General features: G+C 58.4%; 39 protein-coding genes and 2 pseudogenes (1 of these 41 running past the window's edge). 26 read left to right on the forward strand and 15 right to left on the reverse strand.

The genetic code is table 11. The features are described from left to right. Both L888_RS0102200 and rbsK read right to left on the reverse strand, forming a co-directional pair. A protein-coding gene (locus tag L888_RS0102200; protein ID WP_027951695.1) for a SusC/RagA family TonB-linked outer membrane protein crosses the window boundary here: on the reverse strand, positions 1 to 832 show its 5' portion. Its footprint begins 2,069 nt before the window's first position; 832 of the gene's 2,901 nt are visible here — the first part of the coding sequence; it begins with the start codon at positions 830 to 832; its stop codon lies beyond the left edge, outside the window. 18 nt (positions 833 to 850) lie between these two features. Beyond that, complete coding sequence (gene rbsK / locus L888_RS0102205) at positions 851 to 1,753, reverse strand: ribokinase (RefSeq protein ID WP_027951696.1); 903 nt, start codon at positions 1,751 to 1,753, stop codon at positions 851 to 853. A 197-nt stretch (positions 1,754 to 1,950) separates the two neighbouring features. Here rbsK and L888_RS0102210 point away from each other — a divergent pair, with 197 nt between their 5' ends. From L888_RS0102210 to L888_RS0102265, 12 genes are all read left to right on the forward strand, one after another. Further along, positions 1,951 to 2,958, forward strand: coding sequence for a LacI family DNA-binding transcriptional regulator (locus tag L888_RS0102210; RefSeq protein WP_027951697.1), 1,008 nt, complete (start codon positions 1,951 to 1,953; stop codon positions 2,956 to 2,958). Between the two features lie 177 nt (positions 2,959 to 3,135). After that, complete coding sequence (locus tag L888_RS0102215) at positions 3,136 to 3,846, forward strand: lipoate--protein ligase family protein (RefSeq protein ID WP_027951698.1); 711 nt, start codon at positions 3,136 to 3,138, stop codon at positions 3,844 to 3,846. Between the two features lie 39 nt (positions 3,847 to 3,885). After that, positions 3,886 to 4,971: a glycine cleavage system aminomethyltransferase GcvT gene (gene gcvT, locus L888_RS0102220; protein WP_027951699.1), complete on the forward strand. Its 1,086-nt coding sequence runs from the start codon at positions 3,886 to 3,888 to the stop codon at positions 4,969 to 4,971. A gap of 265 nt (positions 4,972 to 5,236) precedes the next feature. Then, positions 5,237 to 5,596: a glycine cleavage system protein GcvH gene (gcvH, locus tag L888_RS0102225; protein WP_005846880.1), complete on the forward strand. Its 360-nt coding sequence runs from the start codon at positions 5,237 to 5,239 to the stop codon at positions 5,594 to 5,596. A 19-nt stretch (positions 5,597 to 5,615) separates the two neighbouring features. Then, positions 5,616 to 6,956: an aminomethyl-transferring glycine dehydrogenase subunit GcvPA gene (gene gcvPA, locus L888_RS0102230; protein ID WP_027951700.1), complete on the forward strand. Its 1,341-nt coding sequence runs from the start codon at positions 5,616 to 5,618 to the stop codon at positions 6,954 to 6,956. Positions 6,957 to 6,971: 15 nt separating this feature from the next. Next, the gene (gene gcvPB, locus L888_RS0102235; protein ID WP_027951701.1) at positions 6,972 to 8,372 is read left to right on the forward strand and encodes an aminomethyl-transferring glycine dehydrogenase subunit GcvPB; all 1,401 of its coding nucleotides are present in this window, start codon (positions 6,972 to 6,974) and stop codon (positions 8,370 to 8,372) included. Beyond that, the gene (gene lpdA, locus L888_RS0102240) at positions 8,369 to 9,688 is read left to right on the forward strand and encodes a dihydrolipoyl dehydrogenase (RefSeq protein ID WP_027951702.1); all 1,320 of its coding nucleotides are present in this window, start codon (positions 8,369 to 8,371) and stop codon (positions 9,686 to 9,688) included. The genes gcvPB and lpdA overlap by 4 nt, the downstream gene beginning before the upstream one ends. Positions 9,689 to 10,202: 514 nt before the next feature. After that, on the forward strand, positions 10,203 to 11,129 hold the full coding sequence (locus L888_RS0102245) for a glucosaminidase domain-containing protein (protein ID WP_027951703.1): 927 nt from the start codon (positions 10,203 to 10,205) through the stop codon (positions 11,127 to 11,129). A gap of 91 nt (positions 11,130 to 11,220) precedes the next feature. Further along, on the forward strand, positions 11,221 to 12,462 hold the full coding sequence (locus tag L888_RS0102250; protein ID WP_027951704.1) for a M64 family metallopeptidase: 1,242 nt from the start codon (positions 11,221 to 11,223) through the stop codon (positions 12,460 to 12,462). Positions 12,463 to 12,466: 4 nt separating this feature from the next. Continuing rightward, positions 12,467 to 13,069 carry a tetratricopeptide repeat protein gene (locus tag L888_RS0102255; protein ID WP_027951705.1) on the forward strand — a complete coding sequence of 201 codons (603 nt, stop codon included), beginning with the start codon at positions 12,467 to 12,469 and terminating at the stop codon, positions 13,067 to 13,069. A gap of 27 nt (positions 13,070 to 13,096) precedes the next feature. Beyond that, a complete protein-coding gene (locus L888_RS0102260) occupies positions 13,097 to 13,885 on the forward strand; it encodes an EFR1 family ferrodoxin (RefSeq protein ID WP_027951706.1) in 789 nt (262 codons plus the stop codon). Between the two features lie 25 nt (positions 13,886 to 13,910). Continuing rightward, positions 13,911 to 15,668, forward strand: a complete 1,758-nt coding sequence (locus L888_RS0102265) for a M6 family metalloprotease domain-containing protein (RefSeq protein ID WP_027951707.1) — start codon at positions 13,911 to 13,913, stop codon at positions 15,666 to 15,668. On the opposite strand, the gene L888_RS0102270 is transcribed toward L888_RS0102265, so the two are convergent. From L888_RS0102270 to L888_RS0102280, 3 genes are all read right to left on the reverse strand, one after another. Next, positions 15,665 to 15,997, reverse strand: coding sequence for a cupin domain-containing protein (locus L888_RS0102270; RefSeq protein WP_027951708.1), 333 nt, complete (start codon positions 15,995 to 15,997; stop codon positions 15,665 to 15,667). The genes L888_RS0102265 and L888_RS0102270 overlap by 4 nt on opposite strands. A gap of 169 nt (positions 15,998 to 16,166) precedes the next feature. Further along, entirely contained in the window at positions 16,167 to 17,687 is a 1,521-nt protein-coding gene (locus tag L888_RS0102275) for a BACON domain-containing protein (protein WP_027951709.1), read from the reverse strand. Between the two features lie 22 nt (positions 17,688 to 17,709). Next, positions 17,710 to 21,039 carry a TonB-dependent receptor gene (locus L888_RS0102280; RefSeq protein ID WP_027951710.1) on the reverse strand — a complete coding sequence of 1,110 codons (3,330 nt, stop codon included), beginning with the start codon at positions 21,037 to 21,039 and terminating at the stop codon, positions 17,710 to 17,712. A gap of 1,083 nt (positions 21,040 to 22,122) precedes the next feature. Here L888_RS0102280 and rplU point away from each other — a divergent pair. Together rplU and rpmA are read left to right on the forward strand one after the other, a co-directional pair. Next, positions 22,123 to 22,440: a 50S ribosomal protein L21 gene (rplU, locus tag L888_RS0102290; RefSeq protein WP_005846909.1), complete on the forward strand. Its 318-nt coding sequence runs from the start codon at positions 22,123 to 22,125 to the stop codon at positions 22,438 to 22,440. A gap of 17 nt (positions 22,441 to 22,457) precedes the next feature. Then, positions 22,458 to 22,748 (forward strand): 50S ribosomal protein L27, encoded by a 291-nt coding sequence (gene rpmA, locus L888_RS0102295; protein ID WP_005846911.1) that lies wholly within the window; start codon positions 22,458 to 22,460, stop codon positions 22,746 to 22,748. Positions 22,749 to 22,879: 131 nt separating this feature from the next. On the opposite strand, the gene L888_RS0102300 is transcribed toward rpmA, so the two are convergent. Both L888_RS0102300 and L888_RS0102305 read right to left on the reverse strand, forming a co-directional pair. After that, positions 22,880 to 23,524: an HAD family hydrolase gene (locus L888_RS0102300; protein ID WP_027951711.1), complete on the reverse strand. Its 645-nt coding sequence runs from the start codon at positions 23,522 to 23,524 to the stop codon at positions 22,880 to 22,882. Further along, complete coding sequence (locus L888_RS0102305; protein ID WP_005846915.1) at positions 23,499 to 24,281, reverse strand: carbohydrate-binding module family 20 domain-containing protein; 783 nt, start codon at positions 24,279 to 24,281, stop codon at positions 23,499 to 23,501. Before L888_RS0102305 ends, L888_RS0102300 begins: the two co-directional genes overlap by 26 nt. A 145-nt stretch (positions 24,282 to 24,426) precedes the next feature. On the opposite strand from L888_RS0102305, the gene mltG reads away from it, so the two are divergent. The 4 genes from mltG (at position 24,427) to L888_RS0102330 (ending at position 29,543) form a co-directional block, all read left to right on the forward strand. After that, positions 24,427 to 25,473, forward strand: a complete 1,047-nt coding sequence (gene mltG, locus L888_RS0102315) for an endolytic transglycosylase MltG (protein ID WP_027951712.1) — start codon at positions 24,427 to 24,429, stop codon at positions 25,471 to 25,473. Between the two features lie 225 nt (positions 25,474 to 25,698). Continuing rightward, positions 25,699 to 27,417, forward strand: a complete 1,719-nt coding sequence (locus tag L888_RS0102320; RefSeq protein ID WP_027951713.1) for a glutamine--tRNA ligase/YqeY domain fusion protein — start codon at positions 25,699 to 25,701, stop codon at positions 27,415 to 27,417. A 3-nt stretch (positions 27,418 to 27,420) separates the two neighbouring features. Beyond that, on the forward strand, positions 27,421 to 28,911 hold the full coding sequence (locus tag L888_RS0102325; protein WP_027951714.1) for a tetratricopeptide repeat protein: 1,491 nt from the start codon (positions 27,421 to 27,423) through the stop codon (positions 28,909 to 28,911). After that, on the forward strand, positions 28,908 to 29,543 hold the full coding sequence (locus tag L888_RS0102330) for a DedA family protein (RefSeq protein ID WP_027951715.1): 636 nt from the start codon (positions 28,908 to 28,910) through the stop codon (positions 29,541 to 29,543). The genes L888_RS0102325 and L888_RS0102330 overlap by 4 nt, the downstream gene beginning before the upstream one ends. A gap of 220 nt (positions 29,544 to 29,763) precedes the next feature. Here L888_RS0102330 and L888_RS0102335 read toward each other — a convergent pair whose 3' ends face one another. The 4 genes from L888_RS0102335 to L888_RS0102350 all read right to left on the reverse strand — a co-directional run bounded on the left by L888_RS0102335 (position 29,764) and on the right by L888_RS0102350 (position 35,485). Beyond that, complete coding sequence (locus L888_RS0102335) at positions 29,764 to 31,905, reverse strand: peptidylprolyl isomerase (protein ID WP_027951716.1); 2,142 nt, start codon at positions 31,903 to 31,905, stop codon at positions 29,764 to 29,766. A 309-nt stretch (positions 31,906 to 32,214) separates the two neighbouring features. Next, a complete protein-coding gene (locus L888_RS0102340) occupies positions 32,215 to 33,447 on the reverse strand; it encodes a hemolysin family protein (RefSeq protein WP_044248431.1) in 1,233 nt (410 codons plus the stop codon). 56 nt (positions 33,448 to 33,503) lie between these two features. Beyond that, positions 33,504 to 34,139, reverse strand: coding sequence for an LptA/OstA family protein (locus L888_RS0102345; RefSeq protein WP_027951718.1), 636 nt, complete (start codon positions 34,137 to 34,139; stop codon positions 33,504 to 33,506). Positions 34,140 to 34,171: 32 nt separating this feature from the next. Next, a complete protein-coding gene (locus L888_RS0102350; protein ID WP_027951719.1) occupies positions 34,172 to 35,485 on the reverse strand; it encodes a hypothetical protein in 1,314 nt (437 codons plus the stop codon). A 132-nt stretch (positions 35,486 to 35,617) separates the two neighbouring features. Here L888_RS0102350 and L888_RS0102355 point away from each other — a divergent pair, with 132 nt between their 5' ends. The 4 genes from L888_RS0102355 to L888_RS0102375 all read left to right on the forward strand — a co-directional run bounded on the left by L888_RS0102355 (position 35,618) and on the right by L888_RS0102375 (position 42,599). Then, positions 35,618 to 36,832: an Lnb N-terminal periplasmic domain-containing protein gene (locus L888_RS0102355; RefSeq protein ID WP_027951720.1), complete on the forward strand. Its 1,215-nt coding sequence runs from the start codon at positions 35,618 to 35,620 to the stop codon at positions 36,830 to 36,832. A gap of 3 nt (positions 36,833 to 36,835) precedes the next feature. Continuing rightward, the gene (locus tag L888_RS0102360; protein ID WP_027951721.1) at positions 36,836 to 38,230 is read left to right on the forward strand and encodes an alkaline phosphatase family protein; all 1,395 of its coding nucleotides are present in this window, start codon (positions 36,836 to 36,838) and stop codon (positions 38,228 to 38,230) included. A gap of 168 nt (positions 38,231 to 38,398) precedes the next feature. Beyond that, complete coding sequence (gene secA / locus L888_RS0102365) at positions 38,399 to 41,734, forward strand: preprotein translocase subunit SecA (RefSeq protein ID WP_027951722.1); 3,336 nt, start codon at positions 38,399 to 38,401, stop codon at positions 41,732 to 41,734. A gap of 112 nt (positions 41,735 to 41,846) precedes the next feature. Further along, complete coding sequence (locus L888_RS0102375; RefSeq protein ID WP_015310433.1) at positions 41,847 to 42,599, forward strand: ABC transporter ATP-binding protein; 753 nt, start codon at positions 41,847 to 41,849, stop codon at positions 42,597 to 42,599. A gap of 277 nt (positions 42,600 to 42,876) precedes the next feature. On the opposite strand, the pseudogene L888_RS0102380 reads toward L888_RS0102375, so the two are convergent. Then, positions 42,877 to 43,938: pseudogene (locus tag L888_RS0102380) on the reverse strand (alpha/beta hydrolase-fold protein); the annotation flags it as partial. 401 nt (positions 43,939 to 44,339) lie between these two features. On the opposite strand from L888_RS0102380, the gene L888_RS0102385 reads away from it, so the two are divergent. From L888_RS0102385 to L888_RS0102395, 3 genes are all read left to right on the forward strand, one after another. Then, positions 44,340 to 45,767 (forward strand): MFS transporter, encoded by a 1,428-nt coding sequence (locus tag L888_RS0102385; RefSeq protein ID WP_027951724.1) that lies wholly within the window; start codon positions 44,340 to 44,342, stop codon positions 45,765 to 45,767. A 271-nt stretch (positions 45,768 to 46,038) separates the two neighbouring features. After that, complete coding sequence (locus L888_RS0102390; RefSeq protein WP_027951725.1) at positions 46,039 to 46,530, forward strand: low molecular weight protein-tyrosine-phosphatase; 492 nt, start codon at positions 46,039 to 46,041, stop codon at positions 46,528 to 46,530. Positions 46,531 to 46,534: 4 nt separating this feature from the next. Beyond that, complete coding sequence (locus L888_RS0102395; RefSeq protein ID WP_027951726.1) at positions 46,535 to 47,167, forward strand: HAD family hydrolase; 633 nt, start codon at positions 46,535 to 46,537, stop codon at positions 47,165 to 47,167. Between the two features lie 312 nt (positions 47,168 to 47,479). Here the strand turns inward: L888_RS0102395 and L888_RS0102400 are convergent, their stop codons facing one another. From L888_RS0102400 to L888_RS13305, 3 genes and pseudogenes are all read right to left on the reverse strand, one after another. Continuing rightward, entirely contained in the window at positions 47,480 to 49,366 is a 1,887-nt protein-coding gene (locus tag L888_RS0102400; RefSeq protein ID WP_027951727.1) for an ATP-binding protein, read from the reverse strand. Then, entirely contained in the window at positions 49,347 to 50,078 is a 732-nt protein-coding gene (locus tag L888_RS0102405) for a hypothetical protein (protein ID WP_027951728.1), read from the reverse strand. The genes L888_RS0102400 and L888_RS0102405 overlap by 20 nt, the downstream gene beginning before the upstream one ends. Positions 50,079 to 50,185: 107 nt before the next feature. After that, positions 50,186 to 50,953 (reverse strand): annotated as a pseudogene (locus tag L888_RS13305) (relaxase/mobilization nuclease domain-containing protein); the annotation flags it as partial. A 182-nt stretch (positions 50,954 to 51,135) separates the two neighbouring features. Here L888_RS13305 and L888_RS14380 point away from each other — a divergent pair. Continuing rightward, the coding region (locus L888_RS14380; RefSeq protein ID WP_156924972.1) for a helix-turn-helix domain-containing protein at positions 51,136 to 51,262 on the forward strand (127 nt) is incomplete at its 3' end.

The raw sequence follows: 51,262 nt of genomic DNA on the forward strand, positions 1-51,262 counted from the left end.
TGAACCAGTCTGTATTGTCTTTGCCAATATATTCTGTAAGTTCTGGGCGATAATTTTTGATTACTTCCCTATAATCCGTTGCTGATAAAGGTTTAGCCCTGCGATTTACTACTCCCAAGGAGAATTGCGCTTCGTAGCTCACTTGGGTGGTGCCGGCATGAGCTCGTTTGGTTGTCACAATGATTACGCCGTTTGTACCGCGTGTGCCGTATATGGCAGCAGCAGAGCCATCCTTCAGAATATCAATCGATTCAACTTCTTCATAATTGATATTGCGTATGTCTGCGCCTGCAACACCGTCAATGATAACCAGCGGCCCTTGTCCAGCCGATAGAGTATTGGTACCACGCAACAGTATTTCATATTTAGCATTGGGATCTCCACCATTGGCATTCACTACAGAAAGTCCAGCAACCTTTCCTTGTAGCAGTCCCATAGCATTGGTAAAAATTCCTTTATTCAAGGATTTGGCCTTTAAACTGGCAACAGATCCCGTAACCTCTTTTTTGGTAGTAAATCCATAGCCAATCACTACAATCTCATTCAGATTCTGATTGTCTTCCTGCAATGTAATAGTATAGTTATTCCTACCAGAAACTTCCTGAGTGTGGAAACCTATATAAGATATGACAAGTGTCTCTGTTGGATCAGCCATAAGAGAGAACTTGCCGTTTAGATCAGTAGTAGTACCCCTTTGAGTACCTTTGACAATAATGGATACGCCTATGGTAGGATCACCATTGGCATCAGTTACAGTTCCCGTTATTTCCTGGCAGAAAGCATGGACAGAAATCATGGAGAACAGCATAAAAGTAAGAATGTGTCTGTACATAATAGTATTGTTTATGAATTATTTTATCTCGTACCTATAGGGTATTGATGATTGCGCGCCCATGCGTGTCACTGATATAGCTGAAGCATGGCAGGCAAAACGTGTACCCTCTTCCAATGACATGTTTTCCGAGAGAGCTACAGCCAAAGCTCCGCAGAACGTATCTCCTGCCGCAGTGGTATCTACTGCTTCCACCTTGTCTGATGGAACTACCGTAATTTCATGGTTTGCTATCATGGCGCCACGTGAACCAAGAGTGACGATAACTTTCTTACAGCCTACTTCTTGAATCTTTTTTGCTGCCCTCTCGGCTTCTTCCAAGCTTTGCACCTCAATACCGGAAATAATCGAAGCCTCGGTCTCATTGGGAACAATGAGGTCGATATTGGATAGAAAGCCCGCGGGGAATCCCTGGCTCGGCGCAGGCGCAGGATTAAGTATTACTTTTTTTCCATGGGCATGCGCAATCTCTGCAGCCTTTACTACGGATTCCATTGGTATTTCCAACTGAAGGACTAAAATGTCAGAAGCTTTAATAACTTCTGTGAGACTTTCAATATCTTTAGAAGTAAGTGCATCGTTAGTACTCTCTGCTACAACAATGCAGTTTTCCCCTTTGCTGTCCACATTAATCAAAGCTACCCCAGAATTTCCCTCTGGATCCTCAAGAATATGAGACACATCAATACCCTCTTCCTTAAATAATTCGCGGGCTTTCTTGCCAAAAGTGTCCCTACCAACTTTGCACACAAACGTTACGTTACCACCCAGCCGGGAGGCTGCAACAGCTTGGTTGGCCCCCTTTCCTCCAGGATTCATCATGAATTTTCCTCCAAGCAATGTTTCGCCCGGTTTAGGCAATCGATCAGATTTAATCACCATATCGGTGTTACTGCTTCCTATCACAAGTATTCTTCTCATTATTATAGATTTTAGATATTTAGTTATTATAAATCTGATATTGAACAGATAGCACAAACGTTTGTGCAAATATATGAAAATATCAATTAGTTGCTCGTTTTTTAACCTACATTAACTCTGTGTTTCAGAAGAAGTCATGCGTTGTCTATGAATTATAAATTAGAATTAGTAAATTTGTACTCTATACTTTTAACAAGATGAAAGAAACTCTTGAATCTCTTTCCAAACGGCTTGATTTGTCTAAAACTACTATCTCCAGGGCACTGTCAGGTAAGGGTGAACAATACCGCATCAACCCGGATACGGTTACCAAAATTATTGAAGAAGCACAAAAATGTGGCTACAGGCCCAATTTTGCTGCACAAATGTTGCGCAAAAAGGCATCTTATACCATCGCTTTAGTCATACCTAACATTGTAAATCCTTTTTTTGCAAACATTGCAGGTGTAATCATCGAAGAGGCAAAAGAAAAAGGGTATTTCATCAATGTTATGAATACCTTTGAAAACGAAGACATAGAGATGGAGTCCATCGAGAATGCCTACTCGCACAATATGGACGGAATCATCCTTGTTCCAACTGGCAGCAACGGCAAACGGCTGAAAGCAGCATACCAACCATCAGTCCCACTGATTCTTATTGATCGATATTTTGCCGACACCACTTTACCTTATGTTTCCACGAACAACTATGAAGGCGGCTATCGAGTAACCCGGTTACTGCTTGAAGCTGGACACAGAAACATCTTGTGCCTGGCAGGAGAAAGCAATTCCATCACCACGAAAGAGCGTGTACGTGGCTATCAAGATGCCATGAAAGAATTTGGGAATGAGGGAAACATCAATGTCAAAGGAAAAGATTTCTCGCTGATGAATGGATATATTGAAACACAAATATGTCTGGCGTCAGATTACCAACCAACGGCCATTTTTTCCACCAGCAACACCATTCTTCTGGGAGCCATGAAAGCACTGAAAGAAAATAAAAGACATATACCAGAACAAGTCTCAATGGTTTCTTTCGATGACAACATCTTCTTAGACTACCTTGAGCCTGCCATAACGCGTGTAATCCAACCTATACAAGAAATAGGAATCATCGCATTTGACATGATACAGGATGAAATAGAAAAGAAAGTAAAAGCCAACAGGCAGATTCTACTGAGTCCTGAACTTATCATACGCAACTCTGTGAGAATACTTTAGCTTGGCTTCGATATGAAAGTTGTCAGATTTTGCCCGAATTTCACTGACTGCCCACATTCCTCTCGACAATCAATTATTTGAGACGTTTCCGTGTTTTTTCTCATAAAAATCGTATGAATCTAAAATAAAATTCGTATGTTTGCACGCAGATAAAAACCCTACGAAACTGCTACGACCATGATATATATTGACCTGAAAACAACCGCGACCCACCGACTCAGCTTCTATCTCGCCATGGAGGAATACGTGGCCCGCAGCGTCTATGCGGGCGAGGACTGCTTTTTCATGTGGCAAGTGGAGCCCACTGTCATCTTCGGACGCAACCAAGTGGCTGAGAACGAGGTGGATCTGGCCTACTGCCGCACCGAGGGCATCGACGTGTTCAGGCGCAAGAGCGGCGGCGGATGCGTGTATGCCGACATGAGCAACGTGATGCTCTCCTACATCACGCGCGAGAACGACCTCACCGAGGCCTTCGACCATTACCTTGCCCTGCTCACCGCGGCCCTGCAGCGCATCGGCATTCCTGCCGTGCGCAACGACCATAATGACGTGATGCTGGGCGGCCATAAAATATCAGGCAACGCCATTTGGCACCTTCCCGGCCGCACCATTGCCCACGGCACGTTGCTTTACGACACGCGCATGGAGCACATGACACGCGCCATCACGCCCGGCAAACAGAAGCTCGACAAGAACGGTGTGCAGAGCGTGGCCCAGCGCATCACCCTGCTCAAGGACTACACCACACTCTCGCTCGAAGACATCAAGCGGAGCCTACGCAACACCATCTGCGACAAAACCCACTGCCTCACCGAGGCCGACGAGGACGGCATCCGCCTCATTGAGCGCGAATACCTCGACCCACAGTTCATCTACAGCAAGTAGACGCACCGGCACGAAGCAACAATCCAAACCTGTCCCTATATGAACAAACGAACCTGTCTCTACGAGCGCCACCAGGCCATGGGTGCGCTCATCCAGCCCTTTGGCGGATTCGACATGCCCATACAGTATTCATCCATCATCGACGAGCACCAGGCCGTGCGCCGGCATTGCGGCGTGTTCGACGTGTCGCACATGGGCGAGGTGGTGGTGCGCGGCCGCGACGCCGAGCGATACGTGAACCACATCTTCACCAACGACGTGTCGGGCGCCCCCCTCTACCAGATTTTCTACGGCATGATGCTCTATCCCGGCGGCGGCACCGTGGATGATTTGCTGGTCTACAAGATGGGCAACGAGGAGTTTTTTATCGTTATCAATGCAGCCAATATCGACAAAGACGTGGAGTGGATGCGCCGCCATGCCGAGGGGTTTGACGTGGTGCTCGACCACGCTTCCGACCGCTACGGCCAGCTGGCCGTGCAGGGACCGGAGGCCGAAGAGGTGATGGAGCAGGTGCTTGCACTGCCCTGCCGCGAGCTCTCGTTCTACACGGCGAAGACCCTTGAGGCCGCGGGCGAGACCGTTATCGTGAGCCGAACAGGCTACACGGGCGAGGACGGGTTCGAGATCTATGGCTCCCACGCTTTCATTGTGGCCCAGTGGGATCGGCTCATGGACAGCCACCGATGCACGCCCTGCGGCCTGGGCTGCCGCGACACGCTGCGCTTTGAGGTGGGGTTGCCGCTCTACGGCGACGAGCTCTCGCCCGACATCTCGCCCGTCATGGCGGGTCTCGGCATGTTCTGCAAGCTCGACAAGCCTGAGTTTATCGGTCGCGAGGCCCTCGTGCGGCAGAAAGCCGAGGGCGTGACCCGCCGTCTGCGCGGCATCGAGATCGACGACCGTGCCGTACCGCGCCACGGCTACAAGGTGATGGCCGACGGCCAGGAGGTGGGCGAGGTGACCACCGGCTACCGCCTTATCTCCGTGGACAAGAGCTGTGCCGTGGCCTTAGTGGACAGCCGTCTGCAGCTCGGCGACCGCGTGGAGGTGCAAATCCGCAAGAAGCTCTTCCCCGGCACCATCGTCAAAAAGAAGTTCTACGAGAAGCATTACAAGAAGTAACAGCCCACCTCCACCTACCCCATAACAGCCCATCACCCTTATAACAGCCCACCCCCACCTACCCCATAACATCCCATCACCCTTATAACAGCCCACCCCCACCTACCCCATAACAGCCCATCACCCTTATAACAGCCTATCCCCACCTATCACCTCCTGTCAGGTATAGGTGTAGGGGCCGGCCTACGGGCCGCCCCGCACGCTTGAAACAAGCGTTCGCCATCCCCCGACAACAACCCTATTTTAAACCTAAAAATACATCATCATGACTTATTACAGCGAATCACACGAATACGTGCGCGTGGAAGGAGAGTTTGGATACATCGGAATCACCGACTATGCACAGAAAGCTTTGGGCAACATTGTCTACGTAGACATGCCCGAAGTGGACGACGAGGTGACGGCCGGAGAGGACTTCGGCGCCGTGGAGAGCGTGAAAGCTGCCAGCGACCTCACCTCGCCCGTGAGCGGAACAGTGGTCGAAGTGAACGACGCGCTGGCCGACCGACCCGCCCTCATCAACGAGGACGCCGCCGCCAACTGGCTCATCAAGGTGAAGCTCGCCGACCTTTCGGAGCTCGACGCCCTGATGAACGAGGAGGATTATCTGGCCACCGTGCAGTGACCCCAACCGCCAAACGCCTATGTTCAAGTATTTTCCACACACCGATGCCGACATCCAGCGCATGTTGGCAGTGGTGGGCGTGGGCTCGATGGACGAGCTCTACGCCGACGTGCCACGGGAGGTGAGGCTGCAAGGCGCCTACGACCTGCCCGCCGCCATGAGCGAGACGGAGGTGCGCCGCTTCTTCGACGGCCTGTGTGCAGCCAACAGCGTGAAGACCTGCTTTGCTGGAGACGGCGTCTACGACCACTACATCCCGGCCGTAATACCCCAGATTGTGAGCCGCTCGGAGTATCTCACGAGCTACACGCCCTACCAAGCCGAGATCTCGCAAGGCACATTACACTACATCTTTGAGTACCAGACGATGATGGCACGGCTCACCGGAATGGACGTGTCCAACGCCTCGATGTACGACGGCGCCACGGCCACGGCCGAGGCAGCGATGATGGCTTGCGGCATCGCCCGCAAGTCAAGGCGCGTGCTCGTGGCCGAGACGATAGACCCGAAAGTGATGCAAGTGGTGCAGACCTATGCCCGCTTCCATGGCATCCGGCTCGACATCATTCCCCAGCACAACGGCGCCGCCGACCTTTCCACCCTGCCCTCGCTGCTGGCCCAGGAGCCCACGGCGGGCGTTATCGTGCAGCAACCCAACCGTTACGGCATCATCGAGGACTTCGACGATGCGGCCGACGCCTGCCATGCGGCCAAGGCCCTGTTCATCGTCAACAGCGTGGCGGCCGACCTGGCCCTGCTCAAGACCCCCGGAGAATGGGGAGCCGACATCGCCGTGGGCGAGGCCCAGAGCCTCGGACTGCCCATGGCCTGGGGCGGTCCTTACCTGGGTTATCTCTGCACCACGGAGAAACACATGCGCAAGATGCCGGGGCGCATCGTGGGGCAGACCGTCGATCAGGACGGCCGGCGCGCCTACGTGCTCACCCTGCAGGCCCGCGAACAGCACATCCGACGGCAAAAAGCCATGTCCAACATCTGCTCCAACGAGAGCCTCATGGCCCTCTGGGCCACCATCTACATGGCCCTCATGGGCAAGCAGGGACTGCGCGAGGCGGCCCAGGCAGGCTGCGACGGCGCCCACTACCTGCACCGTGCGCTGCTGTCCACGGGCCGCTTCAGCGAGGCTTTCCCCGGCCGCGAGTTTTTCAACGAGTTCTGTCTGCGCTACGACGGCGACCTCGAGGCCCTGCAACAGCGGTGGCTCGACGCCGGTTTCTTCGGCGGCGTGCGCGTGGCCGACGACGTGGTGATGCTGGCCGTCACCGAGCAACGCACCCGCCAAGAGGCCGACACGCTCGTGGGCCTCGTGCCCGAGGCCGCACCGGCACCACATATATAAATAAGGAGGAGCACTATGAACAACAAGCTATATTCACATCTCATCTTCGAGCTCGGCCGTCCGGGACGCGTGGGCTACAGTCTGCCCGCGTCGGAATTTCCCCGCCACGAGCTGCCCGCCAAGGCATGCCGCGGGCGGGCAGCCGGTCTGCCCGAGTGCGACGAGCCTACCGTCGTGAGGCATTACACCAACCACAGCGGCAACAACTTCGGCGTGGACAACGGCTTCTACCCGCTGGGGTCGTGCACGATGAAGTACAATCCCAAGATCAACGACGAGACGGCCGCCCGCCGCGAGTTCCAAAACCTGCACCCGCTGCAGCCCGACGCCACCGTGCAGGGTGCGCTACAAGCCGAGAAACTGCTGTGCCGGCTGCTGGCGGCAGTGACAGGAATGGACGCCTTCACGCTGAAGCCCTGCGCCGGCGCCCACGGCGAGCTCACGGGGCTGATGGTGATTCGCGCCTACCACGAGAGCCGGGGCGACACGGGCCGCACCAAGGTGCTCGTGCCCGATTCGGCCCATGGCACCAACCCTGCCTCGGCAGCCGTGTGCGGACTGGAGGTGGTCGAGGTGAAAAGTCTGCCCGACGGCACCGTCGACACGGCCGACCTCGAGACCAAACTCGACGACACCGTGGCGGCTATGATGATGACCAACCCCAACACGCTGGGCCTTTTCGAGCACCGCATCGTGCACATTGTGGAACGCGTGCACGCCTGTGGCGGACTGATGTACTACGACGGGGCCAACCTGAACCCGCTGCTCGGCGTGTGCCGGCCGGGCGACATGGGCTTCGACGTGCTGCACGTGAACCTGCACAAGACCTTTTCCACGCCCCATGGAGGCGGCGGACCGGGCAGCGGGCCCGTGGGCGTGCGCCGCGATCTGGAGCCCTTCTTCCCCACGGTGAACCCCTACCACGGCAACTTCCTCGTGGAGCTGCGCGCCCTGGCCTACCTGCTCACGCTGGGCCGGGAGCACATCGGGCAGGTGGGGCCGCTGGCCACGCTCAACGCCAGCTACATCAAGGAGAGCCTGCGCGACGTCTACGAGCTGCCCATCGGCGGGCTGTGCAAGCACGAGTTCGTGTTCGACGGCCTGCGCGACAAGTCGACCGGCGTCACCACAATGGACGTGGCGAAGCGCCTGCTCGACTTCGGCTTCCATGCCCCGACCATCTATTTCCCCATGTTGTTCCACGAGGCGATGATGATTGAGCCCACCGAGAACGAGAGTCTGGAGACCATCGACCGCTTCATCGCCGTCATGCGGCAGATAGCTCGCGAGGCCATCGAGTCGCCCGAGGTGGTGAAGACGGCCCCGCACACGGCCCCCATCTCGCGCGTGGACGACGTGCTGGCGGCCCGCGAGCCCGTGCTCACCTATCCCGAAACCCAACCCACAGAACCATGAACACCGACATTCTCATCATCGGCAGCGGCCCGGGCGGCTACGAAACGGCGGCCTACGCCGCACGCCTGGGCCGCGAGGTGACCGTCGTGGAGGAGCGGCTGGCCGGCGGCACTTGCCTCAACTGCGGCTGCATTCCCACCAAATCGCTCGTGCACGACGCCCGGCTGGCCGTCGCTGCCACCGACAAGGCGGCCCGCTTCGCCGCCGCCATGGCCCGCAAGAACGGCGTGGTGGAGACCCTGCGGCAGGGTGTGGAGGGACTGTTGCAGCAGCCCGGCATCCGGCTCGTCAGGGGCCATGCCCGGTTCGTGGCCGACCGCACCGTCTGCGTGGGCCCCGAGCACATCGAGGCCCGCCACGTCATCATCGCCACGGGCTCCGAGGCCCGCATGCCCCCCGTGCCCGGACTGGGCGCGGGAGAGCGGAGCCCACGCGTGGTCACCTCCGAGCAATTGCTCTCCCGTCAGGAGCTTCCCGCCTCGCTTTGCATCATCGGAGCCGGCGTCATCGGCCTGGAAATGGCCTCGGTGTTTGCTGCCTTCGGCTGCGAGGTCACGGTGGTGGAGTATCTCAAGGAGTGCCTGCCCACCATGGACGGAGAGCTGGCTCGCCGTCTGCGCAAGGCGCTCGACAAGCAGGGCATACGCTTCTGCATGGGGGCTGCGGTGCAGCGTGTCGAGGGCGACAACGTGGTATGGCTCGATGCCAAGAAGCAGACGGAGGTGCGGCTGCGGGCCGACGCCATCCTCGTGGCCACGGGCCGGCGGCCCCGCACCGAGGGGCTCGGGCTGGAGTGCACGGCCATCGGCGTCACTCCGGTCGGCATCACCACCGACGACAACCTGCAGACCACCGTGCCGGGCATCTATGCCGTGGGCGACGTGAACGGCCGGCAGATGCTGGCCCACGCCGCAACGTTCCAAGGAATGCGCGCTGTAAACCACATCATGGGCCGTCAAGACGCGATACGGCTCGACGTGATGCCGGCCGCTGTGTTCACCCAACCCGAGGCCGCCGCCGTGGGACTCACCGAGGAAGCGTGCAAGGAGGCGGGGCTGGACTACGCCTGCCACAAGGCCATCTACCGGGCCAACGGACGGGCACAGGCCACCGAACAAACCGACGGGCTGGCCAAAATCATCTGCGATGCCGACGACCGCATCATCGGATGCCACGTGCTCGGGGCCGACGCGGCTGCCTTGGTGCAGGAGGTTGCGGCCCTGATGAGCCTCGGCATCACCCGCCAACGGCTGGCCGACATCGTACACATCCACCCCACGCTCAACGAAATCCTGCTCGATGCCGCCCGGCATTGAGGGTTTCCAATACCCTTTCGCACCACCCGCTCACCCGTTTTGTACACTGCATCCATGTGTTTTGCCGATTGGATTTGCATGTCCCATTGATTGGATTTGCGTGTCTTGTCCGCTCGATGGCGCGTGCATGCAGATGCCTATCCGTGGGCATCTGTGTGCTTCTGTGGCCTAAAATAATGGGCGTGGCACCGTCCCCGGCCAACCATCGTGCCGCAAAGGCCAAACCATTGCGGCGTAATCGCAACGCGGCGACGGCGTAAACGCAGGGCGATTACGCCATAATCGCCTTGCCATAATCCCTGCTTTCACATGCCACAACCCTGCTTTCGGCCTTGCCGGAACCCTCACAACAGGTTCCGGCAAGGCCGAAAACGTTAAAAAGGGGGCTTTCTCCCTGATTGTTTCACTATTTTCGTATCTTTGCAAAACCCGTCAAAAACGGGAGGAACGCCCACAACAAAAGGGCCCACGACCCGTTACGGGCGAGAAAGATTCCCGTCAACACCGAGAAGGCATGCACCATCTGAAACAACTCTTATGCACCATTGGCTTCGTCTGCGCCCTGCTGCCCGCCCGCGCCCAGATGAAGTGGAACCAGCAATACCAGCTTTATTTCGACCAGTACAAGGACTTGGCCATCGAGGAAATGCTGCGCTACCGCATCCCGGCAAGCATCACTCTGGCCCAAGGCGTGTTTGAAAGCCGGGCCGGACTGAGCGACCTGGCCACGCGGGGAAACAACCATTTCGGCATCAAGTGCCATGGCTGGACGGGCCGCACCATCGCGCAGGACGACGATGCCGTGGGCGAATGCTTCCGCGCCTACGACAATGCACGCCAGAGCTACGAGGACCACAGCCGCTTCCTCTCGGGCAATGCGCGCTACGCCCGCCTGTTCAGCCTCAGCCCCGGCGACTACCGCGGCTGGGCGCAGGGCCTGAAAGACTGCGGCTACGCCACCAACCCGCGCTACGCCCAGAAGCTCATCGAGATTATAGAACTGTACGGTCTGCACCAGTACGACCAGGCACGGTCCTACGACAAGTTCCTGGCACGGCGGTCGGGCATAGACCAACCGGCCCAGAGCGGCGGCCGCCTGCACCCCATCAAGATATACAACAAGAACTATTACATGGTGGCACGCGAGGGCGACACGTTCAAGTCCATCGGCAAGGAGACCGATCTCTCGGGCCGAAGGATTGCCAGATACAACGAGCGCGGCTACAAGGACGTGCTGCACGAGGGCGACATCATCTATCTGAAAAAGAAACAGAAGCGGGCCGACAAGGCGTTCAAGCGCAGGCCGCACACCGTCCAGCCGGGCGAGAGCATGTACTCCATTGCCCAGCTGTACGGCATCAGACTGAAGAGCCTGTACAAGAAAAACCACCTCACGCCCGACTATCAGATACGCGTGGGCGACCGGCTGCGCGTGTATTGAGCCACCCGCCGCAACGCCGGCAGCCCGGAGGCCGCAACCCCCGAACTCCACTTTGACAGACCATCAACCCATCACACCACACCAACCACCCATGAGAAAGCTCATCCTCTGCATGGCCATGCTGCTCCTGACAGCCGTCGGGGCCACGGCGCAAGACTTCGACCGCTACTTCCAGGACAAGACCTTGCGCATCGACTACATCTTCTCCGGCGACCGCAACACCCAGCATCTGGCCCTCGACGAGCTGATGGTGGAGCCCCGCTGGTACGGCAAACGCAGACGGCTCGCCGAGGTGCCCGTGGAGGGCAACGGGCAGATCACCGTGCGCGACCACCGCACGGGCCGGGTGATCTACCGCAACTCGTTCTCCACTCTCTTCCAGGAATGGCAGCAAGAACCCGAAGCCCTGCACACCACCAAGGCGTTCGAGAACGTGTTTCTGGTGCCCATGCCCAAAGATACGGCCGACGTAACCGTCGACTTACGCGACAACCGGCGGCAGGTGTGCGCCCGGTTCACCCACCAGGTGGTGCCCACCGACATCCTGATACGCCCCATCGGGCAGCACGGCGTCACGCCCTACGAGTTGCTGCAACAGGCTGCCGACACCGCCAACTGCATCCACCTGGCCTATCTGGCCGAAGGTTATCGGGCCGAGGAGATGGGCGCTTTCATCGCCGATGCGCGGGCCGCCATGGAGGCATTGTTCGAGCACGAGCCCTTCAAGAGCTCGCGCAGCAGGTTCAACATTGTGGCCGTGAAGTCGCCGTCGGCCGAGAGCGGCGCCAGCAACCCCGGCAAGGGCATCTGGAAAAACACGGCCCTCCACTCCCACTGGTACACCAATTACAGCGAGCGATACCTCACCACGTCGCACCTCAAGGACATGCACGACCTGCTGGCCGGCACGCCTTACGAGCACATTCTGGTGCTGGTCAACTCCGACGGCTACGGCGGCGGCGGCATTCTCAACTCCTACATCCTCTCGACCACCCGCAACGCGTGGGCCAAACCCGTGGTGGTGCACGAGTTTGGACACAGCTTTGCCGGGCTGGCCGACGAGTATGCCTACGACGCCGAGCCCGTGGACCTCTACCCGCTCGACGTGGAACCCTGGGAAAAGAATATCACCACGCGCGTGGACTTCCGCGACAAGTGGGAAAATCTGCTCGGCAAAGACAAGGCGGCGGGCTTCTACGAGGGGGCCGGCTACAAGCTCAAGGGCGTCTACCGGGCCTATGAAGACTGCCGCATGCGCACCAACGAGACGCCCGAGTTCTGCCCCGCCTGCCGCCAAGCCCTGCAGGCGCTCATCGACTTCTACACCCGATAAGCCCATGCACAGCCAGTGCCGCCGGCTGCGTGCCGCCCTCGTGGCAGCGGTTCTGCTGCTGTCTGCCGCCGCCCCAGCCCGGGCACAGACGGCAGACAGCGAGCAGCTGGGCCGTGCCATCGACTATTTTCAGAGCGGCAAGTACCACGAGGCACGCCTCATTCTCCAGCGGCTCGACGGTCGCTACAGGCTCAATCCGCGCTTCCGCGCCTACCTGGGCGTGTGCCATTACTACGCCTGGGCGTATGCAGAAGCCGCCGCTTGCCTCGACTCCGTCATACCCCGCCTCTCGGCTTTTGCCCCCCAAGAGCGGTCGTTCTACTGCTATGCGGCCGCCGAGAGCCACTTCCAACTGCAACAATACGACCGTGCCCTGCCCCTGTACGAACAGATGTTGACGCTCTGTCAGGACAACGAAAAGGCCGATGCGTACTATCGGGAGGGCTTCATTTACATGTACCGGGAGGACTGGATAGCGGCTCTCGACCACTTCCAGAACGCTCTGGTGTACTACCGCCGGTACCGGCCCGAAGAGACTGCACGCGTGGCTCAAATCAGGAACATGATTCAGGGGTGTTGCGAGAAAATAAAGAATAAGCACGGCTAAATGCTTTATTTTTAGTAACTTTGCCGCATGATATTCTATTTTTCAGGCACCGGCAACACCAAATGGGCGGCCTGTCGGCTGGCCGAAGCCACCGGCGAGACGCTGGTCTGCATGTCCGAGCGTCCTGAGGAACCCGTGGTCTGCGACCTGCAGCCGGGCGAGCGCGTGGGCTTCTGCTTCCCCGTCCACGGATGGCGACCGCCGCAACCGGTGCGCCGCTTCGTGGAGAGGCTATGTCTGCAAGCGGCCGCGGGCCACTATGTCTACGCCCTCTGCACCGCGGGCGACACCATCGGGGAGACCATGCGCCTCTTCGAGGCCGACCTGCGGGCCCGCGGCATCGGGCTCGACGCCGTCTTCTCGCTGCTCATGCCCGAGTCGTACGTGGGACTTCCGTTCATGGATGTGGACACCGCCGCCAACGAGAAGCGCAAGCAGCAGGAGGCCGCCGCGCGGCTGAAAGCCTACACGGCCGACATCGTGGCCCGGCGCAGCAGCCGCCCCCGGCTCGACGTCGGCCGCTGGCCGCGCGTCAACTCGCGGCTCCTCGGCAGCTTCTTCGTGCACTGTCTCATCACCGACGGGCCCTTTCGCGTGGACAGTTCGCGCTGCGTGAAGTGCGGCATCTGCGCCGACGTATGCCCTGTTGGCGACGTGGTGGGCGGCTTGGGGCACGAGCCCCGGTGGCGGCACGACGGCTCGTGCCTCACCTGCTTTGCCTGTTACCACCACTGCCCGCACCACGCCATCGAGTACGGACGGCGCACGCGGCACAAAGGCCAGTACTTCTTTGGCCGGCCACACACTTCACATTAACCTCTTACCCCAACACCAAAACAACATGAAGAAAACCATTTTCACCCTGGCCATCGGCCTGTTCTCGGCCTCTGCCATGCACGCCTGCAAGGCCTGGCCCTACCCCATGACCTTTACACAGAGCGACGGAAGCCAGATTACCGTCGTGCTCCACGGCGACGAACACTTCAATTGGTACACCGATCTGCAGGGCAACGTGCTGCGCCGCAAGGGCAACGACTTCGAGCCGGCCGGCGTCACAGCCGAGCAAATCGAGACCCGCGCCGCCGCCGCACACCGCAAGGCCGCCCGCCACAGGGAGCCCATCGCCCCGGCAGCCAACCTCTTTCCCCACACGGGGTCGCCCCGCGCCGTGGTGATTCTGGCCCAATATCCCGACCAGCCCTTCACCTTGCCCAACCCGCGGGCCTCCTTCGACCAGTACCTCAACGGCACATCGCCTGCCGGGCCCGTGGACATGGGGCATGGCGAGCAGTACAACCGCGGCAGCGTGAGGCAGTATTTCATGGCCCAAAGCGACTCGACCTTTGCGCCACAGTTCGACATTTACGGCCCCATCACCCTGCCCCGAAACATGGCTTACTATGGCGGAACCAGTGACAACGGGCAGGATGAACGCGCTTCAGAGCTCGTGGCAGACGCCTGCACGGCCGTGGTCGACTCCGTGGACCTTGCCCAATACGACGGCGACGGCGACGGCAACATCGACCTGGTGTACGTCATTTATGCCGGTTATGGCCAGAGTTCGGGCGGTCCGGTGGAGACCATGTGGCCCAAGGCCATGTGGGGATCGAGCGGCAAAAAGTACGACGGCAAGGGCATCAACCGCTGCGGCATCAGCAACGAGCTGCTGGGATACGAGGGTGTCAACGGCTACATCTACAACGAAGACCACACCGACTCCACGGCCATCAGGCGCATTAACGGCATCGGACTCTTCTGCCATGAGTTCTCACACTGCCTCGGTCTGCCCGACTTCTACCCCACGGCAGGCAGGGCACAGGGCATGGACAACCAGGGCATGGAGGACTGGAGCCTGATGGACAGCGGCGAATACGTCTACCGCGGCTACTGTCCCACGGCCTACACCGCCTGGGAGCGCGAGGCCATGGGCTGGGGAGAGATACGCCCCATCACCGAAGCCGGGCAGTACCGGCTCACCAATATCTTCGAGGGCGGGCATGCCGTAAAGGTTGTCAATCCCACGAATGCCCGCGAATACTACGTGCTCCAGCTCTTCGAGGACAAGGGTTGGAACGTGCGCATGGCCCGCGTGGGCTCGAGCTACAACCCCCAAACACGCGGATTGCTCGTCTATCACGTGAATTATGACAACAGCTTCATGCTCTCCAACAACACCGTGAACAACGCCGTGGGCGCACCGCGCATGACTGTTGTGCCGGCCGACGGCACACTGCTCACCAGCTATCGCGTCAACAACAAGAAGCCGGGATTCGGCATTACCTCGCGGCAATACGCCGAGAGCCTGCACGGCGACCTGTTCAGGGAGGACGCGAGCTTCGCCCAAGGCGGCGGTTTGCCCAACGGCGCGTGGTGGACGGCGGCCGCCGAGACACCGATTTACAACATCAATTACAAGGATGGGGCCGTCTACTTCGACTACCTGAAACGGGTGGCCGCCACCGGCATCGACCGCCGCACAGACGACAAACGGCCGTCGACGGACAAGATTTATACCATCGACGGCCGCTGTGTCGGCACTTCGGCCGACGGTTTGCCCCACGGCATCTACATCCGCGGCGGCAAGAAGTTCGTGATTTAACGGTGCTTGGGCACCACGGCGAAGTAGACGAGGTCGTGGTCGGTCAGGTTTTCCATGTAGTGGCTGTGCCCCATCGGGCAATAGTGGCACTGGCCGGCGCGGCACTCCTCCACCGTGCCGTCGTAGTGGAACGTGGCCACACCGCTTACGACGAACACCACCTCGCAGTTGCCCTCGTGGGTGTGCAGCCCGCTGGAAGCCCCGGGACGTAGCGTGGAATACATGATTTTCACCTTGTCGTCTGCGTAGTTGCGGGTGTCGAGACGGCCTTGCCCACCCTTGAAACCCTCGACATGGGTCTCTGGAATCTTGTCGAAATCGATAATCATAACGTTTGTTTTAAAAGCTTTCCGGCCGCCGCCCCAGCGGGTCTGCACGGCGCAGTTGCAAAGACAATCAGAAAGTGGAAACTCCATGCAGGGGCTTCCACTTTCTTGTTTGTCGGTATCGGGCGGCCCTGCGGGTCACCCGGTTCCGGTGTCAGACGGCTCGCCGGGCTTACTTCTTCGAGAAGAAGAAGCCGCCGCCCATCTGAATCGTACCCTTATAGGTCGTTTTATAGCCTATCATCGTGATTTCGTTGCCCTCGGCAATGCCGGCCGTCGTGAGGAAATTCTTCTTTGCATCGCCCGTAGCGCCATAGCCGGGCATGCAGCCGTAGACGTAAACCTTGGCGTCGCCGCTCTCCAAATCGAAGTTGCCGTAGGTGGTATTCTTGATGTTTGCCACCTTGCCCGACACCTTATAATATACGTTCAGGTCGTCGGCCTTGGTCAGGAACTCGGCCACCGACACCTCGGCAACGGCCTGAAGTTTCTCCAACGTGGGTGTGAGCATCTCAATAACCTCCTTGTATTGGCCGCGCTTGCCCACGAGAGTAACGATGTCTCCCTCCTTGGCGCCCGTGGCCGGGAAGTTCGGGAAACCGTAGACATAGGTCTCTCCGGAGAAGTCTTTGATGTGGAAACGGCCCTTGGCGGCATCGTCCACCTTGGAGATGACACCCGTCAGGCGGTACATCGTATTGCCCACCGGGGCGGCATTGAACTCGGCCACGGTAGCGGCCACGATGGCTCCTTTCTGTACAAGCTCGGCGGTCGACGAGTATTCTTTCTTGCCATCGGTGGTGCTGAAGGTGATGGTAGTGGTGCGATCACCGCCCGCATTGGCCGCAACCTTGAAGATGACGGTGGCCGTGGTGCCGCTTTGCTTGATGGAAGAGATGGAGAGCCACTCCTTGGCGTCCTCGGGAATGCCGACCGACACGCCCTGACCCTTGCACGTAAGATGGGCCACCAGCTCGCCGCCCTCGAGCGGCAACGTGTTGCCCACGGTGCCGGCCACCTCGGTGGAGTCCACCTTGATGAGCGACTTGTTGATCTTCTCCACGGTAACATTCACCAGTTCGACGGTTGTTCCATAGGTCTTCTTGGGGCCGGTGACGGTAATTTCATCGCCCACCTCGATGCCGAGGCTGGCAAAATTCTTCTCGGCTTTCTTGGCGTCGAGCGTGCCGTAGATGTAGATCTGGCCTGTAGCATCGGTGAGATACCAGTTGCCGTAGACGGTATTGGAGATGCCTGTACAGATACCCGTCACACGATAGCTCTTGTTGTTGGGTCCGGCAATCACCTCGGCGCAGGTCACGTCGGCCGGTTTGACCACGCCCTGCTGGATGTTCAGGTGCTGCGTCTGGCCGTTGCAGTGGAGCAGCACCTCGCCGGCACGCCCGCCGGGCTCGGCTGCAGCCGAGAAGACGAGCTCGGTTTCGCCGGCTGCCCCCGCAACCTTCGAGATGCCGAGCCACTTCAGGGAGTCGTCCTTGGACACCACTTTCTCCAGCGTCCAGTCGCCCGTAGCGGTCACGGTGATGGTATCTGCGCCACCCTTGACGGGGATGGTCACATACGATTTAGAGACCTGAAGGTTTCCGAGCGCATCCTTTACATAGTCGTCCGAGCAGCCCGTCAGCATGGCCAGCAGCCCGAACAGAGCCGGAATGATATGTTTGATTTTCATGATTGAGTCTTCGGTTTAAACATTAATTGAACATGTACTTGATGCCGATGGAGGCGTACCAGCACTGGCCGATGGCGTGGTTGGGGGTCCAGGTCTTGGTGTTGCCGTTGATGGAGCTCGGCGTAGAGAAAGTGGCATAGCCGTCGGCGTCCACGCCCTCGTAGTTGAGGATGCGGGCTTCGTTGCCTATCTCGGGGTTGAGCGTCTTCATCACGCCCCAGCTTGAGTTGAAGAAGTTGAGCACATTCTTCATGTCAAAGCTGAGCTGGAGCACGTGCTTGGTCTTCGCCACGTTGAGCTTGAAGTCGTGCTTGTAGCTGAAATCGATGCGGTGCACCCAGGGATTGTACACGCTGTAGGCCTCGGCATACTTGCCTTGACGGCCTTTCAGGTAGCCGTTGGCATGCACATAGTCCATGAAACGAGCCTTGTCGTCCTCGGTTTTGAAACGGAATTCGTTGTTGGCCACCTGGGCGTCGGTGGGCACATAGATGGCATCATAGTTGTAGCCGTCGCCGTTCATGTCGTTGGTTGTCATGTAAGAGTAGTTGTAACCGCCGCGCCAAGTCTCGTAGATGAGGCTGTAGTGGTTGCCGCTCTTGTCGTGCGAGGTGATGGAAGCCACGAAGCGGTCGGGCGTGACATACTGCGAATTGTGCAGCCTCACGTGGTTGGGACCGTCCACGGTGGCCATGTAGTTGAGCACGGACGAGGCGTTGGAGCCGGGCATGCCGGTGATTTCCTTGGACACGGTGTGGGTGTAGGCGGCCATGAGTTCGAGGCTCTCCACGGGGCGTGCGTTCACGCTGGCGTTGAAGATCCAGCCGTAGCCCTTGTGAGTGTTCTCCAACATGTAGGCCGACACGTTGCGCTGGAAGCCCTTGGGGAACAGGGGACGCGCGTCGGCTCCATTGAGCCGGGCGAAGCCGTCCACGCTGGGCACGCTCCAGTCGCTCAGCATCACGCCGTAGACTGTCTTGTTGAAAATGCCCTCGACGGTCATGGAGAGGGGGAAGCCCACGGGGAAAGAGTAGTCCACGGCCAGCGACGTTTTCCACACCTGCGGCATCTTGAACTTGGGGTCTACGCCCGAGATGGCCGAGGGAACGGTGCCCTCCTCAGGGGTGATGGTCGTGGGATAGCCCAGGCTGGCCAGCTTGTTGTAGAGGGCTGCGGCCGAGGCTTGCCCGCCCTCGGTGACGAGGCCGCCGGCAAACTGCGTCATGTCGATGTACCGGCTGCCGTCGGCATCGGTCGTGGTGGGGCCGGTGTACGAGGGCATGAGCGTCTGTTTCTTCTTGCCGTCATACACTTTTGTCCTGGCGTTGAGCTGTGCCTGGTACTGCACCATGCCCGAATTGGTGGGCATGTTGGTGAAGAACACGAGGGGCAGCCGGCCCGAGAAGAGGCCCGAACCACCGCGCAGCTTGAGGCTCTTGTCGCCCAGCACGTCCCAGGTGAAGCCCACGCGGGGCGACACGGTGAGGCTTGACGAGGGCCACTTGCCGGTGTCGATGTGGCGGCCGAAGTAGTCCAGCTCGTAGATGGCCTTGTTGGTTGTCAGGTCGCCGTTGTCGAAGAAGAGGCCATCGAGACGCAGTCCGTAGGTCAGCTTGAAGCGGTCGTTCACGGTCCACTCGTCCTGCGCGTAGACGCCGGCCTTGTTGAACTGCACGCGTGCGGCGGGGTTGCCCACGCCGTTGTAGCCGTAGGTGAGACACACAATCTCGGGCGTACCCCCGTTGAGGAAGTCGTCGAGCGAGTCGTAGCGGTAGTAGCCCGTTCCGTTGCGCATGTACTGATTGTCGGCCATCTGGTGCTCAAAGCTCAGTCCACCGATGATTTTGTGGTTGCCGGCATAGTAGGTAAGGTCGTCCTTGACGTTCCACACCTTGTTGTGCACGGCGTTGTTCCAGGTGAAGAGCTCGTATCCGAGCGAGATGTAGGCCTGTCCGTCCTTGAGAATATCAATGAAAGGGAACTCGCTCGAGTTGCTTGCACGCAGGTCGTCGAGCTTGGAATAGGTGGCCAAGAACTGGTTGGACAGGTTGTCTGAGAAGCGGCTGTTGAGGTCGAGCGAGAACGAATGCACCAGGTTGTCCATGGCATACATGGTGTTGGCATAGGCCATGGAATACTGCGAGAGGCGTGCGCCCGACACGCGCGAGCCGCCGTCCATCGACGTGGCGTTGGGCGAATTCCAGGCGCGATTCTTCGTGTAGTTGTAGCGGAAAGCCAGATGGTGCATGTTGTTGATGTTCCAGTCGAGACGGGCCAACAGCTTGTAGTTCTTCTCATCGGCAGGGAAATTGGTGTAACTGCCCGTGTCGTAACCGTACTTCTGCCTCACAAAGTCGGACACTTTCTGCAGGTCGGACAGCGTGGTGCGCGACACATAGTTGTCGGCATCGGCCACTCCATTCTCGGAGCCGCGCCAACGATTGACCACAGTGGGCGTGACACTCATCTCGCCGTTGACGAAGAAGAAGAGCTTGTCCTTGAGGATGGGGCCGCCAAAGGTCATGCCGTAGGTGGTGCTGCGGTCGGTCTCGCGGGCGCCGGCAATGGCCTCATGGTCCACGGCGTCGCCGCGCATCTGCTCGTTGCGGTGGTAGATGTAGGCCGTTCCCTTGTAGGTATTGGTGCCCGACTTGGTGATGGCGTTCACGCCGCCGCCGATGAAATTGGTCTGGCGCACGTCGAAAGGCGACACCACCACCTGCATTTCCTGGATGGCGTCGATGGAGATGGGGTTGCCGCCGCCGGGCAGCCGGCTGCTCAGTCCGAAGTTGTTGTTGAAGCTGGCACCGTCTACCGTGAAGTTGGCCGTGCGGCCGTCGGTGCCGCCGAAGCTCATGCCGTTGCCGCCGTAGGGCGAAAGACGGGTGATGTCGGTGATGCTGCGGCTGACGGTCGGCATGTTGAGCATCTGGTCATTGGAGATGTTTGTCGAGGCGCCGGTCTTCTCCGTGGTGAACTTCGTGGCCTTGGCCGACACCACAATCTCGCCCAGCTGCTGCGCGTCCTCGGTGAGCGAGCTGTTCAGGCTGTAGGTCTCGCCCAGCTGAAGGGTGACCCCTTTCACATCCTTGGTCTGGTAGCCGATGTAGCTGATGCGCACCTCGTAAGGGCCGCCGGGGCGCATGCCGTTGATGGTGTACATGCCTTTTGCATTGGTCACGGCCTGATAGCGCGTGCCCGAAGGCGTGTGGATGGCCTCGATCGTGGCTCCAACGACGTCCTCGCCGCCGGCCGTGACCCTACCATTGATACCAGAAGTTGTGATCTGGGCCGTCATTGATGCGGCAAACATCAATACCATGGCCATCAGAAAGAACAATCTTTTCTGCATAAGATGATATTAAATTAAAATTAAAACCTTGGGGCAGAGACCCCGTCTTTTACCTTTCTTGTGCAAAATTAAGTAAATTATCTCAATATTATGTTATCATTTCGTTAAAAAACAAGCCGTAAGCGAAATTATTTTGAAACAGCCGCCTTGGCGGCAGAAAACGAGCGTGCGCAGGGCTCCGGCCGGCCCTGCCACCGCCTCCAGGCACGGCCGGCCCTACGGCCACGGTGGCAAGTGCGGGCCGCCACGGCGGCGGGTGCGGGGCTCCGCGGCAAGATGGTCCTACGGCCACGGCGCAATCGCGAGGCGACAACGGTGCAAACGCAAGGCCGCTGCGGCGTAAACGCGGGGCGAATACGGCGCAATCGCAGAGCCCCCACGGCGCAATTGCGGCGCGGCGCACCTACACCTTATTATATATATGCCGCCCACGACGGCCCGCACCGGCGGCGAGGGGGCTGCGTCCGAAGATTCACCACAAGGCGGAGACCGACAAGTTGGCAGCCGTCCGGAGATTGGCCGCGGGGCTTGACCCATGTCAAGCGCAGGGCCCCCGCGGGTTGACCCACGTCAAATTCGGCCCCGAAAAAAGCAGAAAAACGGGCAAAACTGTTGCACGTACCGAAGAATGGCCCTACCTTTGCACCCGACAAAGTGAACATATACAGGCAAGAAGATTGCAGGATAACATCGGGCACACGTGCGTGCCCCAAGAAAAGAAAGGAAAAGAAAGATGAAAAATTTGATGAACAACATGAGAAACGTATGGTCCAAAGTGGTGCGCAGCTACGCCGCCTGCATGCGCATATACGGCGAGGGGCTGCTCCGCGGCGGGTCTTACGGATGTGCATAGAGACTTCTCAACAGGTAGAACATAGAGGCAGGGCTGCCGCATCGGACCACGAAATCCGGGCGGCAGCCTTTTTGTTAAATTCTTATAATTCGGAAAGAAATCCATGGCACGGCAACGTGCATGTCGGTCTTTTTTCGTAATTTTGCAGCTGATTCATTCCGTGGAGGCCCGAAAAAGCAGGGGCGTCAGGCCACTCGCCTTGCGGAGAAACCCGTTTTTTATAAATAAACATGTACGCAATTGTAGAGATTAACGGTCAGCAGTTCAAGGTCGAGGAGGGCAAGAAGCTCTTCGTGCACCACATCAAGGATGTGGAGGCCGGCAAGACTGTTGAGTTTGACAAGGTGCTGCTCGTAGACAAAGAGGGAGCAGTGACTGTCGGCGCACCGCAAGTGGAAGGTGCCAAAGTGGTTGTAGAAGTGGTGAACCCGCTGGTCAAGGGCGACAAAATCATTGTTTTCAAGATGAAGCGCCGCAAGGACTCGCGCAAGCGCAACGGCCACCGCAGCCAGTTCACAGAGGTAGAAGTTAAACAAGTAATCGCTTAAATCAGGAGGAATTCATCATGGCACATAAGAAAGGTGTAGGTAGTTCTAAGAACGGACGCGAGTCGGCTTCACAGCGTCTGGGCGTCAAGATTTGGGGTGGACAGAAGATTGTGGCCGGCAACATCATCGTTCGCCAGCGCGGCAACAAGCACTTCCCCGGCGAGAATGTGGGGCAAGGCAAGGACGATACGCTGTATGCCCTGGCCGACGGCGTGGTGTACTTCCACAGAGGAGTCCGCGACAAGAGCACCGTGTCGGTGCTTTCGCCCGAGGATTACGCCGCCAAGACCAAGAAGGCCGAGGCTTAACACAATCCCGACTTATTCCAAACAAACATAGAAGCCCGCTCCTTTTAGAGCGGGCTTTCTGCGTGTGGAGCGGCGAAAGGGCGGCCGGAGGTCCCGGCCGGAGGTGCAGACGGCGGCGGGATGGCCGCCGTTCAGCCGAGGGCGAGGATGTCCTCGGGGCGGCGCACCAGCGTGGCGGCGCCGTGGGCCCGCAGGAACGGCTCGTCGCGGAACCCCCAGAGCACGCTGATGCAGGGCATGCCGCAGTTGCGTGCCGTGTCGATGTCGACGTCGCTGTCGCCGATGTAGACGGCAGTTTCAAGGGGCATTCCCAGCTGGCGCAGGGCCTCGAGCACGGTGTCGGGGGCGGGTTTGCGGCGGATGTTTTCGCGTTCGCCGATGGCCACGGCCACCTCGTCGCCGAAGAAGTGGCGCACCAAGGCCTGCGTGGCAGCGTAGAACTTGTTGCTCACCACGGCCACGCGGCGGCCGCGCCGACGCAGCTCGGCCAGCAGTTCGGGCACGCCGTCGTAGGGCCGCGTGGTGTCCAGGCTGTGGTCAAGATAGTGCCGTCGGAAGGCGGCATACACCTCGTCGAACTGCGCCTGGGGGCACCCCTCAGGCACGGCACGCTCCATGAGCTTCCTCACGCCGTTGCCCACGAAGCGCCTCACCTCCTCCACCGTGCGCTCGGGCAGGCCGTGAACGCACAGCGCATAGTTGCAGCTCGCCGCCAGATCACCCAGCGTATCGAGCAGAGTGCCGTCCAAATCAAATATATAGCTCTCGTAAGTCATAGTCGGTCGTATGGTCTTCGTTCAGCAGTTCGTCGTGAAAGGTCAGCGTCGTGGCGGTGCGCACGTTGCCGCCGTAGACCACGAGCTGGTCGCCCGTCTCCAGCCGTCGCAGTGCGGTGCGGCGGTTGTCGCCCCGCTCCCACTCCACGATGTCGTGCGTATGGTCGTCCACCACCACATACTTGAACGCCACGGGCAGCCCCAGTGCGTAGGCGTTGATAGAGAGCATCCAGTCGCCATCGCCCACCGGATACATCTGCAAATAGCGCTTTTCGCTCCATGCTCCCAGGGCGGCGTCGCTGCCCAGCAGGGCCACGGAGCGGCCCGCCGGCACGTGGGGAGCCGACACGCGGAAGATGACCGAGCGGTTGAACTGCGGCACGTCGCACAGGCGCATCAGCGGGCGGCGGGGCCGGCGGACGGCAAAGAGATAGTGTTGCAGCGAGAGGTCACGCCAGATGTCCTCGAAAATGTAGTTGCGCGACTCGTCGCAACAGTAGAGACGCGGCACGGCGGCCCACTCACGGCGCATCAGGCGGCCCGCGTCGTCCTCCACCTGATAGTGGTACGCCAGGTAGCGCACGGCCTGGCGGGGCAGCGGGCGGGCCGTGGTCTCAAGCCGCCACAGCGTGCCGTCGTCGGTGTGCATGGGCAGGTCGAGGCTGCGGCCGTGGCCCCCGGCGTCCAGATAACGCAGGCACACGTGCACCGACTGGCCGAAGGGCGCCCGATAGGAAATGCTGAATTGGAGTTTCATGCTGCAAAGTTACGACAAAGAAACGAAGTGAAGCACAAAAAACGACGCCAAAATGCCGCCGCCGACACGAAAGTTGGAAGTCGAAAGTTTTGCCATGTCGCCGTTTTGGCGTACCTTTGCACCGTTTAAAAAGACGACAAAAATCATGAAGAAAGACATGAAAAGAAAATACCTCCTGCCGGCCGCACTCTGCCTGTTGCTCATGGCCGGACTGGGCTACTACTACTTCTTCACCTCGTTCACGGGCAAGGCCGAGACCTGTTATGTCTGCATTGACGAGGACGACAACTACGACTCGCTCATGGCCAAACTGGGAACTGTCGCCCAAAAGCACAGCCTACACGCTTTCAGCACTCTCTCGCGCCACAGCAACCTGGCCAAGCACGTGCACACGGGACGCTATGCCGTGACCCCGACGACCGGGGCTTTCAGCCTGTTCCGCCACATCAAGAACGGCATGCAAGAGCCTCTGGCCCTCACTGTGCCCAGCGTGCGCACCATGCAGGACCTGGCCGGCACGCTGGGTGCGCGGCTCATGGTGGACAGCGCGCGGCTGGCCCGCGCCTTCACCGACGAGGCGGTGTGCCGGCGTTATGGTTACGACACGGCCACCATCGCCGCCCTCTTCATCCCCAATACCTACAACATCTACTGGAATACATCGGCCGAAGCCCTCATGGAGCGTATGCAAAAGGAGAACCGCCACTTCTGGAACGAGGAACGAACGACCAAGGCCAAAAGCCTCGGGCTCTCGCCGTTGCAGGTCGTCACGCTGGCCAGCATCGTCGATGAAGAGACTGCCAACAACGCCGAGAAGCCGATGATTGCCGGCATGTACTACAACAGGCTCATGCTGCGCGACGCTGAATATCCCGAGGGCATGCCCCTGCAGGCCGACCCCACCATCAAGTTCGCCTGGCAAAACTTCGCCCTGAAGCGCATCTACAACAGTCTGCTGCGCATCGACAGCCCCTACAACACCTACCGTTTCCCCGGTCTTCCGCCGGGCCCGATACGCATTCCGTCGGTCGCCGGCATTGATGCCGTGCTCAATCTGGTGCGTCACGACTACCTCTACATGTGTGCCAAGGAGGACTTCAGCGGCACGCACAACTTTGCTCGAACCTACGCCGAGCACATGGACAACGCCCACCGCTACGCCGACGCCTTGAACAAACACGGAATCAAATAGGCTTCCCGCGAGAGAAGCACCCAAAAAGAAAATGGCATCCGCTTCACAGCGCATGCCATTCATTCTCAATAGGTATTAGCCTTTCGTTAAGGTAAAAAGATTGTATTCAGGATAACGGTTGCAAAGATAAAACTTTTTAATGACACTTGCAAATGTTTTTGAACCTTTCACTTATAAATTATGGAGAAATGACTAACTTTGCAAATATAATCAATTAACAGGAATATGGACATTAAGGAAAGCAATACGGGTGAAGAAAAACGGAGTCTGAGCTTCGTGGAACAGCTCGTAGAGGAGGATTTGGCAAAGGGAAAGAACGGCGGACGCATCCAGACTCGCTTCCCCCCGGAGCCCAACGGATACCTCCATATCGGCCATGCCAAGGCCATTTGCATGGACTTCGGCGTGGCCGAAAGATACCACGGCGTGTGCAACCTACGCTTCGACGACACTAATCCGTCCAAGGAAAATACGGAATATGTGGAGAATATTCTGAACGACATCAGCTGGCTGGGATTCAAATGGGGCGACATTTATTACGCCTCCGACTACTTTCAGAAGCTGTGGGACTTCGCCGTTTGGCTCATTCGCAAGGGTCTGGCCTACGTCGATGAGCAGACCTCGGAGCAGATTGCCGCACAGAAAGGCACCCCCACCACGCCGGGAACCGACAGCCCCTACCGCAACCGGCCCGTGGAAGAGAACCTCCAACTGTTCGAGAAAATGAACACGCCGGAGGCCGTCGAGGGCTCGATGGTGCTGCGGGCCAAGCTCGACATGGCCAACGATAACATGCACTTCCGCGACCCCGTCATCTATCGCATCATCCAAACACCCCATCATCGCACCGGCACGAAGTGGCATTGCTACCCGATGTACGACTTCGCCCACGGGCAAAGCGACTATTTCGAGGGCGTGACCCACTCGATATGCACACTGGAATTTGTGCCTCATCGTCCGCTTTACGACAAGTTGGTGGACTTCCTTAAGGAGTGCGACGGCACGGCTGCACGGGGCATCGACGACTTCCGCCCCCGTCAGATTGAGTTCAACCGACTGAATCTCACCTACACCATGATGTCGAAACGCAAGCTCCACGCCTTGGTGGACGAGCACCTGGTCAACGGTTGGGACGACCCCCGCATGCCTACACTCTGCGGCATGCGACGCCGCGGATACTCGCCGGAATCGGTGAAAAACTTCATCAAGTCCATCGGCTACACTAAGTTCGACGCGCTGAACGACATGGCTCTGCTCGAAGCAGCCGTGCGCGAAGACCTGAACAAGAGGGCCGTGCGCGTGTCGGCCGTGCTCGATCCGGTGCGACTTGTCATCACCAACTACCCCGAGGGCCGCAGCGAGGACATGGAGGCCGTGGACAATCCCGAGGACGAAAACAGCGGCACGCACGCCATCACGTTCTCGCGCAACCTGTGGATGGAGCGGGCCGACTTCATGGAAGACGCGCCGAAAAAGTTCTTCCGCATGAGCCCCGGCCGGGAGGTGAGGCTCAAAAACGCCTACATCGTGAAGTGCACGGGCTGTACCAAGGACGCCGAAGGCAACGTGGTGGAGATTCAGGCCGAGTACGATCCCGAGAGCCGCAGCGGTTTGCCGGGTGCCGACCGCAAGGTAAAGGGCACCCTCCATTGGGTGAGCACGGACCACTGCGTCAAGGCCGAGGTGAGAGAATACGACCGTCTCTTCTCCGTGGAGAACCCGTCGGCCGACGAGCGCGACTTCCACGAACTGCTCAATCCCGACTCCTTGCGCACCGACCGCAACTGCTTCGTGGAGAGCTATGCCGCCCGGAAACGGCCCGGCGAATACCTGCAGTTCCAGCGCATCGGCTACTTCATGGCCGACCCGGACGGCACCCAAGAGGCCCCGGTATTCAACAAAACCGTGGGGCTGAAAGACACTTGGGCCAAACAAAACAAGTAAACTTTGGACGACAAACGCTACGACAAGGAGTTCCTCGAAACGCTCCACCAGTATGAAGCAGCCTGCAAAGCGGGCGGCTCCATCTACTTGGAGTCCGACGAACTCACCGACATCGCTGAATATTACTATCAGCACAGCCGTGTGGACGAGGCCATTGCCACGGCCGAACAAGCCATGGCCATGTTCCCCGGGGCGGCCGACCCGCTGCTCTTCCGCGCCCGCATCGCCCTGCAATACGAGAACAATGCAGACAAGGCCGAGCAGCTGACGCACCAGGTGAACGACACGGACGAGCTGGAATACTACTACATCACAGCCGAGATTATGCTGGCACGCGAGCAGGACGAGGAGGCCGACAGCTACCTTGCAGCCCGCGAAGCGCAGGTGGACGAGGACGATTTGGAGGACTTCCGGCTGGACGCAGCGGGGCTGTTTTCCTCGTACAGCAACTACGAACTGGCCGAAAAATGGCTGGCCAAATGCCAGGACACCGACTTCGACGACTACCGGGAGATTGAAGGACAGATAGCCATGGGCACCGGCCAATACGAGCGGAGCGAGAAGATTTTCAACCATCTCATCGACCGTGATCCCTATTGCATCGAGTATTGGAACGAGTTGGCCTCGGCCCAGTACATGGCCAACAACCCCTCGGGTTCGCTCGAGAGCAGCGACTTCGCCTTGGCCATCAACGCCCGAAACCCCGACGCCGTCATCAACAAGGCCAACAGTTTGATGATGCTTCAGAACTATGACGAGGCACTAAGATACTACCGTCTCTTTGCCTCGCTACAGCCCTACGACGAGGCCGGCAGCATGGGCATCGCCAGTGTGCTCTCCCTTCAGAACCGCAGCGCCGAGGCCTTGCCCTATCTGGAACAGGCCGAACGGCTCTCGACACCGGGTTCCGGCACCTATTTCGAGATTCTCTGCAACAAGTGCTACACACATGCGGCCATGGGAAACTACGGCCTTGCGTTCGACGTGATCGACCAGATTGCGCGCGATGGCGGCAGCATGGCCGAACAAGACATGCTACGGGCCTACGTGTTCCTGCGGCAAGGCGACGAGCCCCAGGCCGTGGCCCACTACCGCAAAGCCATGGCCGCCACCGACCCCAAGGAGCAGAAACGCGGCCAGTTCTTCTTTGCCACATCGGCTTTCGGCAGCGAACACCCAGCTCTGGCCCGCCAAATCTTCGGCGAGATGGCCGGCGGCGACACGGGCGACGAGTGGCCCGACGTGTGGGTGTACCTGGCACTGTGCGACCACCGGCTGGGCCAGCGCGAGGATTTCCTGCGCCATCTGCGCACCGCCGTCGAGCGCAACGGCGACGAGACACTGCAAGGACTGGCCGATCTCTTCCCCAGCCACATCGCGCCCGCCGACTACTACCGCTACGCGCTGACCCATCCCGACATGGCCGCACGGCCCTCCGGCGACACCGACACCCATAACCCATCACACCCATCAATCCCCCACACACCATTATGAACATCCTCTCATCGCTTCTCGACAACCTGAACTATGGCACTGTATTCCTGCTGATGCTGCTGGAGAGCACGGTAATCCCCGTGCCGTCAGAGCTCGTGGTCTCGCCGGCAGCCTATCATGCCGCGGGCGGCAACCTCGACATCTGGATCGTCATTCTGGCCGCCACCCTCGGGGCCGACTGCGGAGCCACCATCAACTACGTGGCCGGATACTACCTGGGCCGCCCCATCATCTACCGATTTGCCAACAGCCGCTGGGGCCGTCTGTGCATGCTGAACCAGAAAAAGGTGGAGCACAGCGAGAAATACTTCAACGACCACGGCATGGTGGCCACCATCACGGGCCGCCTGCTCCCGGGCATCCGTCACCTGATTTCCATTCCTGCCGGGCTGGCCAAGATGACTTACTGGAAGTTCCTGCTCTACACCACGCTCGGTGCAGGCTGCTGGAACATCATCCTGGCCGGGCTGGGCTGGTACCTGCACGCCGTGGTGCCCGAGGAAAAGCTGAACGACAAAATCATGGAATACGGCGAATACATCAAGCTCGCGGTCATGACGCTTGTGGCCGTGGCCCTGCTTTATTTCCTCGCCAAGTGGTACATTGACCGGCGCAGACGGATGAAACTCTGACCGCCGCGCGCAGCCACAGCCGCGACAAGCCCGCAGCCACACGCACGCGGCAATGCCGCCTTGGGCACACAAGCCCACCGCGGCACATCCTCCGCCCCGCCGCCTTGGGCGAACGAGTCCGCAGCGGCACTCCCAAACCGTTTTCCACCAAACGCAAGAAACCACGCCTCCGGTTACCCGGGAGGCGTGGTTTCTTGCGTTGCAACGGGCAAGCCCGTGTTTAGAAGAAGAGGTAGCGGTTGTCTACGACGTTGGCTTTGATGTAGAGCTCGTTCATAAAGTTGGCCGCATACTGCATGGACTTCTGGCGAAGTTTCGTTTCCTGCTGCTTCTCGTCGAACTTAGCGGCGTTCCTCGAACGCTTCACCACCTGGAAGCGGTACACTCCGGCCAGTCCTTTCACAGGGTGGCTGCCGAAGGCTCCCTGCTTGGTGGCATAGACAGCACCGCTCAGAGCGGGCTCGCTGGCACCGGTGGACTGCACGAATACAGGGGCTGCGAAGGTCACCTGGTTCACCGTAGACACCATGGCTCCCTTGGCCTTGGCGGCGGCCATGCTGCCTGCACCCTTGGCCTTGGCCAAGAGTTGGTCGGCCTTTTTGTCGCGCATCACCTCCTGTCTGACCATTTCCTTGACCTGCGGATCGTCGAGGCCACGGTAGCCAATGGGGTGTATCTTGTCGCAGACGACGAGCAGCAGGTTGTTGCCGTTGTCGCCGCACTCGTACATTTGAGACACTGCACCCTCGTCGGCATCGAAGAGCCACTTCAGCGCGTCACGGGTGGAGCGAATGCCAGCAAGGTTATGCTGGGCGGTGGTCACGTCCTTGAGCTCCTGCACCCTGTAGCCGCTCTTCACGGCATTTCTCTCTATATCGGCCGCCGTCTGGTTGGCACTGACAAAGGAGCTGAACTTGTTGAAGGCTACGCTGCGCGTCTCGCGGGAGTAGTCGATGGGCTTCTTCACCACAGCCACGGTGTACTTGTCGATCATGTTGCGGCGGTCGAGCACCTGGATGATGAGGTTGCCCTGCGTGAGCTGCACGTTCTTGGCCTGGCCGACGCCGAGCGTGAGCAGGTCGTTCAGGTAGCCCTTGGTCTCCTTGTCCATGGAGTTGGAGTATTCATACTGGCGTGTGGTGAGCCACTGCTCCTTGCCGTCCTGCCCGTATTTCTTGGCCAGCGTGGCAAAGTCGGCCCCAGCAGTCAGTGCAACATACACGGAGTCGGCCCGCTGATGGGCCTCGTCGGGGGTGGCGCCGCCCACCTGAATGGCGCGGAACTGCACCGAGTCGGGCAGCTGCTGGCGTGCCACGAGCTTCACAATATTGAGTGTATTGTCCTGCATGTTCTCCACGGGGCCGAGCGTCTGGCCGACCGACATGGAGTCGAGCTTGGCGGCAACGTCGGTGGGCAGGGCCTCCTTGCCCACGGGTACGCCCAGCCAAGGCACCTCGGAAGTGCTCTTGCGCACCACGTCGGAGGGGTCGGCGGCGGCGGCCAGCTCCTTGGCATAGCCGTCGAACTGCTTGCGCAGGGCGGCGCGGTCGGCGGCCGAGGCGCTGATCTGCACGTCTACGTACTTGATGTCGCGGCTCTCCACATACTGCTGGAAGCGGCCCTTCATTTCATCGTACTTGGCTTTCAGGTCGGCGTCGGTCACCTGCACCTTGGCGTCCTGCACGCTGGCGTAGGACCAAGCGGCGAGCTGAATCTGGCTCTCCTGGCTCTCCTCGTCGAAGCTCATCTTGGCCTCCACGGGATTGGAAAGGAAGCAATGGGCCAGCAACCCGTTGTATTTCTGGATGAGCAACTGCTGGCGCAGCGACTTCTCCACGTATGCCCAGTACTTGTAGATGGCCTGCATCTGCTCCGACATCTGGGGGTTGGCGTTCTTTTGGCTCTTGTATTGGGCCAGGAATTGCTTGAGCTGGTTGGCGTCGAAGCGGCCCGTCTGGCGGTTGACAAAGGGGGTGGAGAGCAGCATCTGGTTGGTGCCCTCATTGAGTACGTTCTGCATTTCGCCGTCGGTGACGGTCAGGCCGAGCTTGTCGCACTCGTTCTTGATGATCTGATACTGCACGTAGCTCTGCCACACCTGGTCGCGGAGCTGGTTCAGCTGGTCGTCGTTCATGTTCTCTTGGCCCATGAGCTTCATGGCCTCCTGGGCCTCGTCCACGAGCTTGGCGAACTCTTCGTAGCCAATTTTCTCACCTAACACTTCACCGATCTGCTGGCGCTGGTTGTTGCGAGACGACTCGCAAGAACGAAAGGCTTCCTCGGCGATAAAAGCAAACAGGCCCAGACCGATGATGACGATCAGCGTGATGCCCCTGCTTCTGATTTTTCCTAATGCTGCCATTTGTTTTAAATGATTTTATTTTATTGTTTTATTCTTGCTCCGGGTTTAAGAGGCTTGAGCCTACAAAAGGCGTACAAATTTACGAAATATCCGTCAAATCAAGGCACGTTTCCCCAAGAAAATGCGCACCGTGCACACAATATGCCCCCGCGGCAACGCCGCAGGGGCAAAATCGCTGTGCTGTAAACGCCCTGCGATTGCACCGCAGACGCCGCGCAAACACGCCGCAGACGCCGCGCGATTGCACCGTCGTCGCGGCGCGGTTACGGTGCCGTCGCGGAGGGGCCGTGCCGCCGTCGCCGGGCGGGCCTACCGCACCGCGTCCACGCGGAGCCGCACGAGCTCTATCTTGGTCATGGTGTTCTTGATGATTTTGAAGACGAAACGGCCCACGCGCACCTCTTCGTTGAGCTTGGGAAAGCTCTGGTATTCGTGCAGGATGAGCCCGCCGAGCGTCATGTATTCGTCGCTCTCGGGCAGGTCGAGGCCGAACATTTCGTTCACCTTGTCTATCTCGAGCCGGGCCGAGAGGATGTAGTCGCCGTTCTCGGTCTGTCGTGCCGTGTAGTTCTCGGTGTCGTGCTCGTCCTGGATGTCGCCGAAGATTTCCTCCACAATGTCCTCCAGAGCCACCAGCCCGCTGGTGCCGCCGAACTCGTCGACCACCACGCCGAGGCTCTTTTTCTGCTGCAAAAAAGTGCGCATGAGCTTCTGCGCGGCCATGGTCTCGGGCACGAAAGGCAGCGTGCGCACGTGGTCTTGCCAGCGCACGGGCCGCCGAAACATCTCGTGGCTGTGGATATAGCCCACGATATGGTCGATGTCTTCCTTATAGACAATGATTTTGGAGTTGCCGCTCTCCACGAACATCTGCATGAGTTGCTCGAGCGTACAGTCGTCCATGTCTACGGCATGTATCTCGGTGCGCGGTATCATGCAGTCGCGCACACGGATGTCAGGGAACTCGAGGGCGTTCTGGAATATCTTCACTTCGTCGTCGATGGTCTCCTCGTCGGGCGCGTTGTCGATGGACGACTGCACCAGATAGTCCAGGTCTACCTTGGTGAATCCCTCCCCGTCGGAGTCGTAGTCGAGGCGGATGCCCGCCACGCGCAGCAGCCCGCGGGCCATGGCTGTGGCTACCTTGCTGACGGGCCACAGCACGATGTAGAACCCGAAAGCCACGGGGGCAAAGAGGGTGAGCAGCGTGTTGGGATTGCTCTTGAAGAAGGTTTTGGGCAGAAATTCGCCCGTGAAGAGCACCACAAGCGTGGAGAGCACGGTGTCGAGGGTGAGCTGAACGCCGGGTTCCATGCCCGCGAAGAGCGTGCTGTCGAAGAGCCGGGCAAAGAGAATGCCATACACCACGAGCACGATATTGTTGCCCACAAGCATGGTCGAAACGAAGCCGTTGGCGTGGCGATAGAAGAACGATATGGCTTTCTGCGCGAGCCCGTTCTTCTCTCTGTCCATCTCGACGAGCATGCGGTTGCTGGACACAAAGGCTATCTCCATGCCCGAGAAAAAGGCGCTGAGCACCATCGCCAGGGCGATGTTGGCAATGAGAGTAAGGTTTGGTTGTTCCACGTCTGAAGCGTTTAGGGATTACCGGTGTTGCGCATGGGCACCGCCTGCCGGCGGCGGCTCATCTGCAGGCTGTCCTGCACCGCGCGGGCCGAATCGGTCGACGAGCCCGTGCCGTCCACGTCGCCGCGCTCGAAAGAGCCGCGCGAGTTGGACACGTAGTAGCGCGTCATCTTCTCGTCGGAGCGGAAGTAGGTGCCCTGCAGCGTGCGCTCGGGGGTGACGAGGCGGGAGAAAACGTAGGAGTAGAGCTCGTGGCGGTTCTCGTCCCAGAAGAGTTGCTCGCTGGCAAAACGCAGTCCGTCCTTGGTGAGCACGCGCACGCGCGAGCGCAATTCCCACAGGTGCAGCTGGTCGTAATAGTAGGCTGTGTCGCACTGCACGTAGGACTGGACGTGGAATTTGTCGTCGAACTGTTCCAGAAAGAGGCCCTTGTCGAAAGTCCAGCGCGAGGGATTCTTCGCCTGGTTCACCTCCCACCGCTCGGTCACGATGCGGTATTTGATGACGCCCGAGTCGGAGATGAGGGTGTTCACGCCCCACGTGGTCATCACGGCCACCGAGTCGCGGCTGTGTATGGCGCCGGCCGTGTGCTCCTTTTGCTCCTCACAACCGAAGAGCACGAGCGCGGCGGCCAGCAGGCTCGGCATGTAGTTCTTGGCTTTCAAACCCCGTGCAGCGATTACTCCACTTTCCATTTGGCAAACCAACGCTCGTTGAACGTGATGCCGATGTTGAGGCGGAAGCTGTTCTCCGTGATGTAGTTGCGGGCCGACTGGCGCACCCATTGCACGCCGACGTTCAGCTGCGAGCGGTTGTTGTAGCCGTTGATGATGGGAATGCCGAAGCCCAGACTGGCGCTGAGCTCCTTGGGGCCGTCCTGCCCGTTGATATAATAATAAGGTGTGGCATAGGCCACGCCGGCCCTGTAGTGCACGCGGCGCATCAGCCTCCGGCTCTGCCCCTGGGGGCAGAAGTCGGCTCCCGCGGTGAGCTTGTGGCGGTCGCTGTAGTAGCCCGGGCGCATGCTGTAGGTGACTTTCTGGCCGGCGTCGCTCGCCTGGTAGACAGGCATCTCCACGCTGCCCCACTTCTGCAGCGTGTAGTCCACGCCCAGTTTCAGGCTGTTGTCGTGGTTCAGCATCAGGCCCACGCCCAGCGTTCGCGGAATCTCGAGCTGCAGTTTGCCGCCGTTCGAGCCGTTGAAAGTGGCGGTATCGGCCACTTTAGTCTGGGCGTTGGTCGAGATGATCTCGAGCTTCGGGTCGCCGCCAATCTTGCGGCCCAGGCCGTAGGTCACGCCCAGCGTCAGCTCGTCTTTCTTCGTCAGGCGGGCCGTGTACTGTGCGCCGAAGTCTATTTTGAAATTCCTCACGTCGGCCGTGTATCGCTTTGTCAGGGTGTTGGCATAGCTGTCGCTGTAGCTGTTGGCCACGGTGCGCGTGTATTCGCCGTAGATATAGCTGCCGTTCACGCCGACGGCAAGCCCTCGCAGGGGCTCCCAGCCCACGCCGAGGTAGATCTGGTGTAGCCCGCCCGTGCCGCTGTAAGTGTTGGTGGCCACGGTGGTGCCGCTGCCGCCCACCCGCTGCGAACTGGAGTAGGAGTAGCCGATGTTGGTGTAGGGCAGCACGCCGAAGCTCACGCCCACGTGGCGCAACGCCCGGAACCCGGCCATGACATACTCAAAACTGGAGCTGTTGGCGTTCAGCCGGTTGCCCCCCTCCTTGAAGTTGGTCACCTGGCCTGACACACCTGCATCGAAGATGAACGAGAGACTGTCGAGCGAGGAATAGGAGGCGGGGTTCAGATAGTTCACCTGATTGTGCTCGTGAAAGCCGAGGCTGAGGCCGTTCATGCCGCGGCTGAAACCCGAAGACTGGTCTGAAAGAATGCCCAGACCATACTGGCTGTAAGGGGAATTGGTGCTGCTCTGGGCCAGGGCAGCCTGTACAGAGACTGCTATCACGATGGCAGTTGCGAGGTATCTCTTCATGTTCTGAATGTTTCGTTGCGCCGGGCCGGAAGCGAAAAACGCCAGCCCGTGTTGAAATAGCCAACTGCAAAAGTATTGAAAAAAAACGGAACAAAAGCACGTTAACCGGAAATAATAAGGTATTTTTGCATCGTGAAACGTTTGGATAGTCTTTTAAGAATACTTTTTCTGGCGGTTTTTGTTTTCTTAACACCGGGTGCACGGGCCACCGGCGACGGCAGCCGCGACCACGGAATGGACAGCGTGGAAATCAGTCTGCTCACTTGTTCGCCGGGCAACGAGGTGTGGAGCCTCTACGGCCACACGGCCATACGGCTGCGCGACCCCGCCCGCCAGCAGGACTTGGCCGTCAACTACGGCATGTTCAGCTTCGGGCAGAAGTATTTTGCACTGCGCTTTGTCTTTGGCCTCACCGACTATGAGATGGGCATCCAGCCGTTCCCCATGTTCCTCATGGAGTATGCCCGCAACGGCCGCGGTGTGGTGCAGCAGACGCTCCGCCTCTCGCCCGGCGAGAAAGCAGCCATCCTCCAGGCCGTCTACGAGAACTACTTGCCGGCCAACCGCACGTACCGCTACAACTATTTCTACGACAACTGCACCACGAGGGCCCGCGACATACTCGTCGGCCATCTGGACGGGCGCGTGGCTTATGCCGTCGATCCGGCTGTCACCACCTCCTACCGCGACATGATTCACCAGTGGAACGCTGGGCATCGCTGGGCCCGATTCGGCAACGACCTGCTGCTGGGCATGCGCGCCGACGCACCCACCGACTATGTGCAGCAGCAGTTTCTGCCCGACTCGCTGCGGCACGACTTCGCCCGGGCCACCGTCATCGACGCCACGGGCCGCCGCCATCCGCTGGTCGATTCCACCGTCGTCCTGCTGCGGCCCAACGCCGCCAATGCCCCGTCGGCGGATTCCGGGCTGTGGGACAGCCTCACGCCGCGCCTGCTTTTTGCCGCCCTTTTCGTGCTCGCGGCCCTCGTCACGCTGTACGAGCTGCGCCGCGGCAAGGCTTTTTGGCTGGTCGATGTGGTGCTCTTCACTCTCGACGGGCTGGCCGGCCTCGTGTTGCTGGCCATGGTTTTCTCGCAGCATCCCACGGTGAGTTTCAACTTGCAGATCCTGCTGCTCAACCCCATCGCCCTCGCTTTGGTCTATCCTCTTGCCGCCCGCACCCTCCGCGGCCGCTTCCACCGCGGCTGGGACGTGCTCTCGGCATGCCTCCTGCTGTTCCTCGCGGGTGGCTTTTTTCAGGACTATGCCGAGGGCGCCGTCTTTTTGGCACTGTGTTTGCTCTGCAGAACCACGAGCAAACGATTCATATACAAGCAGCAATAGCCCATGAGATACCTGGCCTTTATACTGGCGGCCCTCACGTCGGCCGAGATGCAAGCCTACCAGCTGGCACCGCGGCTGGTGGTCAGCGTCACCATCGACCAGCTGCGCTCTGACTACATGGAGGCCTTTGCCCCGCTCTGTCATGCGGACGGTTTCCGCCGTTTGCTGCGCGACGGCATGGTCTACGACAATGCCAGCTATCCCTTTTCGCCGGTCGATCGTGCGTCGGCCACGGCCACCCTCTCCACCGGCGCCACGCCCTACTACAACGGAATCATCGCTTCGCGCTGGCTCGACCGCCAGACTTTGCAGCCCGTGAGCTGCGTGGACGACGCCCGGCACACGGCTTCTCCGGCCCGTCTGGAGACCTCTACCGTGGGCGACGAACTGAAAGTCAGCTCTGCCGGACGCGCGCTGGTCTATGCCTTTGCGGCCGACAGCGAGTCGGCCATTCTGTCAGTCGGCCATGCCGCAGACGGTGCTTTCTGGCTCGATAAGGCCGGACACTGGCAGACTTCTTCCTATTATGCCCCCGCCCCTGCGTGGCTCAGGGCCGAGCCCGCCGCCAGGAACGCCCACGGCGCACCGGCCAGCAACGACGACGTGGTGACGGCATCGCTCAGCGCACTCGCCGCCACACCCCTCGGGCAGGACGACAACACCGACCTGATTTGCCTCACGCTCTCGGCCGGCAAGGCCGACGGCAAGCCCGTGCGGCAGTGGCAGGACGAGATGGAGAGCGTCTACCTGCAGCTCGACAACACGCTGCAACGCCTCATCAGCGGCGTCGGACAGCGCGTCCCACTCGACCGCGTGCTCTTCGTTGTCACCTCCACCGGCTACACCGAAGAGTCTGCAACCGACCCCGGCAAGTACCGCATCCCCACCGGAACGTTCTATATCAACCGCACGGCCAACCTGCTCAACATCTACCTCGGGGCCGTCTACGGCCAGGGACGGTACGTGGAACAGACCTTCGGCAACCAGATGTACCTGAACCACAAGCTCATCGAGCAGAAGCGTATCGGCATGACCGACATCCTCGGGCGCAGCCAGGAGTTTCTCGTTCAGAACGCGGGCGTGGCCGATGTATATACCAGCGTGCGCCTGTTGGACGGGGGTTCCGACATCCTGAAATACCGCAACGGTTTCCGTCCCACGCTCAGCGGCGACATCGCCATCGAGGTGGCGCCGGGCTGGAAACTGCTCAACGAAGACACCCAACAGACTTATACCAGCCGGGCCGGCTTCATGCCGTTCCCCATTATCTTCATGGGCCCGGGCGCACAGCCCGGCCATGTCGCCACGCCCGTCACCGTAGACCGCATTGCGCCCACGGTGGCCAAGGCCATTCGCATCCGCGCTCCCAACGCCTGCAACGCCGCTCCGCTGTTCTGAGCCGCGCTTGCGGCACGGCGGGCCGGGGAAAACGGCCTGCATTTCCCCTTTTCAAGCCCTTTATACGCACACCGCAACGCGATGTGCCAATTCGTAGGCCGAATCACCTGCATTACGGATTCTTTTTCGTAATTTTGCAGCATTCAACAGCATAAAATCAATTTAGATATGAACTTCAACAACATTTTGAAATCGCTTTTCGGCGACAAGTCAAGCCGAGACATGAAGCTTATCCAGCCCCTTGTGGAGCAGGTGAAGGCCGTCTATCCCGACATCGAGAAACTCAGCCACGACGAACTGCGTGCCAAGAGCCGGGAAATGCGCCGCCACGTGCAGGACGCCGCCAAGCCTTACCTCGACAAAATAGCCGAGCTCAAGGGCCGCATCGAGGACACGCCCATCGATGAACGCGAGCCCATCTTCGACGAAATCGACAAGCAGGACAAGGAAATGCTCGACGCCCTGGAGCAGGTTCTCAACGAGGTGATGCCCACAGCCTACAGCATTGTCAAGGACACCGCACGCCGCTTTGCCGAGAACGACGAGGTGGTGGTCACGGCCACCGACTTCGACCGTGAGCTCGCCGCCAATCCTGCCAACGACTTTATCACCATCGACGGCGACAAAGCCGTCTACCACAACGAGTGGACGGCCGGCGGAAACAAGATGAAATGGGACATGGTGCACTACGACGTGCAGATCTTTGGCGGCATCGCCCTGCATCAAGGAAAGATTGCAGAGATGGCGACGGGCGAGGGAAAGACCCTCGTGGCCACGCTTCCCGTGTTCCTTAATGCCCTGACAGGCAACGGCGTGCACATGGTCACGGTGAACGACTACCTGGCCAAGCGCGACTCCGAATGGATGGGGCCGCTCTACGAGTTCCACGGCCTTTCGGTCGATTGCATCGACAAACACCAGCCCAACTCCGAGGCGAGGCGCAAGGCCTATCAGGCTGACATCACTTTCGGAACCAACAATGAGTTCGGTTTCGACTACCTGCGCGACAACATGGCCCTCTCGCCCAAGGACCTTGTGCAGCGTCGCCACAACTTCGCCATCGTGGACGAGGTGGACTCCGTGCTCATCGACGACGCGCGGACGCCGCTCATCATCTCGGGCCCCATCCCCAAAGGCGACGACCAGATGTTCGAGGAATACCAGCCGCTGGTGGAGCGTCTCTACGAGGTGCAGCGCAAACAGGCCACCGAACTGCTGGCCGAGGCACGACAGAAAATCAACGAAGGCCGCGAGAAGAAAGACCAGAACCTCACCGACGAGGGCTTCCTCTGCCTCTTCCGCTCCTATAAAGCCTTGCCCAAGAACAAGGCCCTCATCAAGTATCTCTCCGAGGAAGGCATCAAGTCGGGCTTGCAGAGGACCGAGGAAATCTACATGGAGAACAACAACCGACGCATGCCCGAGGCCGTCAAGCCCCTGTACTTCGTGGTCGACGAGAAGATGAACAGCGCCGATCTGACCGACAAAGGCACTGACTGGCTGGCCCATCAAGTGAACGATCAAGACCTCTTTGTGCTGCCCGACATCGCTTCGCAGCTCTCCGCCCTCGAGGCCGAGACCGGCCTCGACGACCAGCAACGCCTCGACCGCAAGGACGATTTGCTCAACCACTACGCCGTGCAGAGCGACCGTGTGCACACCCTGCAGCAGCTGCTCAAGGCCTACACCATGTTCAACAAGGACGACGAGTACGTGGTGATGAACGGCGAAGTGAAGATCGTGGACGAGCAGACGGGCCGCATTATGGAGGGACGACGCTGGAGCGACGGCCTGCATCAGGCCATCGAAGCCAAGGAACACGTGCGCATTGAGGCCGCCACGCAGACCTTTGCCACCATTACTCTGCAGAACTATTTCCGTATGTATCACAAGCTGGCCGGCATGACCGGCACGGCAAGCACCGAGGCCGGCGAGTTCTGGGACATCTACAAGCTCGACGTGGTGGAGATTCCCACCAACCGTCCCATCGCCCGCCACGACCTCGACGACCGTGTCTACAAGACCAACCGCGAGAAATACCGTGCCGTCATCGAGGAGATTGAGGAGATGCGCCAGCAGGGACGGCCCTGCCTCGTGGGCACCACGTCGGTCGAAATCAGCGAACTTCTCTCCAAGATGCTCACCATGCGGAAGGTGCCCCACCAGGTGCTCAACGCCAAGCTGCACCAGAAAGAGGCGCAGATCGTGGCCGAGGCCGGCAAGTCGGTCAACGGACTGGGAGCCGTAACCATCGCTACCAACATGGCCGGCCGCGGTACCGACATCAAGCTCAGCCCCGAGGTGAAGGCCGCAGGAGGCCTCGCCATCATCGGCACCACCCGCCACGAGAGCCGCCGTGTGGACCGACAGCTGCGCGGACGCGCCGGCCGTCAGGGTGACCCGGGTTCGTCGGTGTTCTACGTCTCGCTCGAGGACGACCTCATGCGCAAGTTCGGAAGCGAGCGCATTGCCAAGGTCATGGACCGCCTCGGCTTCGAGGACGGCGAGCGAATAGAGAGTTCCATGATCTCCAGAAGCATTGAGCGGGCCCAGAAAAAGGTGGAGGAAAACAACTTCGGAATCCGCAAACACTTGCTCGAATACGACGACGTGATGAACAAGCAGCGCACCGTCATCTACGAGAAACGCCGCCACGCACTCATGGGCGAGCGTATCGGCATGGACATCACCAACGTCATCTGGGACCGTGTGGTGAGCATTGTCGACAACAACGACTACGCAGGGGCCAAGGAAGCCTTCTTCGAGGTGCTGTCTATGGAGATTCCTTTCACCGCCGAAGAGTTCGACAACAGCAACAAGGCCGACCTGCAGGAGCGTGCTTTCCAGAGTGCCATGGCCGCCTTCAAGCGCAAGACAGACCGCATTCAGGCCGACGCCTACCCCGTCATCAAGGAGGTGTACGAGCACCAGGGCGAGCAGTTCCAGTTCATTCTTGTGCCCATTACCGACGGCCGCCACGTGGTGCAGCTGCGCGTCAACCTGAAGGAAGCCTACGAAACCGAGGCCAAAAACATCGTCAGAGAGTTCGAGAAGTTCGTCATGCTCAGCATCATCGACGACGACTGGAAGGAAAATCTGCGCCAGCTCGACGAGTTGCGCCACAGCGTGCAGAACGCTTCCTACGAGCAAAAAGACCCGCTGCTCATCTTCAAACTCGAGAGCGCGAAGCTCTGGGACAGCATGATCGACGACATGAACAACCGCATCTCGAGCTTCCTCATGCGCGGACAGATACCCGTGCAGACCCAGCAGCAGGTGCAGCAGGCCGCTCCCGAGGAGCAGCGCAGCCAGCGTTACAACGAGCAGAAAGACGACTTCGACGAGATACGCAGCAGTCAGCAGGCCGCCGCCAGCCAGGACACGCGCGAGCCCGTGCGCCGGCGCGAGCCCGTGGTGCACGACAAAATGCCGCGTCCCAACGACCCCTGCCCCTGCGGCAGCGGCCTGAAGTTCAAGAACTGCCACGGCAAGGGCCTCAGCTAAAGGCCCCCGCCCGCGGCCCATCCACCCATCCACCCGAAAAGGAGACCCCACCGCCACTCGCCCTGCGACGGCCGTGCGGTCTCCTTTTCCCGTTCCAACCCATCATCCCGACATGCAAATCCAACTCCACCAACTCCTCAAAACCTTCGGCGACAAAACGGCCGTAGACATCCCTTCGTTCACCGTCGGCCACGGCGACATCCTCGGACTCGTGGGCAACAACGGCGCGGGCAAGACCACGCTCTTCCGTCTTGTGCTCGACTTGCTCAAGGCCGACGCGGGCCAGGTGACGCTGCTGCCCGCCCCCACGGCCGGCCAACCCGACCCCGAGCCCATCCTGCCCGCCCAGTCGGAGGCCTGGAAATCGCTCACCGGAGCCTACATCGACGAGCGTTTCCTCATCGACTTCCTCACGCCCGAGGAGTATCTCGACTTCATTGCCCGCATCAGCGGACTGCCCGCCATCGACTGGAACCACCCCGAAAGCTCGGCCGTGGCCCCGTTCCTGCCCTTCGCCCACGACGAGGTGTTCGGCCAGAAGAAGCTCATCCGCAACCTCAGCGCGGGCAACAAACAGAAAGTAGGCATCATTTCCGTGCTCTTCTCCCGCCCCGAGCTGGTGGTTCTCGACGAGCCGTTCAACTTTCTCGACCCCTCGAGCCAGAACCTTTTGAAGAAGCTCCTCCTCGACCACCACGCCGCTACAGGGGCCACCATCCTCGTGAGCAGCCACAACCTGCAGCACACCATCGACATCAGCACGCGCGTGGCCCTGCTCGAACACGGCCGCATCATCGAGGACCTGCCCAACACCTCCGGCTCGGCCACCCGGCGGCTGGAGGAATATTTCGAAGCCCAGGCATAGCCGGGCAGCCCATGCGAACGGCCCGCGGCGGCGACACGGGGCGGCCGACCCGCCACCATGACACGGCCGCAACACCTCTGCCATGCGGCTGCGACACTACCGTCAGGCCGCACCTCCTCCACCACCGTGCCGGAATCCCCAAACGACGACGGCGTAATCGCATTGCGGTTACGCCGTCGTCGCGTCTCGATCACACCGTCATCGCCGCGCCGTTGCACCGTTATCGCAACGCCTCCGCGGCCTTTTCGCCGGCGCCCCCCACGCTGCGGGCCGGGCGTCAGCGTTTGAACAGATGGGGCACGAAAGCCCTGAGGCAGCGCCGCCACGTGAGCCACTCGTGGTGGGTGCCCACAGACACATAGCTGTCCACACGCACGCCAGCCCGCCGCAGGTCGGCCACCAGGCGGCCGGTGCCCATGTCCTCCTCGCTGCCGCAGCCCAGAAACAGATAGTGCAGGCGGCTGTTCACCTCGGCCGGGCGCGAAAATATGCCGCCGTAGGTCTGGTTCACGTCGAGCCCGAAGATGGCGCCGCTGAAGGCTCCGGCGTAGGAAAAGAGGTCGAGATGGGTAAACACCACGTCGAACGTCTGGTGCCCGCCCCACGAGAGTCCGGCCATGGCCCGGTGGTCGCGGTCGGAGAGGGTGCGGAAAGTGCGGTCCACCATGGGGATAAGGTCGTTCAGCAGCACCTTGTAAAACGTCGCGCCGTAGTCGCTCCGCCCGGCCTCGTTGGAGCCTCCGCGGAACGGAGCCTTCACGTCGCCGCTCTCCATCACCACCACCATCGGCACGGCCTCGCCCCGTGCAACGAGGTTGTCCATGATGTGCGGCAGCTGGCCTTGCCGGCTCCAGCCGGTCTCGTCCTCGCCCATGCCGTGCTGCAGGTAGAGCACGGGGTAGCGGCGCGTGCCCGTCTCATACTCGGCGGGGGTGTAGACCATGGCTCGCCGCCACTCCCGCGTGCTCTCGGCGTAGTACGTCACCGAGCGCACCTGCCCGTGGGCCACGCCTTGCCGGGGCCGGTAGTAGTCGCCCTCGGGGCCCTCGGGAATCTCAATGCCACTGGCCTGGCGGCAGCAACCGAAGAAGGTGTCGGTGGCGGGGTCGGCCACCTGCACGCCATCGACGAGCAGAAAATAGTAGTGGAATCCCACGGCGAGCGGGTCGGTCATGCCCGTCCACACGCCCAGGGCGTCGCGCTGCATGTCGTATTTCCGGCCGCATATCTCCACTTGCACACGGCTGGCCCCGGGGGCGGCCAGGCGGAAGTAGGCCCGCCGCAGGCTGTCCACGCGCGGATAGTCGTTGCCGGGCTCGGCCGTCGAGGCCAAACGGGTGCCGGCTGGCAGCCCGTCGGGGGTGGCATGCGGCGGCTGCGGGGCCGCAAGCCTGGGCCGCGGGGCGGCAGGGGCATGGACTTGGGCGGCTGCGGCAACCCCCATGCAGAGCAGCACGCCGGCGGCCCACCGGGCGATCCGGCGGCCCCGAACTTGACTTGTACGTTTCATATCATTTCCTGTTTGAGTGGTTTCATGGTGCAAAGATACGCAACATCGGCCAAACGGCACTTTCTTGTTTGTCTCTTTTCTTTTCCTCTTCCGCCTCCGGACGGTGCGTGCGGCCGGCTGTGATACAAAACCGAAACCTTTGGAAACATCCGAAAAGCCCCGCCCGCGCCAAACTCCGTATCTTTGCGCCCGACATTCCACGCATCCATCACAACAGTCACACACCTGCCATGCAACAAGAATCCAACGGCGCGGCCGCCGAACAACGCGGCTTCTACAAGCTCTCCTGGCTGCAGCGCACGGGCTTTGCCTCGGGCGACCTGGCGCAAAACCTCATCTACCAGACCATCGGCATGTACTTGCTGATCTTCTATACCAACGTCTACGGCCTCAATCCGGCCTCTGCCGCGTTCATGTTTCTCGTGGTGCGGCTGGTCGACGTGCTGTGGGACCCGCTCGTGGGAACCTTTGTCGACAAGCACTCGCCCCGGCTGGGCAAGTACCGCGCATACCTGGTGCTGGGCGGCATCCCGCTCACGGGCTTCGCCGTGCTGTGCTTCTGGAACGAGTTCCACGGCTCGCTGGCCTATGCCTACGCCACTTATGTGGGCATGTCGATGTGCTACACGCTCATCAATGTACCCTACGGCGCACTCAATGCGTCCCTCACCCGCGACACCAACGAGATAACGGTGCTCACCTCCGTACGCATGCTTTTTGCCAATTTGGGCGGCTTGGCCGTGGCCTACGGCATACCCAAGCTGGTGGCTGCACTGGCTCCCGGCGGTCAGGTGAACACGCAGGAGGCCGCCGGCGCCTGGTTCGTCACGATGCTGGTCTACGCGCTTGTGGGCCTCGCGCTGCTCTTTTTCTGCTTCAGCCAGACGCGCGAGCGCGTGGTCATGGACCGCAGCGAGACGGCCAACGTGCGCGTGTCCGACCTCTGGACCGAGTTCGTGCGCAACCGTCCGCTGCGCGTTTTGGCCTTCTTCTTCGTCACGGCATTTGCCATGATGGCCGTCGGCAACTCGGCAGGAAGCTATTACATGATCTACAACGTGCACGGCACGCCCGACCAGATGGCCAACTTCATGGCCTTGGGCTCCGTTCCGGCCTTCATCTTCATGCCCTTGGTGCCCGCCATCAAGCGGGCCATCGGCAAGCGGCAGATGTTCTTTGCATTCCTCGGCATCGCCATTTTGGGCATGGCTATGCTCTATGCCATCTCGATGATACCGGCCTTGCGGTCGCAGGTCTGGCTGGTCTACGTGGCGCAATTTGTCAAGTCTACGGGCGTCATTGTGGCCACAGGCTACATGTGGGCCTTGGTGCCCGAGGTGATTTCCTACGGCGAATACACCCACGGCCGCCGCATCTCGGGCATCGTCAACGCCCTGACCGGCATCTTCTACAAGGCCGGCATGGCCCTGGGCGGCGTGGTGCCGGGCCTGGTGCTGGCCCTGGTGGGCTTCGACCGGACCAATGCCACCACCCAAAGCGCACTGGCCGAGCAGGGCATTCTGTGGCTCGTGGCCGTGCTGCCGGCCCTGCTGCTCGTGGTGGCCATGCTCATTATCTCGCGCTATGAGCTCACCGACGAGGTCATAGACGACATCAACCGCCAGATCGAAGCGCGTCACAAGGCCCCGCAGGCATGAGCCGTCAACCCCAGCCGAAACCCTAAACCCACCAAGCCAAGCCCTTGGCAGCCCCGCTGTCCAAGGACGGCGGAGCCTGCATGGAGCCGAAGCCCAGCCTCTGGGACGACGACAACGACGAAGAATAACCTGCAAACCAACGCCCCGGACTCACAAACCGGGGCGTTTTTGATGGCCGTATCGGGATTTTTCCGTACTTTTGCAATTCCTCTGCCGACGGCACGCCGCGGAATCGTTCCGCCGCCAACCGCCGGGCAAGAACCACACCACCATGACAAAAAAAGGAAAATTCTCGGTGCTTTTCATCTGTCTGGGCAACATTTGCCGGTCGCCGGCGGCCCAGGGCATTCTGGAAAAGATGGTGCGCCAGCGCGGCCTCGACCATCTGGTCCATATCGACTCGGCCGGCATCGGCGGCTGGCACGTGGGGCAGCTGCCCGACGAGCGCATGCGCAGCCACGGCCGCGCGCACGGCTACGAGTTCGACCACAGGGCGCGGCAGTTCGACGCCCGCACCGACCTGGACCGCTTCGACCTCATCGTCACCATGGACGACGACAACTATGAGGCCGTGATGTCGCGCACGCGCACCCCGGAACAGCGCGCCCGCGTGACACCCGTGAGCACGCTGTTCAACGCTTATGCCGGCCATGCCAGCGTGCCCGACCCCTACTATGGCGGCGCGGCCGGCTTCGAGCTGGCCATCAGCCTCATCGAGGACGCCTGCCAGACGCTCATCGACAAGTACCTGGCCAAACGCTGATCCCATGTACAAGCTCTACATTCTCGACTTCGACGGCACCGTGGCCGACACCAACCGAATCATCACCGACACCATGCAGGCCACCCTGCGCGAGGCCGGTCTGCCCGCGCGCAGCCACGAGGCGTGCAGCCAAACCATCGGACTGCCGCTGGCCGAAGGCTTCCGCATGCTGATGCCTCTCACCGAGACGCAGGTACAGGCGTGCGTCGACATCTACCGCCGACGCTTTGCCGCCAGCCAGAAGCCGGGCGTGGCGCCCCTGTTTCCCGGGGCCGCCGAGGCCATGCGCCGGTGGCACGAGGGCGGCGCGCGGGTGTCGCTGGCCAGCAGCCGCGGTCACGAGTCGCTCATGGCCTTCGTCCGCGAGATGCAGTTGGGCCGGTACGTCTCGCTCGTGCTGGGCTGCGAGGACGTGGCCCGGCCCAAGCCCGACCCCTGCCCCGTGCTCCAGACGCTGGCCCACTTCGGCCTCGACGCGACCGACGCACTGGTCATCGGCGACATGCACTACGACATCCTCATGGGCCGCGGAGCCGGATGCCGCACCTGCGGCGTGACCTACGGCAATGGCACCGAGGCCGAGTTGCGCGCCGCAGGAGCCGACATCATCACCGACTCGCTACTCTCCATCGACTGACCCCACGGAGCCGTCGCACCGCCACCACGCCGCCTATGCTACGCGAATAACCGTTTGCCGCCGTGCGATTACGCCATCGTCGCAGCGCAAGATAATTCTTGAAATACAACTTATTGAAAATAAAGAAGTTACCTTATCGCATAAGCCAAACAGGTAACGATTTGGAAACGAGCAGGCTACTTGGCTTCGCTGTTTTCTGCCTAACAAAGAACGCTTATTATTCTGTTTGCAAAGATAATACTTTCTTACCGAATAATGGTCATTATGATGAGAATAAATATAAAAAAACAGATAACTTAATATAATATCATATCACTTCTGAATAGCATCTTCAAGACTTGGATAACCGCCAGCACCTCTATATACATAATTACAAAGTGTGTTGTAAATACTTTTTATATTTTTTTCTCTTCCAACTACATATTGTGGCACATTAGAAGAGGTAATGTGAAGCAAAGGATTTGAAAAATAATCCATACCATTCAGTGTGTATTTCACCCACTCAGCACAAAAATAAAAGTGTACCTCCGCATCTATACCATCCTTAGTGAAATGGATAAAAAAATCATTTGAAAGCGTACAATCTGTATATTGGACTAGAAATGAAACCGATATTGTTCTCAGTTTTGAAATTTCATCAATAGCTTTTAGCAACTCACTCTTGTATATTGGAGTACGAGCATCGTGATGTGATAACGGATTGAGGATTCTCTCCCTATACATCTGTATATCTGGAGTAATATCAGGAATTCCTGTGTCTGAATAAAACTGATTGAGAGCACCCATCATGTTGGATAGTTGTTTAGGAGAAGTTTTGGGGAAAGGGGCTCTCTGAAATTCTACTGTAGCATTGAATGGTAGCAATCTTTTAAGCTGCTCTTCACATTCACGTCTTAATGCATTGGCAGACGCAGCATAGTCACGTTGCTCATAAAAAGCTTTTGCCCTATCAATTGCATTCTGATTATCAACAAGTAGATAGTCTGGTATATTGTCTATATCATCATTCAAGCAGTATAATTCCTTGAACAACCAGCTGCTATCATGTTTCTGCTGTCTAATCTTTGACCTCAGAATATCGAAGAAGGTGTAATCATGCGTGAAAAGTAGTATCTGATAATTACTTTCATAACTCAAAATAATGTCCATTACTTCAAGTCTTGTAGACATATCTAGACTAATCAGCAAATCATCGAGGAATAGTGCAGAGACACCATCATCCTCGGCACGGTGCATAATTTCGACAACAGCAAAACGCATCGCAATGGCAAGACAAGTAAGTTTTGCCTCATTGAAAAAGGAGCGAGGATGTAATATGTCATTATGTCCAACAATATGGTTATGGCTGAATTCTGCCTTAACCTTTATTTTGGGAGGTAATATTTTTTTGTTATATAATACTCCTGGCCCCATCTGGACATCTGTAATCCTTGCATTCTCATAGTCCATCTGAAGTCTCGCATTCAATTTGAAGCTATTAGAAATCATCTGATTGGCCTTAGTTTCAATTAGGGTCACATTATTCTTTATCTGTCTGTTAAATTCTTTCAGCAGTCTGGAATAACGTATGTATTCATCAGAAGTCTTCAAAATATAATGTGGATTAGAACCTCTCTTTAGATTCTGAAGGTTATTATTTAAATACTTCCACCAGTAGTCAGCTGTCATTACAGATGATTGTGTGCCATCACAGTGAATGAGTTCCATGGATGGTTGTAAAATTAGAGCTGGGAAAATATCACTGACGAAAATATTGAAGATCTCGGGCTGCTTGCTATTTTTAAAATCGAAGATGGCAGAAAGAAACTTGTAGTTCATGAAGGTACTAGATCCTGCAGTAATGCTCATAAAAGGGTCTGTAGAAGTATTACACCTGACATTTGAGTCTTCATAAGACTTTCTACGACCATCATCTTCAGATATAAATTCTAATTCAACACCAGACCTCTGAGTATCAGGTAAGAATTTGTTACGAAGATTTTCCGTGTTATCTGCTACAAAATATTTCTGTGCATCATCTATTGTTGGTCTTTTATAACAACTCTGAAACAAGGTATAGATAGCCCAATAGATAGAACTCTTTCCACTACCATTCTCTCCATACAGAAGCAAATTCTTACCTTCAATATCCATCTTGAAAGGGCGATGGAAAAACTTGAAGTTTTCTATTTTTATGCTATTAATCTTCCACTTTGTCATGGTCATGGATTTTGTTCGCAAAAGACATCAAATTAGTGAACAGAATACGCACTTTACGTACATCGTTCATAACTTCAGTTTTATTATCAAGAAGGGCATCGAATATAGTATTGACACCATTTTCGTTTATTTGGCTTTTATCCAAAAGAGCTTTCCAAGAATTAAATAAATTCAAGTTGATCCCCATTTCTTTTAGAGAAGGTTGCATAATCTGAGCAATGCTTAGAGAATCACGGACATCTGTAAACATACTCAACCGAAGCTGAAAATACTTGTCGTTTATATGCTTAGAAATATACATCGACATATTTGAAACTATTAAGGCACTGTAACCGTAAACTCTTTGAGTATCTTGGTCTTCTTTTCTAAATTCAAAGTTCAATAATTGTGTTTTTGTCAGTTTTTTTCTGAATTTCATTTTGTCCTTGCTGAAGAACAAGGCAACATATCCAGCTATACTACCAATTTCAAACATCAAATAATCATAACTCACTTTTTTCTGATAATCAGGATTAAGTCCCACATAAAGCCCATCGTCATCCCTCATTTTATTGGTAATAATCTGCGAGTTTGTTAGGAATTTTTCACAATCTATAGGAACAAAGATAAAAGGAGCCCTATTATCCATGTCCATCAAACTCCACTTCTGCTCAACTTGAGAGCGGTTGTAGACAAAGCCGATATCACCAATACGAAGCCTATCTTCAGACATCTATCATTATAAATGTTTAATAGATTGCAAAGATACTGTTTTTTATCAAGAAATTGCAAATAAACTCGGATTTCTGCGTAATATGATGTATTCTTTATTGCTGCGAGTTACATTCTTCTCCCTCGCTTCTTTCTGTTCGCTTGATTTCTTAGTTTGCGCTGCCACGCTGCTTCGGCATAGTCATCGCCCTGTACGGTTGGTGTAATCAAATCGCCCAACCCTTCCATTAGTTCATCGGCTGCGCTAACTATGGTGTCTGCCACTGCACCAATGGAGTTCTGCGCTCGTGGAGTGTCGTTGTCTCGTGAAATTGAGGAACGGCTTGGAGGTACGAGTTGGTAACCTGTCTCAGGTTGTTCTTTCTTTTCTGTTAGTCCTTGTACTGTTTGATGCGGTTTCTTTGGTTCTTTCTTGTTGGCAGTCTCAAAGTTTTTCTGCAAGGAACGGTAGCCGAACTCCCTGCCGATTTCGGAAGCCTTGAACGATTGTCCACCAAATGAGAACTTCAAGCCATAGACCTTGCCTTGCTTGTTCTTCATGCGCTCTATGACGACGCCGCTCTTGTTCAATTCATAGAGAAACATGGAATGCCCTGTGGTGCCTGTGCCTTTGTACTTATCAAGCAAGGCATAGCAAATCTTCTGCACCTGCTGCTTTGTCTGTTCTCTCGTTAGATTGGCTTTTGACTTTTGGTATTTCTTTTCCGCCTTGACCTCCTTTGCGATAGTCAAGTTTTTCTCCCTGCTTATTTCCTCCGCCACTCTCGCTGCCTTGTTGCTCACAAAGGTGGTATCATAGACCTCTCCATACAGACTGATACGGTTGGCAATGATGTGAATGTGTCTATTATCGGTGTCCTTGTGCGTTACCGCCACCTGGAAAAGCCACTCTACTTTGACCCCTTTGGCCAAACAGGATTGCTCACCTTGGCCATAATATGATTGACCCTTTTGGCCAAAATAACATTAACCACTTAGTACAAGTGTCGTTAGAGTTTTTTTATGTAGATTTGGGAACCCGAGTCCTGGTGTAAGGGGTAATAATAAAATCTATGCAAATGAACAAGAGAATCAAGAACATTTTAAGATGTTATGCGGCAGGGATGGGTATCAAGGAAACGGCATCCACGTTCCATACTTCCCGTAACACTGTCCGCAAGTATGTCCGTCTGTTCCTTTCAAGTG

The sequence above is a fragment of the Hallella seregens ATCC 51272 genome (assembly GCF_000518545.1).
Lineage (GTDB): Bacteria > Bacteroidota > Bacteroidia > Bacteroidales > Bacteroidaceae > Prevotella > Prevotella seregens.

Bases quoted from the DNA above. Each gene is read 5' to 3' on its own strand.
- rbsK (WP_027951696.1), bottom strand. From the start codon at position 1,753: ATGAGAAGAATACTTGTGATAGGAAGCAGTAACACCGATATGGTGATT.
- L888_RS0102210 (WP_027951697.1), top strand. From the start codon at position 1,951: ATGAAAGAAACTCTTGAATCTCTTTCCAAACGGCTTGATTTGTCTAAA.
- L888_RS0102215 (WP_027951698.1), top strand. From the start codon at position 3,136: ATGATATATATTGACCTGAAAACAACCGCGACCCACCGACTCAGCTTC.
- gcvT (WP_027951699.1), top strand. From the start codon at position 3,886: ATGAACAAACGAACCTGTCTCTACGAGCGCCACCAGGCCATGGGTGCG.
- gcvH (WP_005846880.1), top strand. From the start codon at position 5,237: ATGACTTATTACAGCGAATCACACGAATACGTGCGCGTGGAAGGAGAG.
- gcvPA (WP_027951700.1), top strand. From the start codon at position 5,616: ATGTTCAAGTATTTTCCACACACCGATGCCGACATCCAGCGCATGTTG.
- gcvPB (WP_027951701.1), top strand. From the start codon at position 6,972: ATGAACAACAAGCTATATTCACATCTCATCTTCGAGCTCGGCCGTCCG.
- lpdA (WP_027951702.1), top strand. From the start codon at position 8,369: ATGAACACCGACATTCTCATCATCGGCAGCGGCCCGGGCGGCTACGAA.
- L888_RS0102245 (WP_027951703.1), top strand. From the start codon at position 10,203: ATGCACCATCTGAAACAACTCTTATGCACCATTGGCTTCGTCTGCGCC.
- L888_RS0102250 (WP_027951704.1), top strand. From the start codon at position 11,221: ATGAGAAAGCTCATCCTCTGCATGGCCATGCTGCTCCTGACAGCCGTC.
- L888_RS0102255 (WP_027951705.1), top strand. From the start codon at position 12,467: ATGCACAGCCAGTGCCGCCGGCTGCGTGCCGCCCTCGTGGCAGCGGTT.
- L888_RS0102260 (WP_027951706.1), top strand. From the start codon at position 13,097: ATGATATTCTATTTTTCAGGCACCGGCAACACCAAATGGGCGGCCTGT.
- L888_RS0102265 (WP_027951707.1), top strand. From the start codon at position 13,911: ATGAAGAAAACCATTTTCACCCTGGCCATCGGCCTGTTCTCGGCCTCT.
- L888_RS0102270 (WP_027951708.1), bottom strand. From the start codon at position 15,997: ATGATTATCGATTTCGACAAGATTCCAGAGACCCATGTCGAGGGTTTC.
- L888_RS0102275 (WP_027951709.1), bottom strand. From the start codon at position 17,687: ATGAAAATCAAACATATCATTCCGGCTCTGTTCGGGCTGCTGGCCATG.
- L888_RS0102280 (WP_027951710.1), bottom strand. From the start codon at position 21,039: ATGCAGAAAAGATTGTTCTTTCTGATGGCCATGGTATTGATGTTTGCC.
- rplU (WP_005846909.1), top strand. From the start codon at position 22,123: ATGTACGCAATTGTAGAGATTAACGGTCAGCAGTTCAAGGTCGAGGAG.
- rpmA (WP_005846911.1), top strand. From the start codon at position 22,458: ATGGCACATAAGAAAGGTGTAGGTAGTTCTAAGAACGGACGCGAGTCG.
- L888_RS0102300 (WP_027951711.1), bottom strand. From the start codon at position 23,524: ATGACTTACGAGAGCTATATATTTGATTTGGACGGCACTCTGCTCGAT.
- L888_RS0102305 (WP_005846915.1), bottom strand. From the start codon at position 24,281: ATGAAACTCCAATTCAGCATTTCCTATCGGGCGCCCTTCGGCCAGTCG.
- mltG (WP_027951712.1), top strand. From the start codon at position 24,427: ATGAAGAAAGACATGAAAAGAAAATACCTCCTGCCGGCCGCACTCTGC.
- L888_RS0102320 (WP_027951713.1), top strand. From the start codon at position 25,699: ATGGACATTAAGGAAAGCAATACGGGTGAAGAAAAACGGAGTCTGAGC.
- L888_RS0102330 (WP_027951715.1), top strand. From the start codon at position 28,908: ATGAACATCCTCTCATCGCTTCTCGACAACCTGAACTATGGCACTGTA.
- L888_RS0102335 (WP_027951716.1), bottom strand. From the start codon at position 31,905: ATGGCAGCATTAGGAAAAATCAGAAGCAGGGGCATCACGCTGATCGTC.
- L888_RS0102340 (WP_044248431.1), bottom strand. From the start codon at position 33,447: ATGGTGCTCAGCGCCTTTTTCTCGGGCATGGAGATAGCCTTTGTGTCC.
- L888_RS0102345 (WP_027951718.1), bottom strand. From the start codon at position 34,139: ATGCCGAGCCTGCTGGCCGCCGCGCTCGTGCTCTTCGGTTGTGAGGAG.
- L888_RS0102350 (WP_027951719.1), bottom strand. From the start codon at position 35,485: ATGAAGAGATACCTCGCAACTGCCATCGTGATAGCAGTCTCTGTACAG.
- L888_RS0102360 (WP_027951721.1), top strand. From the start codon at position 36,836: ATGAGATACCTGGCCTTTATACTGGCGGCCCTCACGTCGGCCGAGATG.
- secA (WP_027951722.1), top strand. From the start codon at position 38,399: ATGAACTTCAACAACATTTTGAAATCGCTTTTCGGCGACAAGTCAAGC.
- L888_RS0102375 (WP_015310433.1), top strand. From the start codon at position 41,847: ATGCAAATCCAACTCCACCAACTCCTCAAAACCTTCGGCGACAAAACG.
- L888_RS0102385 (WP_027951724.1), top strand. From the start codon at position 44,340: ATGCAACAAGAATCCAACGGCGCGGCCGCCGAACAACGCGGCTTCTAC.
- L888_RS0102390 (WP_027951725.1), top strand. From the start codon at position 46,039: ATGACAAAAAAAGGAAAATTCTCGGTGCTTTTCATCTGTCTGGGCAAC.
- L888_RS0102395 (WP_027951726.1), top strand. From the start codon at position 46,535: ATGTACAAGCTCTACATTCTCGACTTCGACGGCACCGTGGCCGACACC.
- L888_RS0102400 (WP_027951727.1), bottom strand. From the start codon at position 49,366: ATGACAAAGTGGAAGATTAATAGCATAAAAATAGAAAACTTCAAGTTT.
- L888_RS0102405 (WP_027951728.1), bottom strand. From the start codon at position 50,078: ATGTCTGAAGATAGGCTTCGTATTGGTGATATCGGCTTTGTCTACAAC.